Raw genomic sequence first — 57,671 nt, 5'->3', positions numbered from 1 at the left:
ATGTTGCCCCAAAGAACCTGCATGCCAATGATTTTTTCCATGTATATCTGTAGCAATACACCCACCTAAGGAAACCTCTGCTGTTCCAGGCATTACGGGCAAAAACCAACCTTGTTTAACTATAAGTTCCAATATTTTTGCTAAAGTAATACCTGATTCAACCGAAAGTACCCCTTTATATACATCAAACTCGAGAAAACGATCTAAACGATTTGTTAAAATGATCTCTCCTTGCGCATTTAAAGCAGCATCACCATAACTGCCCCCAGAACCACGCGCTATAGAAATTAATTGGCTAGGTTTCAATTCCGCATAGCTTTCGGGGCGTGATACCCTCTCCGGACATTCTAAAGGGTACCCATTAAAACTAGATTGACATTTTTCGCACCAATTCATACGACTATCCAGTAACAGGTATTAAATAATCCAAGTTAAATCTTGATAATTCTTTATTTAAATATTTTCTTATATCCGCAGCATTATCCATTGCTAAAATTTGTACTAATGTATTTCTAGCTTCGTTAAAACTAATTTGTCGAATGACTGACTTTATTCGAGGAATGGAAAAAGAATTCATGCTCAAGGCATCAAATCCCATGGCTAAAAGTAATGGTACAGCTAAAGGATCACTAGCCATTTCTCCACAAATACTAATCGGTTTTTTCGCTTGATGAGCGGCTTCTACAATTTGTACTAAAGCCTTTAGAACTGCTGGCTGAAACGGATCATACAAATTAGCTACACGAGGATTATTCCGATCTACTGCTAACATATATTGAGTAAGATCATTACTTCCTACTGATAGAAACTCAACTCGTTCCGCTAATGCCCGTGCTTGATAAATTGCAGAAGGAACCTCAATCATTATCCCAATGGGAGGCTTACATGCTTGAGTATGTTCACTCACTACTTTTTCATACGCTTGATCAATCAAACGTAAAGCATGATCAGCCTCAGCAACACAACTCACCATTGGCAACATAATGCGTAAATTATTAAACTCCAAATTAGCTCGTAACATTGCACGGATTTGGATTAAAAATATTTCGGGATGATCCAGTGTTACACGGATCCCACGCCAACCTAAAAATGGATTATCTTCTTTAATAGGAAAATAAGGTAATGCCTTATCTCCTCCAATATCTAGTGTCCGCATTACAACGGGTCGTGGTGAAAATGCCGCCAATAATTGACGATATAAACCATATTGTTCATCTTCAGCGGGAAAGCAATCACGAATTAGAAAGGGTACTTCAGTGCGATATAGCCCTATACCTTCTGCACCAGCTGTTAAAGAAAGGCTGGCATCCGCCATAAGACCCGTATTTACCCAAAGAGCGATGCTATAACCATCTAATGTTTGAGCAGGTAATTCTCGCAATGCCTCTAGGCTATTTGTAAATTCACTTTGTTGTTGTATCAGTGTAGTAAAGCTTTGTTTAACCCTCCCAGAAGGAGCTACAATAATACGGCCTTGGGAGCCATCTATAATTAAAGTCTGCGCTTCAAGCTGGTTGACTGGTAAATTTTCAACTCCAGTGACAGCAGGAATCCCTAAAGAGCGTGCTAAAATAGACAGGTGAGAGTGGCTAGAGCCTCTTATAGAAACTATCCCTGCTAATCGACCTTCAGGCACCTCCGCTAAAGCCGATGGACTCACTTCTTCACCAATCAGAATAGTATTTTCTGGGTAGAGGGGTGGCGTAAATTGGTTGTTTTGTAAATGCATTAATATTCGGCGTCCTAAATCCCTTAAATCGGCAGCTCTTTCACGCAAATAATCGTCATCAACTTTCTCAAAATGTTGCACATGTGTACTAATAACTGATTGCAAAGCTGTCTGCGCCCATTGATGGGAAGTTTTAATGGCTATTATTACTTCTTTTTCCAAACTAGCTTTATTTAAAATTGCTAAATAAACGTCAAATAGTGCTTGCTCTTCCTCAGGTAACACGGACATCATATGTTTTTTTAAACGATGGATATCATCTCGTGCTGCTTTAAAAGCTTTCTTTAATTGAGCTATTTCTGCTAATACATCATCGGCTCTTTTATAGGGAACTGCTTCTAAATCAGCAAATGGATAAGCGACAACTACCTGTCCTATGGCAATACCTGGCGCACTTGCTATTCCTTGAAAACTAATATCCTGTTGTAATTGTTTTTTATTTTCCTTAAATAAAGAAAATATTTCTCCGGTCGCTTCGGCGTGTGCTAATACACCCCCTAATTGGGCAGCCATAGTTACTAAAAAAGCCTCTTCTGCTTCATCAAAACAACGCTGTTCTTCTTGTTGAACAACCAATACACCCAGTAAGGCACGATTATGAATAATAGGGACGCCAAGAAAGGCTTTAAAACGCTCCTCGCCTATATCTGCGATGTATAAGAAATCAGGATGTTCTGGTGCATTTTCAATATTAATTAATTCGCCATTCTGCCCAACTAAGCCAACTAAGCCTTGATCAAAACCAAAACGCACTTTCCCAACACATCTAGAATTTAAGCCCTCAGTTGCGAGTAAAACATAATTTTTTTCGCTATCAAGAAGAAAAACTGTGCAAGATTGAGTATTCAAAGCTTCACGAATCCGTCTTACTAAGGTCCGTAAGGCTTCTTTAAAACTCTGCGCTGCGCTGATCTCTTGAACAATACGACGAAGTAGCTTCAACATAGCAAACACCTAACTAATTAGTATTTGGGCATACGCTTAAATTACGGTTTAAATACTGCTTTTGTGCTATCCTTAAATCCGTAAGTATGCGCAAATAAGTTTATATTTATTTGATTATTCGACCTTTTCTACCAACGTTAAGTTGCTACACAATTTACTAACCCGCCTTGGTTGCATAACTTCAGAGGGAAGTAATGTCGCTAATTCTTCTAACGCACGCCGATAAACATGTCTCTTAAATGTAATAACTTGCTTGATTGGATACCAATACGGAGCCCAACGCCAACGATCAAACTCAGGCGAACGAGTCACATCAAAACGAATTTTTTCCGGATCCCCCCTTAAGCAAAGCAAAAACCATTTTTGTTTTTGTCCAATGCATAATGGTTGCATATGTGAACGTCGTAAATGGGGAGGTAACCAATAATATAACCAATTCTTTGTCCCCCCTAGTAGCTCAACATCGGAATCTTCTAATCCTAATTCTTCATAAAGTTCTCTAAATAGAGCTTGCTCTGGTGTTTCATTAGTTTGAAGGCCACCCTGAGGGAATTGCCAAGCATGCTGACCAATGCGTCTAGCCCAAAGGACTTGCCCTTCAGAATTAGCAACAATAATACCAACCCCTATACGAAAACCTTCCTCGTCAATCACACGATATTCTCCACATAAATTAGGCTTACATTGTTTCATAAAAGTACTAGGGGGTAAACCATCTTATAACTTCTATCTTTAATTTATTTAAATCTAACTCTTGGAGAAACTAGCTTTAGAAAAATAATTAATATTTAATTACTCTGTATTTTTCCACTATAGAGTAAGAAACAATGATTTTTAAGAACAAGAACAGCTAGTTTTCGTCAATTAACGAATAGATTCATACCCATGAATTACACCGCCTTTAGAAAAAACAATTTGCCATAGCTGAAGATCACGTGCTCTAAACGCTCCTGCACATGCTAATAAATAGTATTTCCACATTCGGTAAAAAGATGCATAATCGTAATCTTTTTTTAAAAAAATCCAAGATTTATTAAAGTTTTCAAACCAAGCCATTAATGTCTTATCGTAATAAGCCCCAAAATTATGCCAATCTTCCATGATAAAAAGGCCTTCACTCGCTTTTCCGATTTGACGAATAGAAGGTAAAATTCCATTTGGAAATATATATTTATGTATCCATGGATTAGGATGATATTTTGATGTATTACTCCCGATAGTGTGTAATAAAAACAATCCGGATTTTTTTAAACACCGGTGTGCAATTTTCATATAGGTTTTGTGATTTTTTGGTCCTACATGCTCAAACATGCCTATTGAACAAATGCGATCAAATAATCCCGTAACATCTCGATAGTCTTTGAAAAGAATTTCTATAGGCCAACCTTGGCAAATCTTTTTAGCGTAATCATATTGCTCTTTGGATACTGTCAATCCTAAAACTGAACACCCATAATTTTCTGCCGCATAACGAGCAAAACTTCCCCAGCCACATCCTATATCGAGCACCTTCATACCCGGTTTTAGTTTTAATTTCTCACAGACTAATGCCAGCTTAGCTTGTTGAGCTTCATCTAAATTTTTACTTTTTTTCCAATAAGCACAGCTATAGGTCAAATTCTCATCTAACATCGCTTGATATAATGAGTTCCCTTTATCGTAATGATGTTTACCTACTTCAAATGCACGGGATTTTGCTTGTAAATTAAAACCACTTAAAATAAGTGTACGCAGCTTTTCTTTTATAAAATAATAAATAAAATATTTATTTCTTTTTATATTTTCAGGTAATTCTGTGCGCAATAAATAAAAAAAGAATTCATCAAGACTTTCACAATCCCACCATCCTTCTACATACGATTCACCCAAAGCTAAAATAGGATTTTTTAACAACCGCATATAAAATTTTTCATTATGAACTTGTATGTCTCTAAGATTTTTTCCATTTATCTCAATTTGTGCTTCCATTAATAACTGCTGGATTAATTTTTTCGCATACGGCAATTTCATTTGAAATATCCCTTATAAAATTTTCTATTCTGTATCTATACCCCTTACAACCCATAATAAGTTACGCTATAGTATCTAATTGCTTAATAAATATTGATATTTAATCTTCTGCTATGCCTAATTCTTTTTTAATTAAAAATCTTCTATCTAACCGTGCTTTTAATCATCCAGTTCTACAACTTGGACTTATTGAAACTCACGTTTCCTGGGTGATATTGACGGGGAAATATGCTTATAAAATAAAAAAACCTGTTGATTTTGGTTTTTTAGATTTTTCAACCTTGAAAAAACGTAAATATTTCTGCGAAGAGGAATTACGGTTAGGTCAATTATTTGCACCCGAAATTTATCTTGCTGTGGTACCTATTACAGGGAACATCGAACACCCTCAAATTAATGGCGACACAGGACCTATTTTAGAGTATGCCATCAAGATGTGCGAATTTTCTCAAGATAATTTACTAAGCGCACTCCTTAAACAAGGAAAATTAAGTGCTCCGCTTATTGACCAATTAGGTCAATTAATTGCAGAATTTCATAAAAAAACACCTGCTGCACCCAAGAATTCACGCTTTGGCCTTCCTGAGGAGGTACATGCTCCTACTCAGCAAAATTTTGAGCAAATCATTCCTTTACTTAGCAATCCTACCGATATAGCACAAGTAAAAAAGTTAGCCTTATGGGCTAACAAACAATTTACTAAACATCAAAAACTCTTTGAAAAGCGAAAAGAAAAAGGCTTTATTCGTGATTGCCATGGGGATTTACATTTAGCGAATATTATTTTCTATCATGGTAAACTTGTTCTTTTTGATCGCCTAGAATTCAATGAAGATTTGCGATGGACCGATGTCATTGCTGATCTTGCCTTTTTAGTGATGGATTTAGCAGGAAAAAAGCAACCCAAATTAGCTAACCAATTAATTAATACCTACCTACAATTTACTGGCGATTATGAAGGGCTTAATTTATTAGCTTATTATCTTTCTTATCGAGCAGTGGTTCGCGCCAAAATAGCTTTATTCCGCCTAAATCAGAAAGATCTAAATGATAAAGAAAAAATAGATATTCGTAATGATTATTACAATTTCATAAATTTAGCAGAATTCTACACTCACCCTAAAAAACCATGTTTAATCATTATGCACGGACTTGCTGGGTCAGGAAAATCAACCACAGCAAAAAACATAGCTATTGAATGCAGCGCTATACAAATAAGTTCCGACATTATTCGTAAACAATTATTCAACATACCTTTATATGAAAACTCTCACTCTAGCCCTTTTGGAGGAATTTACACCCCACAATCAACTGAAAAAACTTATAATAAACTTAAAAGTTTAGCAAAAATTGTTATTAAAGCTAGATTAACGGTGTTAATTGACGCAACCTTTCTTCTTCATAGCCAGCGAGTGTTGTTCTATAATCTGGCTAAACTTTTAAAAGTGCCATTCTATATACTTCATTGTCAAACCAATGATCTTGAAATAAACCAACGCATTACAAAGCGGAACATGCAAAATAATCCTATTTCTGAAGCAAACTCATCTATTTTAAAACTCCAAAAGGAGCGAGAAGAACCGCTATCCATATCAGAACAAAAATATACTTTAGTTGTCGACGAAAAATTAAGCACTCTTAAAATTGCTTTAGCTAATATTTGCCCTCATACTAATTAACTAGTTCAATGTTATTATAGGCACTTAGGTTAAAATAGTCATTCGATAAAGAGGAATTTTTGTATGTTTGATACGAAATTTATTGACGATGCCGTAAAGCGACTTAGCGAAAGTCTGCCACCCGGATTAAATAAATTTAAGAAAGATTTAGAAAAAAACTTTCGAGCGATTTTGCAAAGTATGTTTGCAAAACTTGATTTAGTAACACGTGAAGAGTTTGATGTACAAAAAAAAGTTTTAACAAAAACCCGTATTAAACTAAATACATTGGAAAAACAAATCGCTTACTTAGAAAACCATCTAACTAAATCAAAAAGTAAAAAAAGTAAAAAATAAGTCAATTTAATTTTTTAAGTGACCAATTAAAATAAAAATTAGAAGGAGCTGATTATGTCACTAGCTATTGTGCAAACTCGTGCAAATGCCGGAATTCAAGCGCTTCCTGTTACTGTTGAAACTCATATATCAAATGGTTTACCTAGTTTATCTATTGTTGGACTCACTGAAACAACTGTCAAAGGGAATCGAGATCGGGTGCGTAGCGCTATAATTAATGCGCAATTTGAATTTCCTGCCCGACGAATAACTATCAATCTTGCCCCTGCCGATCTTCCAAAACAAGGAGGTCGATTTGATTTGCCAATTGCATTAAGTATTCTGGCAGCTTCTAACCAGATACCAAGCAATACGCTCGAACAGTATGAATTTATCGGTGAGCTAGGATTGTCAGGAGAACTTCGACCCGTTTCTGGTATTATCCCTTTTTCGTTAGCGGCACAAAAAGCCAACCACACTATTATAGTGCCCTTAGCCAATGCTCAAGAAGCCAGTTTCAATAAAAAAACGAGTATTTTACCTGCTAAAAATATTTTACAAGTTTGCTCACATTTACATGGACGAGTTCCTTTATCAAATTACCATGCAGACTATTCTCAACTTGAGCATCGTCAATTACCCGATTTATCTGAAGTGTTCGGGCAAGCACATGCTAAACGAGCTTTAGAAATTTGCGCTGCAGGAAAACATAGCTTATTAATGATAGGCCCGCCAGGCACTGGAAAAACGATGCTTGCCTCTCGTTTAATAAGTTTATTACCTTTACTCAGTGATGAAGCAGCTCTAGAACTTGCTGCGATACATTCAATCAGTGGACAATCTCTAGAACTAAGCACTTGGAAATTTCCTCCCTTTCGTAGACCGCATCACACCGCCTCAAGCATAGCGCTAGTAGGCGGCGGCAATCCACCCCGCCCGGGAGAAATATCATTGGCCCATCATGGTGTTTTATTTTTGGATGAATTACCTGAATTTGACCGGCAAGTATTGGAAGCCTTGCGTGAACCCTTAGAGTCAGGAAATATAAGTATTTCACGTGCTTCCCGACAAACTGAATTTCCAGCTAATTTCCAGTTAATTGCTGCTATGAATCCCTGCCCATGCGGTTATCTAGGTAGTCAGGTTCATCCTTGTGTGTGCGTACCGCCACAGATCCAACGTTATCGCAAAAAATTATCTATGCCTTTTTTGGATCGTATTGATATGTGCCTTGAAGTTAATTCTTTACCAAAAAATTATTTTCGGAGACCACGCCATGAAGAAAGTAGCAAAACTATTCGATATAGAGTTAAAAAAGCACAATTTAAACAGCTAAAAAAATTTGGAACACTTAATCATAATTTAAACGGTAATATCTTAAAAATTGCCTGTAAATTATCAAATACCGATCACAAAATTTTAGAAAATGCTTTAGAAAAATTTCAACTTTCAACACGTGCTTATCATCGTATTTTACGGATAGCACGCACTATTGCAGATTTAACAGAATGTGAAAAAATTAAAACTCCACACTTAATGGAAGCTTTAAGTTATAAAGTCATGAAAAAATAACCATACTTCTGAATTTATATTATTAATACCAACCAACATTCTAGAAAATTAACTGAAAAAGCTATAGAATAAGAGCTTTTTAAATGGATTTAATTAAGAATGGATATTTTCTCTATCTGTACAGCCGCTGCTTGGGATATGGAATTTAAAAAACATGAACAAGAAACTGCCATTTCTGATCTTGAGTCTGGGAAAATTATTTTTTGTCCGCAACTTTCATTTAATATACATCCCTCTGAACGGATGTTATTTATTCCTTACTTGATAGATAAGAAAACAAAAAATATTAGCTTTAACTTAAAAGATAATCGTTTAAAAGGCATTAAGGCTGATCAAAAACACCAAGTTGATTTAAAATCCATGTTGGCTCGTTTTTCTAAACAAGCCAACTATTTCATGAGTTCATTATTTTCACAGTATACGAATTCACTTACCATAGGGCGCACGAGTTACCGTCCAGTGCAAATAAGAAATCGTAAAACTTCTGCGCGTAAAGATGATCGTCGATTACATGTAGATGCCTTTGCTGCAAATCCTAATCAAGGATATCGGATTGTTCGCTTATTTTGTAATATCAATCCCTATGGCGAACATCGGATTTGGCGTATAGGTGAAAGCTTTGAAGAAGTAGCCCAGCGTTTTTTACCAAAAATTAATAAACCTCTCCCTGGCAGTGCAAAATTTTTACATTGGTTAGGCATTACAAAAAGTGTTCGCACCCATTATGATCATATCATGCTAAAAATACATGATAATATGAAACTCGACACCAGTTATCAAAAACAAGTAAAATATAAAGAAGTCAGTTTTCCTCCGGGCACTAGTTGGATAGTCTCTACTGATCAAGTATCACATGCTGCTATATCAGGACAATATCTGCTAGAACAAACCTTTTATTTGCCAACAACGGCTATGTCAAATCCAAAAGCAGCCCCACTTCATATTTTGGAGAAGTTAGCAGGTCATTGCTTAATTTAATAATTAATAAAAAAGTGATAAATTGATTGGATTTTTAGATAAAATCTATTAAAAACATCATGTATTATAAAAGAGTTTCAAATGTCGTTACTAAAATCTACTTTACGCTTATTGGCAGACGGCAAGTTTCATTCCGACAAGGAAATCAGCAAGTTTTTAAACATTTCTTACAAAACAGTTCCTGAAGTATTAAAACGAATATTAGATCCTTCAATAAATTTAGAAGTAGTTAACGATAAATTTTTTCGTATCGCAGGTGGATTAGAATTGCTTGATGCTTCTTATATAATTAATGAATTAGGTGAAGCTAATCAGCTACTTTCACAGCTAGAAGTACTAACCTTTGTGGATTCAACAAATAATTATCTGCTCAATAAAATAGAATATAATGGAAATTATGTCGTTTTTTCAGAACAACAAACCGCTGGCCGCGGTCAATTTCAGCGTATTTGGTATTCAAACTTTGGAAAAAATATAGCTTTATCTCTTCTATGGCAATTCACAAATCCACTTAATAAATTAGTAGGCTTAACCTTAGTAGTAGGTATCGCCGTTGTGAAAGCGCTTGAAGAATACGGGCTAAAGAAAATACAACTGAAATGGCCAAATGATATTATTCATGAAGGAAAAAAATTGGCTGGAATTTTAATTGAATCACGATCTATTGATGCTAAAATAAAAAAAGCGGTTATCGGTATTGGTTTAAATCTTTATAATCCGACTCAATTTCCCATTGATGATCAAGCAATTACAAGTATTTTTTCGCTAAAAAATTTACCACCACAGCGAAATCGACTAGCTGTGCTCATTTTAAAAAATTTACTTCATGCGCTCACTCATTTTGAAACTAAAGGCTTAGATTATTTTATGCAGGATTGGCAACGTCTCGATAATTTAGTGGGCAAATTAATCACAATACAAAATCAATCCAATATTATAGTAGGTATTGGAGAAGGAATAAATGCACAAGGTCAACTTTGCGTACAAATTAAAAATAAAATCCATTATTTTAATAGTGGAGAAATTGGAGTAAAGTTAAAAACTGACGATTAAAATTGCTAATTTATATTAAATTGACTACAATTTGGCTCTTCTATTCATGGCTGGAATAGCTCAGTTGGTAGAGCAACTGATTTGTAATCAGTAGGTCCCGGGTTCGAATCCTGGTTCCAGCACCAGAAAATTCTATTTTAATTTGCAACCATTAAAACTATCTAAAATGACACTATGTTATCTATTATCAATATAACTACTTATCGTTTTGTTCGACTACCCAACAATATCTTGCCTAAATTACAAATTTCACTTAAATCAAAAGCAACAGAATTAGGCCTGAAAGGAACAGTGTTGTTAAGCGTTGAAGGAATTAATTTATTTATATCTGGTGAGAGTGATGCTATTAACTCCTTTCAAAATTTTCTGAATACTTATTCATACTTTCAAAATTTAAAATTTAAAAAAAGCTTTTCTAATTTTCAACCCTTTAAAAAAATGCTAGTCAAGCTGAAAAAAGAAATCATATCTTTTGGTATTGATAGTATTAATCCCACAAAACATACTGCTCCCTATATCACTCCCGAAATGCTCAATATTTGGCTAGAAAATAGACCCAATTTAGTCCTTTTAGATACACGAAATACTTTTGAAGTTGAACTCGGTAGTTTTAAAAATGCCTTAAATTTAGGCCTTAAACGGTTTAGAGATTTTCCTAATTCGGTAAAACAATTACCGGAAAAATTTAAGCAGTTACCCATTGTTACTTTTTGTACCGGGGGAATTCGTTGCGAAAAAGCAGCCGCCTATCTTTTAGAAAATGGTTATACAGAAGTTTATCAGCTAGAAGGTGGTATATTAAATTACTTTGAAAAATGTGGCGAAAACCACTTTAAAGGACCTTGTTTTGTATTCGATGCTAGAGAAAGTGTAACACCCAATCAAGAAAATCGTAATCAAATGAGTTTTTGATTACGATTTTAATTCAAAAAAAACCTTAGTTAAAATTATCTTATTTTTATCAAAAGCATTAGGTATTTTTTCTTAATTTTTACTACGTAACCTAGGTAAACTATAGCTTAAGTAGCTTTATATGCGCAGATGATGCTACAGCCAAAGTTCCAATGAAAAGCCGCTAACTCTTTTAAAACTCTTTAAAACTCAGGCTGATTTCAAAAGTTTTTAGCTTTCGAATCATGTAAAAATCAGTGATGTTTCACGTGGAACATCACTACTTACTTGACACTAGTTTTAATCCGAGTATCGAGCCTATTAATAAAGTTAAAAAAAGCACCCTCAGCAATGATAAAGGATCTTTAAAAAACAACATTCCTATCACAGCTGTACCAAAAGCACCTATTCCTGTCCATACTGCATAAGCAGTCCCTAATGGTATTTGAAGAATTGCTTTATTCAAAAGAAATAGACTTAAAATTGAGAAAAATATAAAACCTAATGTGTATTTTATTTGTGTAAATCCCTCTGATAACTTCATACAGGTTGTAAAACCCACTTCAAATAAACCTGCTACTACTAAAATTAACCAGGGATTCATATTATTTCCTCATATATTGAATAGAAAGCTTTAAATTTAATTTTTTTCCCTAATTTCACCTTTCTCTACCTGAAATATTTTCCCTAATACACTAGTTTCCAACTCTTTTATCAAAGTTTTTTCTATTGTCGTAATAAAAACTTGTGCTTCTAAGTTATTAAGTAATTTCATAAGCATATTTTGTTTGATGGGATCAAGCTCTGAAAATAAATCATCAAATAAATAAATACATGATTTTTCTGTTATTTTTTTTAATAATATGCCTTGTGCCAATTGCAATGCACATGTTAATAGTTTTTGTTCTCCTCGCGATAATACTTCATGGACAGGATTTCCATTTAACTTTATTAACAAATCTGCTCTATGTGGGCCAAATTGCGTATATGCCAATTTGTAATCTCGCGCAACTGAACTGGTCAGAATTGAATCTAAATTTAATCTTTTATCCCAACCCTGATAAAAATCAAGGCTTAAACCTTGTAAAGTAACTAGTTTCTTTATTAAATCTGTGATTAAAGGTGTTAATTGTTGCAAATATTTTTCTCGCAATAAAGTTATCTCGTTAGCAGTCTCTGTTAATTCTAAGTCCCATATCTTAATTTGATTCATTGGAACTTGCTGTTGCAAAGCTGCATTACGTTGCTTTAATATTTGCTGAAAACGTTGCCAAACATGAAAAAATTTTGGTTCCACGTGAAACACGCCCCAATCGATAAACTGCCTACGAGCCCGAGGGCCTCCACTTAATAAGTGATAGCTATTAGGGTTAATAAATTGAAGTGGTAATAATTTAGCCAATTCACTAACAGGATTAGCATTATTACCGATCTTAATTTTTGTTTTTCCTTGGCGTATTTTTTCTAAGCCCACTGTTGTGGGACATGATCCCAATATGACTGAAAACAAATTGAAACTTTTTTCATCATATTGAATAGCCCGGCTCGCCAAACTACTCCGAAAAGAACGACCTAAACTTAAAAAATAAATGGCTTCAAGTAAACTAGATTTACCACTACCATTAGGCCCATAAATAAAATTAAAACAGGGAGAGAACTCAAGATCTAATTCAGCAAGATTTCGAAAACAGTTTGCTTTCAAACGAACCAATTGCATAAGATATTACAGACGCATAGGCATAATGACGTATACACTAGCATTTTTTTCTTTAGCCTCAAGTCTTACGCTTGCTTCTGCAGATGTTAATGTAATCTTAACTAATCCAGGCGGCAAACTGTTTAATACATCCATAAGGTAGCTAATATTAAAGGCTATACTTATATCCTTTCCTTGGTAAGACACATCTAGATAATCTTCGGCATTCTCTTGTTCAAGATTATTGGCAAAAATGCGTAATAGATCATTTTTTAACTCTAAACAAACACTTTTATGTTTATCATTAGACAAAATGCCAACTCGGGACAAAGAAGCTTTGAACAAATCTCGATCAATTTCTAGAATTTTATCGCCGCTTTGAGGAATAACCCTATCATAGTCGGGGAAGGTACCATCGATCAGCTTAGAAATAAATGTATAATCCTGCATATGTACCCTTAGCTGATTTTTAGTTAAGAAAATAGTTAAGTTATCGTTTTCTTCATCACTTAATAAACGTGAAAGCTCATGAATAGCTTTTCTAGGAACTATAATTTGATTACTATCTACTGTTATATTCGCTTCTTTTACATTAAGTGCTAAACGATGGCCATCCGTTGCTACCGCTCGTAAGCTTCCCTGACCTAGTTCCCATAACATTCCATTTAAAAAATAACGTACATCTTGTTGAGCCATAGCAAAATTAGTCGACTCTATCAAAGAACGTAAACCTTTCTGTGATAAAATAAACTCTACTTGTTCAGGGTGGTTATCTAAGACTTCACTCATTGGAAAATCTGAAGCAGGTAAAGTAGATAAATTAAATCGACTACGACCACATTGCAGATATAATTTATCTCCTTTTTGCTGAAATTTTAGTTCGCTATCTTCAGGTAAACTTCGACAAATATCCATTAGCTTTCTAGCAGGTGCAGTGGTTGCCCCAGATTCGCCTGGTTTTTCTAAAGCAACACGACCCGCTAACTCTACTTCCATATCAGTGCCCAATAAAGATAAATATTTATCATTCAATTGTATTAAAAGATTGGAAAGTATAGGTAAAGTTTGGCGACGCTCAATCACGGCTGTTACTAATTGTAAAGGTTTTAGTAAGTTTTCACGATTAATTGTAAACTGCATTTTTTCTTCCTCAGCTCGATAAAGTACGCAATAAATTGATAAAATCTTCTGCAACACCGGTATTCGTTTTTTTTAATTCTTGTATTTTTCGGAATGCATGCAATACCGTTGTATGATCGCGCCCACCAAAAGCACGGCCAAGTTCAGGTAAACTGTGATTTGTTAATTCTTTTGCAAGTGCCATAGCAATCTGACGCGCCCGCGCCAAAGAAGAAGTACGCCGTTTAGAAAGTAAATCAGAAACTTTAATTTTATAATATTCAGCGACTGTTTTAATAATATTATCTACTGTGACTAATTTATCTTGCAAAGCGAGTACGTCTTTTATAGCTTCGCGCACTAACTCAAGTGTAATCTGTAATCCTGTAAACTGTGCATAAGCGACTACCCTTTTTAATACACCTTCAAGCTCTCTTACATTGGAATGAATTCGTTTAGCAATAAAAAAAGCAACTTCCTGAGGTAAACTTATTTTAGTTTGCTCAGCTTTACTAATTAAAATAGCGACTCGAGTTTCAAGATCGGGAGGCTCAATAGCAACAGTTAAACCCCAACCTAAACGTGACTTTAATCGCTCTTCTACTCCTGACATTTCTTTAGGGTATCGATCACACGTTAATACGATTTGCTGTTGACTTTCTAATAAGGTATTAAATGTATGAAAAAATTCCTCTTGAGAACGATCTTTTCCTGCAAAAAATTGAATATCATCAATTAATAAGGCATCTAGCGAACGATAATAAGTTTTAAAATCATTAATTGTATTAGTTTGCAAAGCTCTAATCATATCAGCAACAAAACGTTCAGAATGCAGATATAACACTTTTGCATGTGGATTTTTAAGTAAAATAGCATTACCAATTGCATGCATTAAATGAGTTTTACCTAATCCAACCCCGCCATACAGTAATAAAGGATTGTATGCACCGCCAGGATTTTCTCCAACCTGTACAGAAGCTGCACGCGCTAATTGATTAGATTTACCTTCGACAAAATTAATAAATGTAAAATTTGAATTGATATGTGTTGCTGAAACCTTAACAACCTTAGATTTTCCTTTAAGATCTTGATTATTTCTTACTATCGGAGATATTTGAGATGTCTGATTATTGCGACTACCGACTCTTAATATAACTTCTGGAGGTGCTTCATCTAATTGAGTTAAAATCTGATTAATATGAACCAAAAATCTCTCATTTACACAATGTAATACAAATTGATTGGGTGCCCATAGGACAAGTTGGTCTTCTTTTTGCTCTGCCTGCAACGGTCGTATCCAAGTATTAAAATCTTGGAGTGATATATGATCTTGAAGTCGATCTAAACATTTTTGCCAAACGAACGTTGCTAAAGCGGTTGCCACAATAATTCCTCTATCCTATAAAATAAAAGGTTTAACCGACCTAAGTTCATATCATAATTCTTATAGCTTATCTAGCCTAAGCTCATTAAAAAAAAGATATTGGGTATTTACAAGTAGTTTCTAATAAAATTTTTATAGACATACCAATGTAGAGTTTTTTCTAAAATTACTATCTATATAAAAAACAAGCTTCTTATTGAATAACAAAAATTGCTAGTTATATAAACAATTCAATTTCTAAACTTCTACAACATTGCTTCGCTCGTCTATTTTTTTGCACCAATTCTATATTTTAAATATCTGTTAATAATAACTAACAAACCTGTGTGTATAAGTATTGAAAAAAAATGAGATTTTCCTCGCCATTAAAACTACACGTAGTAGCACACATTTATTCCCAACTTATCCTTGGTTATTTTTGTAGTTAACTCTATGAAAAATCTAATAAAAATATAGTTAATAACAGAAATATCCTTGCTTTATTATCACATCTATCTATTTAAAATAATTTATTATAATAATAGGGTGAAAAGTAATAAGTTAAAAAAAGAAGCTTTTCATTTTTTATCGGTTTAACAGAATTTCAAACAACATGTGTTAATCTAAATAGACTAATAAATATCAATTTATTTGATTTATACAAAAGCAACCAATCATTTAAACAGGTTTTAAGGATCCAATAAATATTTAGAGCGACAAACGGACTAAGAATTGACAATCTAAATAGGGTCACCTAAGATACGTCATCTTTAAAAGACAAAAGACCCTTAGGGGTAGTTATAATTATGAAAAGAACATATCAACCCAGTAATCTTAAACGTAAGAGAACACACGGATTTAGAGCCCGAATGGCTACGAAAAAAGGTCGTTTAATCCTTAAGCGACGTCGTGCAAAGGGCCGCTTGCGCTTAACTGCTTAGTTCTTTCGGTTATTTCTTCACTTGATAAAGATTAACCAAGGTTTCATTAAGTCATTACGACTTCAACGAGCAGAAGACTTTCAACGGACCTTTCGATTAGGGGATAAACAGAAACAAGGTAGCTTAATTGTTTATACTAAGCTCAATGACTTAGGTTATGCTAGGTTGGGGTTAGCTGTGGCAAAGAGGATAGTTCCAAGTGCGATCTCTAGGAATCGGCTTAAGCGCCTCATACGTGAGAGTTTTCGGCTTAATCGGCATAAGTTGCCTAATGTGGATATTATCATAGTAGTCACAAGTCGATCTTTATATAATAATCAAGTTTTGTTGTGTGATTTAGATAAACAATGGTCAAGGTTAGCAGTTTATTACAAAAGAGCCTGATCTTTTTATTGCAGGTTTACGGTTACCTTATTAGTCCCTTAATAGGGCACTATTGTCGTTTTTATCCAAGCTGCTCTAAATATGCCCAAATAGCAATTAGACGCTATGGTGCTTGTAAAGGACTGTACCTGACTGTACGACGATTATTATGTTGCCATCCTTGGCATTTAGGTGGATATGATCCTGTCCCACCACTTCCTGTTTCTAAACTACCAACTAAAATGAGTTAATTTATATGGAACTGGCCCGTGTTTTTTTATTAGGCGCTTTGTTTTTAATAGCATTTATGTTATGGAATGCATGGCAAAATGAATACCCACCTAATAGTCAAGAAATAGGTTCTGCAAATTTTATAAAAAAAGAGCTGCTTGATAATAATAAAACAGTAAAACTACCAGTGCCTTTAGCTGAAACAACTCTTCCAAGTAAAAACGAAAAACAAAACCGTTTTATCCATGTGAAAACCGATGTACTTGATGTTTGGATAGATACTTTAGGAGGAAACATTGTCAAAGCTAATCTTTTACAGTACCAACAACATCCTAATCAAGTAAGTTCCTCTCCATTTCAATTATTAAGCGCTGATCCAGCTAATTATTACGTTGCTCAAAACGGATTAGTACTATCCGGTAAAAAACAGATTTTTCAATATTATAGCTCTAAAAATAACTATAGTTTAGATCCAGGGCAATCAGAGCTTAAAGTTAATTTAATCTGTAATACTTGTGGAAAAGCACAGGTTCAAAAGCAGTTTACATTTAAAAGAAATGATTATTTAATCCCAGTTAGTTATCAAATATCGAATCATTCGTCTTCTATTTGGGAAGGACGACTTTATATCCAATTTCAACAAAAGAAAATTGCTCAAGCACATAGTTTATTTAATATTAGCTCTTATACGGGTGGGGCGATTTCTACGCAAGATAAACCTTATCAAAAGATTAGTTTTGATAAAATTGGGCAAGGAAATATCTCATTAGCTACTCAAAATGGTTGGGTGGCTATGTTACAACATTATTTTTTAAGTGCTTGGATACCGCCGGTTGGACAGGAATTTCACTTCTATAGCTATGCAAAAGGAGATATTTATACGCTGGGTATGTTAGGTATGCCCTTTCAGGTTCAGCCAGGTATGGAATTTATCAGTCAGAGTAAGCTTTATCTAGGCCCTGAAATTATGGATCGTTTAAAAGCGGCTGCTCCCCATTTGGATTTGACTGTGGATTATGGAATTTTATGGTTCATTTCCATGGCACTTTTTTGGTTACTAAAACACATCCATCACTATGTTGGAAACTGGGGATGGTCGATAGTTATCGTAACGATATTAATCAAATTGGCTTTTTATCATTTATCAGCTAAAAGTTACCGTTCCATGGCTAGTATGCGTAACTTACAACCGCGTCTACAGGCCTTAAGAGAGCGCTACAGTGATGATAAACAAAAGCTAACTCAAGTTACCATGGAGCTCTATAAGACCGAGAAAGTGAATCCTTTAGGGGGATGCTTGCCTATATTGGTGCAGATTCCAGTGTTTATTGCACTGTATTGGATGCTTTTAGAAAGTGTCGAGTTACGACAAGCGCCATTCATACTCTGGATTCATGATTTATCGACCAAAGATCCTTACTATATTTTACCTATTTTAATGGGTATCACTATGTTTGTTCAACAACGCCTCAATCCACCACCGCCAGACCCAACACAAGCTAAAGTGATGCAGTTTCTACCTATTTTCTTTACCGCTTTATTTTTGAATTTTCCTTCGGGATTAGTGTTGTATTGGGTTGTGAATAATACACTTTCAATTTTACAGCAATGGTTTATTATGCGTCGAGTAAGCATTGAGCTATCAAAAAAAAAACGATAACAGTGATTAGAAGAGAGTGAGTAATTTTGAAGCAATTTTAACTCAAGACAGCGAAACTATTGTTGCTCTTGCTACTCCTCATGGCAGAGGAGGAATAGCTGTCATTCGTGTTTCAGGTTCCAATATTCAGCGTATTGCTACTCAATTACTGGGGCATGTGCCTAAAAAAAGATATGCAGAATATCTTTCATTTTTATCGGAAGATGGAAGTACTATCGACGAAGGCCTTGTTTTATATTTTCCTGCGCCAAATTCTTTTACAGGTGAAGATGTTCTCGAGCTGCAAGGTCATGGGGGGCCTGTCATTGTAGATTGCCTATTGAAGCGGGTAATGCAGCTAGGCGCTCGATTGGCAAGACCAGGAGAATTCACCGAACGAGCATTTTTAAATTCAAAGCTTGATCTTGTACAAGCGGAAGCTATTTCTGATTTAATTGATGCAGAATCAGAACAAGCAGCACGTGCAGCGATGCGTTCACTACAGGGAGATTTTTCGCAGCACATTAACCAGATGAGAGAGATCTTAATAGACTTAAGAACATGGTTAGAAGCAGCGATAGACTTTGCTGATGAAAATATAGATTTTTTAAAAGATACTGAAATTGTAAATAAATTACATTCTATTTTAGCAGATATTCAAAAAATAAGAAATTTAGCTAAACAAGGTACTTTATTGAAAGAAGGGTTAAGCTTGGCTATTGTTGGCCCACCAAATTCAGGAAAATCAAGCTTATTAAATAAATTAAGTGCACAAGAATCTTCAATTGTGACTTCTTTTGCTGGAACTACTCGCGATGTGATTAGAGAAAAGATTCAAATTGAAGGGTTGTTACTTAACGTCGTTGATACTGCCGGATTAAGAATTACCGCAGATGAGATTGAAAAAGAAGGGATTAAAAGAACGCTAGCCGAAATAGTTAAAGCAGATTTAATTTTATGGGTCGTTGATCATGCGACAATTTCGACTGGAGATTCAAAATTTTGGAAAGAACAACAGTCTTTTTTAAAAGATTTTTTTAACGATAAACGAATTATTATTATAAGAAATAAAATTGATCTTAAACAAGAAAAAGCGAGTATAGATAAAGAAATGGATTTTGATGTTATTAAATTATCCGCAAAAACAGGTGAAGGTTTAACATTACTTTTTAATCACTTAAAAAAATGTGTAGGCTATACCATTTCACCTGAAGGTAATTTTAGTGCTAGACGTAGACATTTAGAGGCTTTAACTCAAACTGAAATTGCTTTAACGAATGGATTAAAAAAATTAAAAGAAAATCAATTTTCAGAACTGCTTGCTGAAGATTTATCTATAGCACAAAATTATTTAGGAGAGATTACCGGCCAATTTACAACGAATGATTTGTTAGGAAAAATTTTTTCAAGTTTTTGTATCGGTAAATAATTTTTCATTATTTATTAAATCATCGATAGCTTTTAGAACAATTTCTGGTGTTAGTTGTTTTAAACAATTGAAATGAATCAAAGGGCATTCTCTTTCAAAGCAAGGGCTACAGCTAAGTTTTAAGTAGATTATTTTAGCTTTTAACGATAAAGGAGGCGTAAATTCTGGACTACTTGAACCATAGATTGCAATTAATGGCTGACCTAATGCTGCGGTTAAATGCATAAGTCCAGAGTCATTACTAATAACCAATGCAGCAAAAGATAAAACATTTAAAGCTTCTACTAAGGATGTTTTACCAATGAGATTAATACAAGCATTTTTAGTTAGTTTTTGTATTCTATGTCCCATAGGTTCATCAGATTTAGAGCCGAGTAATACAATTTGCCAAGCTTTTGATTTTTTATGATTTGCGACTTCTGCAAAATATTCTGCAGGCCAACATTTAGCAGGACCATAAGCGGCACCTGGGCATAGTATAAGTAAAGGTTTTTTTTCTTCAATTTGGAATAAGTTTTTAAGCTTTGCCCTCTCGTAATTAGGGTTAATTTCAAGATGAGGTTGGAAAGTTTGCCAATCCAAAGTTTTATTTGCTAGACTTTTAGTATTCCCTAACATTAGAAAACGCTGGACCATCATAGGGTATTTTTTTTTATTTAAAATACGCCAATCATTTAATAAGCCAAAACGCATTTCGCCGACCCAACCTGTTCTTATAGGGATACGGGCCGCAAAAGGAATAATGGCAGATTTCCATGAATTTGGAAGAATAATTGCCTGTTGGTATTTTTTATTTCGTAATCCTTTTCCAAGTTGCCAGCGTTTTTTTAATTGAAATTGAGAGTGACCTAAAGGCATCGTGAATATTTCATTAATTTCAGGCATAACAGAATATAGTTCACGGCTCCAAGCAGGAGCTAACACATCGATTATTGTCTCTGAGTTTTGATGCTTTATATATTTAAGTAAAGACTGCACAATGACTATATCGCCTATCCATGCAGGGCTGGTAATAAGAATTTTTTTAGGATCATTCATAAAGTGCTAGCTAATTTTATTTTTCAAAAAATATTCGGTTCCGCAATAAGGGCAAGTAACATGACCAGTTTTGGCAATAGGCAAATAGACTCTAGGATGCGAATCCCATAAGGAGCTATTTTTTAAAGGACATGATAGAGGAAGATTTTGAGGGCTAATTTCATAATAACGTTTAGTTTGACTGCGTTTTAATGGTAATGACATAAAAAACCTCTGGGTTATCGTACTATTATTTTGCCAGTTCCATGCTAAACTGTATAGAAATTTATCTTTTTTATAGGATAAAATAAGGTTTAAGCTCAGCTTATGAGAAATTTATTCAATCTACTTCTGAATAACTATTCTTTAACTAAGGATTAAAATTAACTATTTTAATAATTTTTAATTAACTAATAGATTTACTCTATTGATTTCTAGTCATTTAATTAAGCATATGCCAACTTTAAAGGTATTGAAAAATGGTAATGTTCCAAGGCCTACGGCCCGGTTTTAAAAAAATCAATAAACCTAAAAAAGCACAAGCTGATCTGAATGTTATTAAAACAGCTGATGACCTATTAAATACAGAAAATAATTTGGTATTAATTGAAACTATAAAATTACTCGTTAAACCACCTAACCGTTTTAATTATTTATATTTACCTATTATTAGGAAATTTGCTGAATTTGTTCAGGCAATTCCTTTAATGCAGTATGGATTTTTTAATCAGGAAATTAATTTTTTAGAAAGAGGTCTGGAACGAAGCGCAAGAACACTTTCTTTATGTTTGAAATATTTTTTCCCAGAAGAAAGCGATTTCATTAATATTAGTAATAGTGATGCTTTATGGATTTATGCGACATTTACCGCGGCATTATTTTTAGATATTGGTAAACTTACCGTTAAATATTCTATAATGGTTTATCATAAAAAATCCTATCCACTTAAAAAATGGAATCCTTTTTCGGGTTCGATCTTAGATTTAGGACATTATTATAAAATCGATTATGTAAAAGAAAATTACGATAATTTAGAATATTCAACAACACCTATGTTGGCGCGTCAGATTTTAGATAGTGTAAGCAACCTTTCTTTAGAAACAGAAGGTTTTAATTGGATAGCAAGTGATTTAAGAGTACTAGAAATCTGGTTTTATTTATTATCTGGTAAAGAAGATCGAATTCCTATGACGTCATTTATGTCTATGGTTCCGCGTGCAGAAATTGAACTTATAGAAAATTCGCGATTAATTGCACAAATAGCTGCAACTGATCCGAGTGGAGAGGCATTTTTACAATGGTTGCGTAAAGAATTAGCAGATGGAAAAATTTTAATTAATGAAAAAACTGCTAAAATAAGCATATCTGATGGAAAAATATTTATATCTACGGCTCTTTTTCAAGAATTTGCTAATATAAATCCAAATTACAAACACCCAGAAGTTATAGAGAAACAGTTTATTGATGTTGCAAAACTTTATCAAATTCCTATTAGTGAGCTAGATCAACGTTATAGGGCTTTTGGCGGTTTGTCTGGATTGGATGATTTAAGTAAAAGATACCGGACAGTAGGTGGGATATCTACTACCCAGGAAAACCAAAAAAATTCATTCCAACGAGTTTTACAAGGAGATATTCGTTTGATTTCTCTTATTACATCGAATATTTCAATACAGAGAATTATTAATTTAGATTCTGCCAAAAGTCCTACAAAAAGTTTTATTTCACACAATTTAACTAGTTAGTTTTTACTATGGCAACCTATGCGATTGGAGATATTCAGGGTTGTTTTGATTCTTTGATCCGATTGTTAGATAAAATTAACTTTGATCCCCATCATGATACTTTATGGTTTACAGGTGATCTTGTGAATAGAGGACCTAAATCATTGGAAGTTCTTCGTTTTATAAAAAAATTAAAGAATGCTCACATTGTATTAGGTAATCATGATTTACATCTTTTATCTGTCGTCTATACTGGCGTGAGTTTAGATCCGAAAAATAATTTACAAGCTATTTTAAATGCACCAGATACAGAAGAATTGTGTACTTGGTTAAGGAATAGATCGTTGTTACATCATGATGCTAATTTAGGCTATACCTTAGTACATGCCGGTTTCCCTCCCCAATGGGATCTAAATAAAGCAATGGCATGTGCGCAAGAAGTGGAAACAATATTGAAAAGTAAACATTATATTGATTTTTTAAAAAATATGTATGGTAATGAACCCCACCGATGGAGCGATAATCTTAAGGGTTGGGAGCGATTAAGATGTATTACAAATTGTTTGACCCGTTTAAGGTTTTGTGATATCAAAGGAAATTTAGAGCTCATGGCTAAGGGAGTTAATGCGAGATCGGACAATTATTTTCCTTGGTTTAAGTTACCTAATCGACGTAGCAAAAATTTAAATATTTTGTTTGGTCACTGGGCAGCATTGCAGGGCCAAACTCATGAACCGAATGTATATGCTTTAGATACAGGTTGCGTATGGGGAAAATGTTTAACTACAATGCGTCTTGAAGATAAGGCACGAATTAGTATAAATTGCCTGGATCAACTCTAGTGTATGCAAGTTGAATGCATGGAGTTAATTGAATCTAAACATGGTTAACGAATAGATGAAAGCACAGCAACCCTATTATATAACAGGACAAAGCCAAGCTATAATGATTTTAAAATTAACAAATAACTTTTATCCAAGTTGCAAAAGGTATCGGGATCGTTACTTAAACGATAGTATCGTGAAAATAACCTTATGAAAGGTTGGTTTTTTACTATGAAATTTTACCTTGTGACTCTAAATGCTGAAAATTCTGAAGCATTAATTTCTTTTTGCCTCCCTGGCAATAATACCTCTAGGAAGATTTTAAAAGCTCGTACGAGCTTTTAAAAATATATTATTGAATAGAGGTATATGAATATGAAACTACAAACTATTGCGTCTGTTGTGGATAACAGGCCTTCTCAACCAGTTTTTGTTTTTCGACCCAACGTTATGAAGTGTGCGATTAATTATTTTCGTACTCGATTTCAAGGACGCATTTTATATGCCGTTAAAACTAACCCCGAAAAACAAGTCATAAATCTTTTGCAGCTGCAAGGTATTAAGGCTTTTGATGTCGCTTCCTATGAAGAAATTCGTATGATTAAAAATCTTGTTCCTGATGCTGAGCTTTATTTTATGCATCCGGTAAAATCTTCTTTTGCAATCCGAGAAGCTTATTTTAATTATGGAGTAAAACATTTTGCTTTAGATAGTTTGGACGAACTAAAGAAAATTATTCAACATACTGAGAATGCCAAAGATTTGTGTTTGCATTTGAGGTTGGCCATTCCAAATACATTTGCTGAATTTAATTTATCGGCCAAATTTGGTATTAATTTGGATGAAGCTCCGCAACTTTTAAAAAAAATACGAAAAGTAGCCTATAAGTTGGGTATTACTTTTCATGTGGGTTCACAATGCATGCACCCAGACGCCTATCGGATTGCTATACGATTAGCTAATAACTTGATTAATCAATCAAACACTCAAATTGAATATTTTGACGTGGGTGGAGGATTTCCATCTATTTATCCCGGCATGACACCACCCGCGTTAGATATTTATTTCAATGTTATTCATAAAGAATTTGAAGTAATTGCTAACTTGTTTCCTCAGATTGAATTACTTTGTGAACCGGGTCGGTGCTTAGTGGCAGAAAGCACATCTGTTATTGTGCGCGTAGAATCACGAAAAAAGAATCGTTTATATATTAATGATGGCACTTACGGTAGTCTTTTTGATGCGGGTATTCCACATTTTATTTTTCCAGTACGTTTAATACATACAGCGCATAGAAAAAATAAAGATCTGGTTCCATTTAGTTTTTATGGCCCTACGTGTGATTCTTTGGATTATATGGAGGGGCCTTTTTATTTACCTAGTGATGTAAAAGAAGGAAATTACATTGAAATTGGACAAGTGGGAGCTTATGGTAGAGCTCTTTCAACAGGATTTAATGGTTTTAAGCAAGAAGAAGGGGTCATTGTAGTTTCAGATAAACCTATAATGAGCATGTTTTCTGCAATTAATTTACAGAAAACGCGAGAATTGACAGCTAAACAATAAACTTATTTATAAGGAAAACCGATGGATACACAAGTCTGTAAAAGTTCATTAAAAGAAAAATTATTGAATAAATTTGTTGAGCATATTGATATTACACTTTTTGATGCTCGGCCTATTATTGACTCAATGACTGCTATGTCCTTTACTTCACGTGATTTGGCACGTGCTACGCAGATTTTTAACACTATGCTTCAGGATAAACGTTGTAGCATAATTTTAACAATTGCAGGTTCTACCTCAGCAGGTGGTTGCATGAAGCTATATGCAGATTTAATAAAATACAATATGGTGGATGCTATAGTGGCAACGGGAGCAAGCATCGTTGATATGGACTTTTTTGAAGCGTTAGGTTTTCGGCATTATCAAGGTAGTTCATCTTTTGATGATGGAAAATTACGTGATTTACAGATTGATCGTATTTATGATACCTATATTGATGAAGAACAACTTCAACGGTGTGATCATATTATTTTAGAAATTGCTAATAATCTTAAACCACAAGCCTATAGTTCCCGAGAATTTATCCATGCCATGGGTGCGTATTTAGCAAACGGACATGCCAAAAAACAAGATTCTTTAGTCCAATTAGCTTACGAGTATGATGTTCCCATTTTTTGTCCGGCTTTTACGGACTCTTCTGCAGGATTTGGTTTGGTACTTCATCAGGTAAACAACCCAAATAAACATTTAACAATTGATTCGATTCGTGATTTTCGTGAACTCACTGACATCAAAATCAAGGCGGGTACTACTGGTTTGTTGATGATTGGCGGTGGTGTGCCGAAAAATTTTGTCCAAGATACCGTAGTGTGTGCTGAGATCCTTGGGAAATCTGTCGATATGCATAAGTATGCTATTCAAATCACCGTTGCAGATGTGCGAGATGGTGCTTGTTCTAGCTCAACATTAAAGGAAGCCTGTTCATGGGGTAAGGTAGATAGAGCTTACGAACAAATGGTTTTTGCTGAAGCAAGCTCGGTATTACCACTTTTAGCCAGTGACGCTTATCATCGTGGTTATTGGAAACTACGTAGTCGGCGAGACTTTGCTAAATTATTTAATTAATAAAAAAAGGTTTTTAATATGCACTGTATGGAGCCAAAAAAGGCTTTTTTAGGCTTGGATAAAGAAGATGCTGTTGCCTATGAAGATGCTAAAGCAGTCATTATTCCGTTTGGTCTAGAAAATTCGGTTACGTATGGTGGAGGTACTGCTAAAGGACCCGAAGCTATTATTCGTGCATCACACGAAGTTGAACTATTTGATGAACATTTGTGGTGTGAGCCTTTCCGCCAAATTGGAATTGTTACATTAAATGAGCCAAAAATTGACTTTGAAATTTCTAACGCTTTACAACAATTAGAAAATATCGTCGAAAAAGTCTTATATGATCAAAAATTTCCATTTGTTTTTGGTGGTGAACATTCTATTACGATAGGTGCGATTCGTCCTTATCTAAAAAAATACGATGATTTAATTTTACTCCATTTTGATGCCCACGCTGATTTACGAAATGGATATCAGGGTCAACATTATTCCCATGCTTCAGCCATAAGACGTTGTTTAGATCATGCCAAATTGAAAGTAGTTTCAGTTGGGATTCGTAATGTTTCAAGAGAAGAAATTCCCTTTATTGAAGAAAACCGCGACAGAATACATATTTATTGGGGCAAAGACAAAAAAAGATGGGATGTCAATACAATCGTGTCTCATTTAAAAGACCGTCCTATTTATTTGACATTTGATGTCGATGGATTTGATTCAAGTGTTATGCCGGCAACAGGGACACCCGAACCGGGTGGTTTATTCTGGGAAGACGCTATAGAAATTATTACAGCAGCGAGTCAGGTTGGAACTATTGTTGGTGCTGATATTAATGAACTTGCTCCTATTCCTCAATTACATAGTTGTGATTTTTTAGTCGCAAAACTAGCCTATAAAATTCTTTCTTTAATTTAAATTATTTAATAAAAAGGACATTCGTGCGAGAGGCACGATAATTTAGATTCTTTACGGTATAGGTTTTGAGATCTTGTAACAATAACTGATCAGCCGGTATAAGCGGTTGCATGATTACTTGCTTTTTTAACGGCTGAAACTGTAAATGCCATGTTTTATGATAATGAACTAAACCTAACCAAAGTGGATCCCCATTGCTGAGCATTTTATGTGAATCCCAGAGGTTTAAAACTAACAAGTTATGTGTAGCTGGAAAATATTTTGTCATGGTTAATGCTGGTGCTTGACCTGCATTCGAGGAAACAAGCAAAGGAATGTTGGTATCATTGCTATGTAAACTTAATTTGTAAAGCATGGTATAAATTTTAGTTTTTGGAAGCGTGCGCCAAGCTTGTTTTTCTAAATGTTTTTGGATGTCCGTGAGTTTTCCAGCCCATTGAATGTTTAATACTTCAATTTTTTGGCCAAAATGACCTAGTCGGTAAATGGGTTGTTGAAATTTCGCTTCATTCCACCATCTCGAAAAATTAATAGTTTGTTCAGAGAAAAGAAGTCGGGAATTTGAAAGTAATTTTTTATAGCCAACACTTAGATTAGCGCCCCAACAGAGCAATAAAATTACTATACCGACACTAGCAATCTTGCCGGATGAAATAGTCGTGTGCTCTATCTTCCTACGATAGGAAAGTGTCAGCCCAGCGAGGATACTAATTCCAAGTAAAGCCCCTCCAAAAACATCGCTAACCCAATGCGCAGTTAAATAAATACGCGAAAACATAACTAAAAGAATAATGAAACTAGTTAATCCATAAATCAGCATTCGTTGCGGTTTAGGTTTCTCTATACTAATTAATACAGCGAAGAATCCTAGAATAGCAATACCGCTTACGGTATGGCCGCTAGGGAAAGAGGCGCCGAGTGGCGTTTGAATTAAGCCATTGGGACGAGGTATATGCAGAAGATGTTTAAATAGATCAGCGAAACCATAGCTTAATAATCCTGCTAAACCCCAATGCAGACTTAACCAGAAATTTCTTTTTATTAAAAAAAATCCTAACATAATCATCCAAAATACAGCGAGTATTTTTGGGCTCAGCTCGGCCATAGCAACAAAAAACATATCGACATTTTGCTGGCGTAAGCTACGCATTAAGTGATAAATGGGTTCATTTAGGTAGGTTGCAATGCCATGTTGTGCAACACTAAACGCTACTGCTAGAAAACCAAGCGTACAAAGAATGCAGATTAAAGCGAGCGCTAATTGAGCGTGTGATTGCGGATGTCGGTTATCTGTTAAAAGAGAAGTGATGGTTTTAAGTTTTGGATGATTGCGTGTGAAATGCCATAGATAAGCGACTTGTTTATCCAATAAACGACTAAACCAGGCATAACATGATTTTATGAAAGCGTAGACTAACCAAATAAACAGTAAAAGTAATACAACAAAGATAATTAATTTAGTTGCTACTTCGGGAGGTAATTGCTGGGAAGCTTGGCCTAAAAGTATACCCGGCAACATATAAATCGGTGCCCATGCAATAGCCGAAATGATGTCAGCAGTTAAAAATTGGCGCCATGGCATTCTTACCATGCCAGCTATAAAAGGTAAAATAGCTCGAATAGGTCCAATAAAACGGCCAAAGAAAATACTCTTTCCGCCATGTTTGTCAAAAAAAGCTTCTCCTTTGCGTAAAAGTTGTGGATAGCGACGGAATAACCAGAAATCTTTAGTATGTTGATGGTAATGTCTACCTATCCAAAAACTGAGTACATCACCGGTGATAGCTCCTGCGATGGCCCATAAAACAATAGGTGTAAAAGATAAAATTCCTATTCCAATTAAGGTACCGATAGCTGTCATGAAAACAGTACCAGGTACTAAGAAACCTATCATGACCAGACATTCAAGAAAGGAAATAAAATAGGTAATTAAACCGGCTAAATGAGGATGAATTTGTAACCAATCAAAAAAAGGCTTGAGATCGGGAAGCGTCATTAGGCTACATTCTCTCCAGCCGCTTGTTTATCCGCATGATATGAAGAGCGGACTAGCGGTCCACTGGCTACGCGAATAAATCCCATTTCTTTGGCTAAAAGACCGAGATCTTTGAATTCTTCGGGAGTCACATAGCGTGCAACGGGAAAATGATGGCGACTAGGAGCAAGATATTGACCGATGGTAATCATATCAACCCGATGTTGACGTAGATCCTGCATGACTTCTTTAACCTCTTCTAACGTCTCCCCCAGCCCTAGCATAAGTCCCGATTTGGTAGGTATTCCTGGGAAACGATTTTTGAATTCCAATAATAATTGGAGTGACCATTTATAATCTGAGCCAGGGCGTGCTTGCTTATACAAACGAGGTACCGTTTCGATATTGTGGTTAAACACATCGGGTAATTCGGGCGCAATCGCATTTAAAGCAACCTCCATACGACCCCGAAAATCAGGTACAAGAACTTCTATGGTAAGTGCTGGACAACTCTTGCGTAATGCCTGCAAACACGCAGTAAAGTGAGCTGCTCCGCCATCACGTAGATCATCTCGATCGACTGAGGTAATAACCACATAGCGCAGACCCATTTGTCTAACTGTCTTAGCAAGATTTTCAGGTTCGTCTGGATCCAATGGATCCGGTCGGCCATGACCAACGTCACAAAATGTACAGCGTCGAGTGCATTTGTCTCCCATAATCATAAACGTAGCCGTGCCATGACTAAAGCATTCACTCAAATTGGGACACGAAGCTTCTTCGCAAACAGTATGAAGACGATTCTCCCGTAGCATCGTTTTAAGTTGGTCTACAGCAGTTGTTGTTGGCAATTTAATACGGATCCAATCTGGCTTACGTAAAGGTGCAGTAGGTTCAATTTTTATTGGAATGCGAGCCATTTTTTCTGCCCCGCGTTGTTTTTGCCTAGGATCGGGTATTTTTATTTCCATAATCTTTAAAATGTTGTAATAAATGAAGTAATTTTAGCATACAGTTAAATGATATAAGCAGTTTTTTTATGCTAAGGGATGTGATTTTTTAACTAAAATAAATCACTTGCTACTATCGCTTAAAAAGCTAATTTCATAGAAATGGAGTTTTTATAAATCTCTAATTCTTGTTGAAATTGTTTAATAAAGTCATTGGCTACTCTATTAAGATCATTAGGTCCTCCTAAATCAGAAAGTTGAGTAATAGAGAGTTGACTCACACCGCAAGGGTTAATTCCTGTAAAAGGGTTAAGATTCATGGACACATTGAAAGCTATCCCATGATAACAATAACCCCGTCGAATGCGTAGGCCGATAGAAGCGATTTTGGCTGAGTTGACATAAACGCCCGGAGCCTCTTTTTTTGCTTTGGCACTAATGTCGTAAGTTGCAAGTAAGTTAATTAGGGTATTTTCTAAAAGTGTGACTAATTCACGTACACCAAGATTAAGACGACGAAGGTTTAAAAGTGGGTATATAACCAGCTGACCAGGACCGTGGTAGGTTACTTGCCCGCCCCGATCTGTTTTTTCTATAGGAATATTTCCAGGATTAAGGATGTGTTCCCATTTTCCTGCTTGCCCTAAGGTATAAACAGGATTGTGTTCAATGAGCCAAATTTCATCGGGAGTTTCAGGATTACGCTTATCAGTAAAAACCCGCATTGCTTGGGCGATTGTATTATAGTCGCCTTGCTGTAAAGGTCGTACGATAAATTGCTGGTGTGTCATAGTTTAGAAAGTATACTGGATCTAGGTAGGTTGTTGAATAGATTAAAGGTTAAACATCAGATTTAGTCGCTTAATTTCTGTTAAAATAGTGATTGCTTTCATGAATTAGGATTGGTTATGAAAAAATGGTTAATTGTATTTCCCTTCTTATTAGTAAGTATCGCAGCTTTTTCGATTCCTAACCCAGCCTCTGTTTATTGTTCTCATCACGGAGGCCGCTTGGAAATGCTGAATGAATCATCAGGTGTAACAGGTGTGTGTGTATTTAGTGATAAAAGTTATTGTGAAGAATGGAGTTACATCAGAGGAATTTGTAAACCTAGCCAATTTTATTTGCCTGAAAAAAGAATAGGAACAAAATATTGTCTTGCACAATTACCGGATAAAAATTTAATTATTTATTTATGTAAAACTTAAAGAAAGATGATAGATAAAGTAAAACGTCTAAATTATTTAAAAAAAATGGATATTCCTCTTTGGATCTTGCGTGAGGATACTAATAAGCTGCCCAAAGAAATAGTTAAGGACGAGGATATGCCTAGAAAATTGATTATGACTCGTGAGCAAAAAATTTCGACATTAAATTGGCAAGAATTAAGATGGACAGTCAACAACTGCAAAGCGTGTGATCTTTATAAAACACGTACAAATCCCGTATTTGGTGTGGGAAATAGGAATGCTGATTTATTGATAATTGGCGAAGCGCCCGGTGCGAATGAAGATAAACAAGGGGAGCCTTTTGTAGGTCGAGGCGGACAATTATTGACAAATATGCTGTCTGCGATTGGTTTTAAACGCGAAGATTATTATATTGCCAATATTTTAAAATCACGACCACCTAATAATCGTGATCCTTCCTTGCTAGAAGTTAAGGCCTGCACTCCTTATTTATTGAGACAAATTAGCTTAGTTAATCCAAAGTTGATTTTAGCGGTGGGTCGAATTGCTGCACATTATCTATTATCAACTGATGCGACTATGGCGAGTTTACGTGGAAATTTGTTTCATTTTGGCGTAAACAAAATTCCTTTATTAGTTACTTATCATCCCGCCTATTTACTACGTTCTCCGCGTGAAAAGCGTAAAGCTTGGCAGGATATGTTATGCGTAAAAAAACAATTAGATCTAGAAGTTATCGAACAAAATGGATAATTAGAACATATAAAAATAATTCATTCGAATTGGGTTTTAGCTTAGTCGAATTATTATTCACCATTGTAATAAGTAGTATTTTATTGACACTAGCATTCCCCGTCTTTAAACATTTAATTGTTGAGCTTCGTTTATTTATTTTAACTGAACGTATCAGTTCTACTCTTGATTATGCTCGAAGTGAGGCGATTAGACGTCAGCACACGGTAACAATATGTAAGAGTAAAGATGGGAAGGCCTGTTCAGGGAGTTGGAACGATGGATGGATAGTATTAGTAAGTAATTCAACCTTATCGCTTGAAAATGCTACATTATTACGTGTTTATTCGGCTTTGTCTCGTGGGGAATCTTTAGAGTGGCATGGATTTCGATCAGATAATTACCTACAGTGGCATCCAGATGGTTCTAGTAGTCAAAATGGCCGCTTTATCATCTGCATTCATTCATTGTCAGAAAAAATGATCTGGTTCGTTAAGATAAGTCAAACTGGAAGAGGGAGAATAGATAAAAAAAACAGTAAAAATGCGGATTGTAATAACTGAAAAATAAGCCCTATTCTCTAGATTTTTAATGCTAGTTTTTTTAGATCAACGATTTTTAGAAAAAAAGCCTGAGATGGGATGAATACAGGTTTTTCTAGTTGCTTTTCTAGAATTTAGCTATGGATATATATCCCTTGCAATGAATTCAAAAAGTTCGTATCTTCATCTACTGACATTATATTCTGATCGATTAAAAAAATTTAGCAATGAAAAAAATTATTTTAGCTATTCTACTTTTATCCTCAATCAATGCTTTCGCCTTAATTCCAGGTTCGTTAGGCGATTTATCAGATAAATTATTATTGCCTATGTCTCTATTAACCAGTGCGCTTTATAATATGAGTTTGGCTATTGGGATAGCTTTACTGTTCGGTTCCCTTATACAATATAAAAATTATCGAAATAACCCCTCCCAGGTTCCTTTGAGTCGACCTATAACTTTGTTGGTTTTTGGAGTGCTTTTAATCGTATTACCACTACTTACTAAATTTTCTGAAAGTGCGCTTTTAGTTTCTAGAGTATCTTAAAAATGAAGATTTTAATCAGCAATGATGATGGTGTACATGCGCCAGGCCTAGCGATTTTAGCTAAAGCTTTAGCCCAAATCGCAGAAGTTACCATAGTCGCTCCAGATAGGGATCGCAGTGGTGCCAGTAATTCGCTTACTTTGCAGCACCCTTTAAGACTAAGATATTTTGATGATGGAGTTATTAGTGTCCAAGGAACACCAACAGATTGTGTGCATCTCGCCTTAACCGGTCTACTAGGTGAAGATAAGCTGCCCGATATGGTTGTATCAGGTATTAATGCAGGCTCTAATTTAGGTGAAGATGTTTTCTATTCGGGAACTGTGGCAGCCGCGATGGAAGGACGCTTCCTAGGGATACCAGCAATTGCTTTTTCAATAGCAGGAAATGAGCCGATGTATTACTCCACAGCAGCAGAAGTTGCGAAAAGGTTAGTAACTCTTTTATATGAAAAGCCAATTCCAGCAAAAACTATTTTAAACGTAAATATTCCTGATGTTGCATTTGATGATTTAAAAGGCTATGAAGTGACACGCTTAGGGACACGCCATAATGCCGATAGAATGATGCCTAGTAAAGATCCAAGAGGGCATACTATTTACTGGATAGGTAGTTCTGGCAAGGAGAATGATGCTGGAAAAGGCACAGATTTTTATGCGCTGAGTCAACAACAGGTCAGTATTACCCCTTTACAACTCGATTTAACACATCATACTGCAAAAGACCAAATTGAAGATTGGATTGTCAATATGGATCCTAAACTATAAATTATTTTTTGATAAAAAAATTTAAAAAATGGACTCTATTTTTTATCTAACGGTATAAAGCAATGAAGTATTTTTCAAAACTTTATGACAAAATGCTTGCGTTGGCTAAACATGGACATGCTCCTTATTATTTATTTGTTTTAAGCTTTGCCGAGTCTTCTTTTTTTCCTATCCCGCCCGATGTTATGTTAGCGCCTATGTCCTTAGCTAAGCCCGAGTGTGCATGGCGTTATGCATTTTTGACAACTGTGGCTTCTGTTTTAGGCGGATTATTTGGCTACTGGATAGGGAATGTAGCGTTTGATTGGGTGCATCCCTATATCATCCACTTTGGATATGAACAGGTTTATCGACAAATTGAACAAGAGTTTAATCAATGGAATTTTTGGATACTTTTTTTGGCAGGATTTACTCCTATTCCTTATAAGTTATTTACTATAGCAGCTGGGGCCTTGCATGTTGCGCTATTACCCTTTATCTTGGGATCATTGGTGGGTCGCGGTGGAAGGTTTTTTATAGTCGCTTTTTTAATGCGTTGGGGTGGTGTTCATGTTGATAGGTTATTACGGCACTACATCGATCGATTGTCTTGGTTTTTTTTATTACTAGCAGTTGTCATTTTTGCTTCTCTTAAAATCTGGGGTTAAGAGAGAATATTTAGTATAGGTTTCCTATTTGACTAGATTTCAGTAAATATAATTACAATATGAGTATTTGGGCGCTAGAAACATTAGATTGTGTTGAGCGTTTGTAGTGAGATATTCGATAATAAACAAATCAAATTTATTCTGATCTAAGTATGTTCTTAATTAATAAACGTTAATAAAAAAATAGTTATTTAATTACTATCTTAATTATCTAGGTTAATTAATCCAGGGAGAGTTAATATGGGTAACAAGGGAAGTGCATTTAAAAAGAGGAGGGGTAGAAAACAGAAAAATCCAACATCGTCTGAACAAGTATTCGAAAATAAACCAGAGAAATTTTTAGTAACCCGTGAAGTGAGTGAGACGGAAACAACGCCACATAAGTATGCGAGACGTGATGAGACACTTGGCGCAACGCAATTATATTTAAATGAAATAGGCTTTTCTCCTTTATTAACAGCCGAAGAAGAAGTTTATTATGCACGTCTTATTGCAAAAGGCGATCAAGATGCTCGTAAACGAATGATAGAAAGTAATTTGCGTTTAGTCGTTAAGATAGCCAGGCACTATAATAATCGTGGATTACAGTTTTTGGACTTAATAGAAGAAGGTAATTTAGGTTTAATGCATGCAGTAGAAAAATTTGATCCTGAAAGAGGATTTCGTTTTTCGACCTATGCGACATGGTGGGTGCGTCAAGCCATTGAGCGAGCTATTATGAATCAAGCTCGAACAGTTCGCTTGCCAATCCATGTGGTTAAAGAGCTTAATGTTTATTTACAAGCAGCAAGAGAATTGACGCAAAAATTAGATCATAAACCCACTTCAGATGAAATTGCTAAATGGTTGGATAGACCTTTTGAAGAAGTTGAACGAATGCTCGGATTAAATGAGCATATTACTTCTGTCGATGCGCCAGCTAGCAGTGAGGCTGACAAACCTTTACTTGAAACCTTATCCGATAATCGTGAAAACGATCCTGAGCATATTTTAGAAGGTGAAAATTTACGTAAACGTTTAGAAGGTTGGCTTAAACAATTGTCAACTAATCAACGTGAGGTTATTGCCCGACGCTATGGCTTATTAGGCTGTGATCGTATGACATTAGAAGAGGTAGGAGAAGTGATTGGTCTAACTCGAGAGCGGGTTCGCCAAATTCAAGTTGAAGGGTTGAAAACCTTACGGAAAATAATGGAAAAACAAGGATTTTTTTCTAATTTATTATATGATTAATCTTTTTAAATAAGAATAAAATATTAAAAATATGAAAAGGTTATGTAATTATAAATATAGTATCACTTATATTATTTTAATCGTTTTACTTAATACGTTATTTGCTTATATTCCTTTAGTGCAAGTATTTAGTACTGAAATTTCCCCCATGGATTGGACTGTGGGGATCGTTTATGCCTTACGTGATTTGGCTCAACGTGAATTAGAACATAAAGTTATTTTTGCGATGCTCATCGGTAGTTTAATTAGCTACGCTTTAGCGGGTAAAGATCTAGCTATTGCAAGTATGAGTGCGTTTTTAATTGCTGAGTTTGTTGATTGGTCAGTTTATACTTTTACCAAACGTCCCTTATCTCAGCGTATACTTTGGTCTGCAAGTATGAGTGCGCCGATAGATAGTAGTGTTTTTTTATGGATTATTCATCAATTAAATTGGCTCGCAGTGTTGATTTTATCACTTACTAAAATCCTAGGTGTACTGATTGTTTGGTATGGTTGGCGTAGTCGAGAAAAACGCACAATGGCAAGTCGTTTAGATATATTGACTGTAAATCAAACTAATGTTTAAATTTTTCCAATTCGTATCTTTAAGCTAGGTAGGCTCTGAGCTCGTATTATTTTAATATCCGTTTTATTGAAGTTTTGGTAATATCACGTAACTCTTCAAGTGTGGATAAAGATATATTTAAGGGAGGTAGCCAGTAAATTGTATTTCCCAAAGGGCGTAACCAAGCGCCTAATTGTAAAGCCTCCTGAAAAATTTGATAACCTATGCGTTGATTTTTTTTATTTTCTTTTAAAGATAAATCTGCAGCGATGACTGCTCCGATACCTCTAATATTGGTTAAGCTTTCTGTTTCATCATGAACTTCCTGCATCAATTTTTTTAAAATAATTTCTTTTTCTCTTACGTGTTTAAATATTTCTTCATCTTCTAGAATATTTAAACATTCTAATGCTACGGCGGCGGCTAACGCATTACCGCTAAAAGTATGCGAATGTAAAAAACTTTTTCCAGTGGAGTAATCATCATAAAATAAATTATAAATTTCAGTGTGTGTTAAAACTGCACTCATGGGTAACCAACCAGAAGTTAAGCCTTTACTTAAACAGATAAAGTCAGGTTTTATTTGTGCATGTTCGCAGGCTAATGCTCGACCGGTTCTCCCTAGTCCAGTCATAATTTCGTCGGCAATCAAATAAATGCCATGAATTTGGGTCCATTTCCTCAAGCGGTGGAGAAAATCTTGACTATAGATTTTCATACCTCCTGCCCCTTGTACTATCGGTTCAACAATAATGGCTGCTAAATTGGCTGCTTGTTTTTCAAGCTGTTTTTCGATGTTTGGCCAAATAGTTGAGCAATCCTTCCATAGGGGATCAGAGCTAGAATGAACATAAGGAATATTTTGAATAAAGTTAGGTTTTATTAAATGGGCTTCATAGGCTTGGCGGTAAAGACCTAAATCACTTAGGCCTAAGGCCATAAAGGTCTCGCCATGATAGCCATTTTGCAGTGAGGTAAATTGAATACGCTGATTTTGACCGAGTAATTGCTGAGCGTGTAAACTCATTTTTAAGGCAATTTCAACCGCTGAAGAACCTTCACTGGCATAAAAGACCTTGTCTAAACCCATACAAAGCCGGCCTAATTTTTCAGAAAGTTGAATGATAATTTCATAGGTGGTATTGGCAAATATCACATGCTCAAAGTACTCTAATTGCGCTTTGAGTGCAGTTTTTAAGCGCGGATGGTTATGACCTAATGATTTACACCACCAGCTCGAAATGGCATCTATTATTCTCCTGCCATCTGTCAGCTCTATATAAGAACCGTAAGCTTTGCTGATTATTAAAGGGGGAAAGGATTCATAATCCTTCATTTGTGAGCAAGGATGCCAAATATGTTGCCGGTCGCGATTGATAAGATCCATAAAATAGGGTAAAAAAGAAGCAAGTTAAACATAAAAAGGACTGAAAATGCGAGTATTCATTGCCAGAAATGTGGCTCAATCTGAAAAATAAAAACGTTTCGAGTAAAAGATTGTGTTAAACAAAAAAAATAAAATAAAAATAAGAGCCTGTTTCAAAGCGATACGACCTTATCATGCCATAAAAAATATTTTATTATTTATTCCTCTTTTTGTCGGCCACCAATATTTTAATCCCATCGCCATAAAAAATAGTTTTTTAGGTTTTTTTATTTTTTGTTTATTAGCTTCAAGTGCCTATTTAATCAATGACTTGGTTGATTTGGAAAATGATAAACAACATATTAAAAAACAAAAAAGATCTTTTGCTTCAGGAGAATTATCTCTTAAAACCGGATATATTTTTGCGCCATTATTAACACTAATTGCGCTAAGTCTTTCAATATTTTTACCACATAAATTCTTAATAATTGCTATAAGTTATTATTGTTTGACTTTAATATATTCATTTTTTTTAAAAAAAATAAAATGGTTAGATGTTATTTTACTAGCGATTTTATATTCGATGCGAGTATTTGCAGGAATGACTTTGATTCAAAATGGATTTTCATTTTGGTTAATTTTTTTCGCGTTATTTCTATTTTTTAGTTTGGCTTTACTTAAACGTTATGCCGAGCTTACGCTCATGCAAACCAAAAATAAGCGTTCAATATTAGGGCGTGCCTATGAAATAAAAGATAAAACTAATCTAGCCATACTAGGACATATTAGTGGGTATTTTTCGGTTTTGATTTTTATTTTCTATATTTATTCTGCAAAAGCACAATTTTTTTATAGTAGTCCTTTGTTATTATGGTTTATTTGTCCCTGCCTGTTCATTTGGCTCAATCATATGTGGCAGTTAGCCCAAGAAGGAAAAATACATGATGATCCGGTGGTGTTTACAGTAAAAAATAGTTTCAGTTGGATTTTTTTAATGTTAATAGTGTTAATTACTGTATTAGCTACTTGGATCACTTTTTCCTTGAATGGGATCTCGTAAGAAGTTGACAATGTGGGTTATTCATTTTATGTTGGCAATTTTGTGATATAAGAAACTACTATGTCGAGTCCTGAAATCCGTCACGATTGGACACTTGAACAAATTCATGTTCTTTTCCAGTATCCTTTTAATAATTTAATTTATCACGCTCATACGATACATCGCCAATCTTTTCAAACCAATGCAGTCCAGATTAGTAGTCTACTTAATGTTAAGACAGGCTTATGTCCTGAGGATTGTTCGTATTGCCCGCAAAGTGGCCATTACAATACAGGGTTGAAAAAAGAGCCTTTAATGACCATAGAAGAAGTAAAAAAAGCGGCAAAGAAAGCAAAAGAAAAAGGTGCAGGTCGATTTTGTATTGCAGCTGCGTGGCGTAGTCCGCCCAAGAAAGAGTTTATCAATATCTTAGAAATGATATCAGCAATTAAAGCATTAGATTTGGAGGCATGTGCCACTTTAGGTATGCTCACCCAAGCACAAGCCATGCAGTTATCTGAGGTGGGTTTAGATTATTACAACCATAATTTAGATACATCACCAGAATATTATGAAACTATTATTTCAACCCGAACTTATCAAGAGCGTTTGGAAACTTTAGCCTGTGTTCGAGCGGCAGGTATAAAAGTTTGTTGTGGGGGTATTATTGGTATGGGAGAGACGCAAGGAGATCGAGCTGGATTATTACAACAACTTGCTAATCTGTCTGAACATCCTAGAAGTGTGACATTGAATAAATTAATTCCTATTCCAGGAACACCATTAGCAAACAAACCACCAGTTGATTCTATTGAATTTACTCGAGTAGTTGCAGTCGCGCGTATTATGTTGCCGTTGAGTATGATTCGCTTATCTGCTGGACGTGACAGCTTGAGTGAAGAAGCGCAAGCGTTATGTTTTTTTGCGGGTGCTAATTCCATACATTATGGTGAAAAATTATTAACGACAGATAACATTTCTCCTGAACAGGATAATGCATTGTTAAAAAAATTGGGTTTAGAAGCGGTATTATTCGATACTGAATTGCATGCATGTCACTAACTTTTGAAAAGGTATTAAGTTTACATAAACAAAAAGGTCTCTATAGAGAACGTAAAGTCTTACAAAGCTTGGCCGGTATGCAGCGGCGTTATAATGATAAAAATTTTTGTTCTTTTTCTTCCAATGATTATTTAGGTCTAGCCAAACATCCCGCGGTTATAAAATCTTTTAAACAGGCAGCTGATGATTATGGTGTAGGTAGTGGATCTTCACATTTTCTTGGCGCTTATAATCGATTTCATCATGAGCTCGAGCTCGCCTTAGCTGAATTTCTTAATTTTCCTAAAGTGCTCGTATTTTCTACAGGATACATGGCTAATTTAGGTATTTTGGGGAGTTTATTGCAAAGAGATGCTGCGATATTTGCTGACAAACTAAGCCATGCTTCTTTAATCGATGGGGCAAAATTAACAGGCGCCTCATTTAAACGTTATTTACATAATAACCTCGCTAGTTTAGAGAAGCATTTATTGCATTCTATTTCTAGACGAAAATTTATCATGACTGATGGTGTATTTAGTATGGATGGTGATATAGCGCTATTGCCCTCCTTAATCGAAATCGCTCAAAGATTTTCATCCACATTGTTAGTAGATGATGCGCACGGCATAGGAGTATTAGGAAAAAATGGAGTGGGTATTTGTGAATATTTTGGATGTAAGCCAGATATTTTATCGGGTGGTTTCGGTAAGGCTTTTGGATGTTTTGGCGGTTTTGTGGCCTCGAATGAACTTATCATCGAGAATCTAGTTCAATTTTCTCGTCCCTATATGTATACCACAGCTTTGCCGCCGGCTTTAGCTAAAGCTGCGCATACTAGTTTATTATTATTGCAAACAGAAAGCTGGCGTAGAGCGAAATTACAGAGTTTAATCACCTATTTTAAACAGATGGCACAACAGTTAGAGCTACCGATATTACCTTCTCAGACCCCCATTCAACCGATTTTAATAAAGAATACTGAGCAAACCATAGCACTTTCAGCCTATTTATTGCAAAATGGCTTCTTGGTTAATGCTATTCGACCTCCGACAGTACTTAAAAATACCTCGCGACTACGAATTAGCTTGTGTGCATTACATTCAGAAAGTGAAATTGACAGATTATTAGAACAAATAGCCGTGGGGCTAAAATTGATAAAAATAAATGATAACCCAATTAGATGAAATCCAAATTGTCCATCGTTTTAATAAAGCGGCGAAAACTTATGATGAAGTCGCTGTATTACAACAACGGGTAGGAGAATCTTTATTAGAACGTTTACAAGGAATTCGTTGTAAACCGCAAACTATATTGGATCTGGGTTGCGGTACCGGATATTTCGGCGCGTTTTTAAAAAAATTATATCCCGCGGCTAAAATTATAGGTTTAGATAAGTCGAATGGAATGCTGGCACAAGCTCAGGCTAAAGAAAAAGCGTATCAACTGACCGATATCCATTGGGTATGTGGGTGTGCTGAGAATTTGCCATTTAGTAATCATAGTTTCGAATTAGTTTACTCCAATTTAATGTTGCATTGGAGCAATGATTTTAGCAAGAGCCTCAATGAAATACGACGCATATTAAAGCCCGGAGGGTTACTACTTTTTTCCATGGTAGGACCTGATACTTTGCAGGAGCTACGCCATTGCTGGAGAGCTATCGATAATTATTCACATGTGCATTTATTTGTAGATATGCACGATTTAGGGGATAATTTATTACAAGCACCTTTTGTCGATCCGGTGATGGATGTTGAATATTTTACTTTATTGTATTCAGAAGCCGTAGATTTGATGCGGGAACTAAAAAAATTAGGCGTACGAAATCTTGCTCAGGATCGTCAACGTGGTTTAACTTCCAAAGGAGCTTTAAAAAAATTGTTGCAAGCCTATGAAGATTTTCGTAGCCAAGGAAAGTTGCCGGCTACATGGGAAATTATTTATGGGCATGCATGGGCGGCTGAAAAAAAGCCTTCCAGGCAGAATAATCCCAATGAGATCAAAATACCTTTAAATAGTTTTATTCGTAGATAAATGGTTTACTAAATCGGCTTTATTATCAACATAGGCGTAAAGTAGGTTTTTCATTAAAAAAATATAAGCTAATGCAAAATAAAGGTTTTTTTATTTTAGGTACAGATACTAATGTGGGCAAAACAACTATCGCTGTTAATTTATTATCTTTTTTAAAAGCGAATGGTTATTCCACTATCGGTTTAAAACCAGTTTCCAGCGGAGCGAAACTCAGCAAACTTGGATTACGAAACTCTGATGCAACTGCTCTGCAAAAAGCAGCAACCATTTATCTTCCCTATGAGCACGTTAATCCTTTTTGTTTCAGGCTAGCGGTAGCACCACATATTGCAGCGGAACAACAAGCTTGCCAACTAAGTCTTGCTAAAATTATGCAATCATTCCATCCTGTATTAACTTATAAAGCAGATTATTGTGTTATTGAAGGACTAGGGGGGGGGGCTGTCCCTTTAAATAACACTGAAACGATGCTTGATTTATTGCAAGCCTTAAATTTGCCCGTCATCCTTGTCGTGGGGCTGCGTTTAGGCTGTTTGAATCATGCCCTTTTAACTTATGAAATCTTGAGAAAAAGAAATATTCCTATTGTAGCCTGTATATGTAATCAAATTGATCCTAATATGTTATTTCACGAAGAAAATGGGTTATATTTAAAGCAATCTATAGATGTACCTTTTTTCAGTTTTGTTCCCTATCTGTCGCAAAACGATTTAGATTGCATTTGCATTGATTGGTCGATTTTAATTAAACTGGAAAATACTTCCTCCTTTACTTAAGTATGAGCAACAAGGTTAGCTGAGCAAAGCTTTTTTGCCAATTCGCATCCAATCGCATAATAGATATATAATGCTCAAATAAATGTAAAATCTTAATGAATTTACGCGATTAAAATTTTTATCTATATCTTTTTATGAAATTTTTAAACCTATTTAAACTGTTTTTTTTAACACTTATACTTTGCTTAGTCACTAACCAAGTGCTAGCTGGAGATCAACTAAGTCAGTTATTAAATAATTTACAAACCTTTCGGGCTGATTTTACGCAAACAGTGATGAATGCTAGAGGACAGATTTTGCAGCAAGTGAGCGGCAAGATGACTATACAACGACCGGGTCGTTTTCGCTGGGAAGTTATACGACCTAACAGGCAATTATTAGTCGCAGATGGGCAGCGCATTTGGTTTTATGATATTGATTTACAACAAATAACCATCCAAAAACAAAAATCAGTCGATGCAGATTCTCCTGCGGCATTATTAAGCGATTCACCTAAAAATTTAACCCAACAGTTTATAATTAATCCTTTAATGAATGTTCAAGGCTTTACTTTATTTCCAAAAAATAAAAATGCATTATTTCAATCAATTACATTGATTTTCCAAAAAAATTACTTACGTGAAATGCGTTTGATCGATAAGTTAGATCAACAAACAGTGATAAATTTTTCGAAAATTGAATTAAATCCACATCTATCCTCGCAGACATTTCATTTTATTATGCCCGGTGATAAAAATATTGAAGTCGTAAAAGGGTAGATTTTATGTCACATACTCATCATCCTACTTTTGTTACTTTAAATATAAGTTTTGCTATTGCGATTTTACTAAATGCAGGCTTTTTATTAACAGAGGTAGTTTATGGATTTATTGCCCATTCAGTTAGCTTATTGTCAGATGCCGTGCATAATTTTGGAGATGTTTTAGGTTTATTGATGTCCTGGGGAGCTAGTGTTTTAGTCAAAAGGCGCGCAACTCAACGTTATAGTTATGGTTATAAAAAATTAACCATTTTAGCAGCATTAGCTAATGCTTTATTACTTGTATTAACCTCAGCGTTAATCGTGTATGAATCGATTAATAGGCTTAATCATCCAAAAGAAATTAATGAAGTTATTGTGATGGCTGTTGCCTTTATTGGAATCTTAATCAACGGAGGAACAGCTTTATTATTTATGAGACAAAGTGCTACCGATCTGAATATTAAAGGGGCTTTTTTACATTTGGCTTATGATGCGCTTATTGCTTTAGGTGTTGTGCTAGCAGGGGCCGCTATTTATTTTACCGGATGGCTATGGATAGATCCGATAGTAGGATTGTTAGTTGTTGGTATTATCACTTGGGGTAGTTGGAATTTACTAAGACGTTCAGTAGAGTTAATCTTAGGTGCGGTTCCTTATGGAGTAAATCAGAAAGCAGTCTATACTTATTTAAAAAAATTGCCCGGAGTTCAGGAGGTTCATGATTTACATATTTGGGGATTAAGCACACAAGAAACAGCATTGACTGCACATTTGATTATGCCCGAAGGGGGTTTATCAGATGAGGAATATTTAAAGATCAATCGAGATTTAAATAAAGAATTTCATATCCAGCATATTACTTTACAAGTTGAACAAGGACAAAAAAAATATCCTTGTACGCAGTCTTTAGTTTGCTAATTTTAAAATCATGAAGACTTAATTTTTTTACAATTAGTAAATTTACTAATTTTTGGTTCTTAAATGTTTTTTTTATTATATGTATCCATAGGCTTATTAGCTGGTTTTTTAGCAGGGCTCCTGGGTATTGGTGGCGGAACCGTTTTAGTTCCTGGATTGCTTGCGATTTTTGCACATGCAAATATTCCTGAACATTTACAAATGCATATGGCAACGAGTACTGCATTAACATCCATTATCTTTACCTCGTTGATTGCCGTCTATCATCAGCAGCGCAGTTTTTCTATTAATTGGCTTTTATTTCGACAATTAGTTCCAGGAATGGTTGTCGGTATAATAACGGGGGCTTTACTAGCACTATTGTTATCTACACAAACATTAAAATTATTATTTAGCTTATTTCTTTTTTCAGTAGCCTTCAAACTCTATTTTCATAGGAGTCCTAGTATAAAAAAAGAAATTATTCTATTAAATACGATAAAGAAATGGTCTATAGGTTTTTTTATTGGTATCATTTCTGGATTGTTAGGTCTTGGTGGAGGAGCAATTTCAGTTCCGGTTTTTTTACGTTTGGGGATGTCAACTCATCATGCGATTGCGACTTCTTCAGCATGTGTATTGTTACTTGCAATTTTAGGCGCTATAACTTTTACTTTAACCGGCTTGCATGCTAATAATCTGCCCTCTGGTAGCGTTGGGTTTGTCTATTGGCCTGCGGTATTAGGGATATCGATAGGGAGTGTGCTTTTTGTTCCCATAGGGACAGGATTGGGTAAGCGCATTGCAGGGAATATTTTGCGAAGGTTTTTTGCATTATTTCTTTTTATATTAGGTATTACCTTATTAATTCATTAAATTATCATCAATATGTCTTCTAATTATTCACAACCTATTGGCATATTTGATAGCGGTATTGGGGGGTTAACTGTTGCTCATGCCGTCACTAAGCTGTTACCCGATGAGTCTATCATTTATTTTGGCGATACAGCCCACGCACCTTGGGGTGACAAGTCTGCTGCAGCCATACAAGCCTATTCCATTAAAATTTGTGATATGTTGCTTAAGCAAAATTGCAAGCTTATATTGATTGCTTGTAATTCAGCCTCAGCGGTTGCTTATGAGCTAGTTAAAGAGTATGTAGGTCGCAAGGCGATCGTAGCTGATGTGATTGCCCCCATGATTGACTATTTAGCAAAAAATTATATCGATAAAACAATAGGTTTAATTGGTACTAAACAAACCATTAATTCAAATATCTATAGAAAAAAATTAGATGAATTGGGTATTGATATTCGATTAAATACACTGGCTACGCCTTTGCTGGTGCCGCTGATAGAGGAAGGTTTTATTGACCAAACTATTATGACGGATGCAATTAAAACCTATCTGAAAGAATCATCTCTTCATAACCTTGATGCCTTAGTTTTAGGATGTACACACTACCCGTTAATTAAGCAGCAGATCAAACAATTTTATGGCGACGCAACCGTTATTGTCGATTCAACTGATATCGTTGCTGAAGTGGTAAAAAACCTACTTAAAGAACGCAAACTCCTTGCTGTTTCATCTAACACTCCGAAAAAGAAGTTTTATGTTTCCGATTATACACCTGCATTTTCCACCCTAGCCCATCTTTTTTTTCAAATGCCGATTACCTTGGAGAGGTACCCTTTATGGGAGTGAATTATACCTAGGAAAATTAGCCTGCTTCGTCTTTCAGCGTAAAATAGCTTATGGTAGAATGGGTAAATTTTTATACGAGGGAAGTAATATGGCTTCTAGTAAAATACTATTAAACCCTAGCTTAGAATCTGTTTTAGCTACTAATACAATCTTACGCAATACTTACATTTTGCTAGGGTTAACGCTGGTTTTTAGCGCAATAACCGCTGGTATTGCCTTGTTTACGAATGCCCCACCCTTAAATCCCTTTGTTACACTTATTGGTTATTTTGGCCTATTGTTTTTAACCAATTTTACTCGAAATAGCTCTTGGGGTTTAGTGTCTGTGTTTGGCTTAACTGGATTTATGGGGTATACGCTGGGTCCTATTTTAAATCATTATATCCATGGGTTTACCAATGGACATGAATTAATCATGATGTCACTGGGAGCTACTGGCCTTATCTTTTTTTCTCTATCAGCATATGCTTTAACAACTAAAAAAGATTTTAGTTTCATGGCAAGTTTTTTGATGGTTGGAATGATAGTCGCCTTTCTGGCTAGCATCGGTACATTATTCTTTCATATACCTATTTTAATGCTCACCTTATCAGCGGTCTTCATATTACTATCATCAGGTATCATTTTGTTTCAGACCAGTCAAATTATCCATGGAGGTGAAACTAACTACATCATGGCAACTGTGACGCTTTATGTATCACTCTATAATATCTTTTTAAGTTTATTGAACTTACTCGGTGCATTCAGTGGCAATCGAGATTAATTTATTTCAGTTTTTTATAACGACTGAGATAAAATAAACTCGTTAGGTAACCAAGGTTGCTGTTAATGGATGGCTGGGATATACCTATAGAGTTTAATTCTTGTTCAATTTAGCTGGATCGGAAAAAGCTTCTCAACTATCTTTTTAAAGAGGTTCGTAAATAGAGAGAATAAGAAAGGCTGCTTAAAAAATAGCTTCATCTCAACTTTTAAGAAAGTATTTTGTTGCATTGTCTTAGCAGCAGGTGGTTACATTGATAGGTTTAATAGTTAATGGTGCGGAAATTTTAACGGATCAATTCGGATATTTGGTTCATTCGGCTGATTGGCATGAGGAAGTAGCCATTAAAATTGCCAAAGATGAGGCACTGACGCTTATCAAAGATCATTGGCATGTTATCTATTTTTTGCGCAATTTCTATCAGCAATATCATAAAACTCCCCCGATCAGAATTTTGGTTAATCAATTAGCGGTACAGCTAGGTCCTGAAAAAGCCTGCAGTATTTATCTTAATAATCTATTTCCAAAAGGAATACTTAAACAAGCAAGTAAGTTAGCGGGATTGCCTAGACCTACTCGTTGCATGTAATCTACCATTTACTTGAAAATAAAGTAAAACTATTAAAAATAATGAATAATTTTCGGAAAAGAGGTTTGTTAAGTTTTAGCGTTATACATTGGCTTTGGATGGATAAAATGAATTTAGCTAGGATCTGGGCCGAACAACGTTGTTTATCTTATGTCATTAGCTTAAATGAAAAGGCAAACCTTGTCGTTGCACTTAGTAACACAAGTCCATCTTTTTAAAGCGGATGTTTCAGCTGTTTTTGATCATGAAATTTCCTGTCAATTTTTTCGTAGCCTAACATCGATTTTAACGCATTAATTTTTACCTTTAATGGAGTAAATTAAGCTAAAAATCGAGACAAATAAATTATAATAAAAAAATAAATAATGAGAACTGAAATGACAATTGAAACTGAAGAGCTCGTCAATAACGCTATAATAATTGATAAAATACTAGAAAAAAATAAAGAAATTATTGATAAGCTAGAAAAGAAAGACTCTTCTGAAAACTTACAACAAATAGCGAATTGGATTAAGCAATTTAAATCTGAGTCTCTACCTCCCACCGATATTGCTATTTTAGCAGTCATAATAGACACAGTATATTTTTATTTTAAAAGCAAATTTAGCAGAGAAAAACAAATTCTAATAGAAGGTTATTTGAATTTTATTATAAATAACTTTAATCATCTGCCTAATGAAGAAATACTAACGTTCATCTCAAGCCTTAAAAAATATATTTACACTGCCGATGAGAATGATAAATCTGAATTAGAAAATTTTATGATAAAAAATACATCTGAAATTAAAAAAATAGGATTACGTAGAAGAGTTAAACCTCAAATAATTGAATTTGATGCCAAAGGAAAAGGTTTTGTTGCTAATAAAAAAAGAAAAATTTGCAGGAATGAAATTGTTAACCAAACAAATACTCATATCAACATTAATCAAATGTATCATAAAATAATTTCTCGTTATGATAATGAGACTCAACTAACTAAAGACATACGTGAAGCAGTAATACTCAGGAGTATCTTGTCTAAGGAGAAAATTGGATTTCAATATGAACGTAGCATTGAAATTATTTTTCAATCCATTGCGTTAGAAGAATTTAAAGAAGCAATTCGTAAAAAGATTTATGATTTTAAAATTCAAGATCCTAATATAACACTTTCTGTATATAAGGAATCTAAAGTTTTTTTTCAACTTCCAAAGTTTTTAGATATAAAAAATAAGTATCTAGACAATTTTTTGCTAACTATTAATTATTCAAATCTGGAAAAATTAATGAAAAAAGTTCAGATTGTCTCAGATAATATTTACACTTTAATACCCATGCTCGACGATATCAAAAATTTTTATTGTGAATGGGGTATAAACTACGATTTATTTAAAAATTTTTATATAGAGATAGACAATTTTAGTAGGACTTTTAGTAAGAAGTCTATTGCTAATTATTTAGAAAAGATGATTTGCTTAATTGAAGAAAAAAAATTGAAATTGGATGAAAATAATTTCGATAGGGCTTATCAAATTTCAGATGTATGTATAAAAAACTTAGCTGAAAATTCAGTGATAGAAAAAATTAATAAACTGAAATTAGATTTGTCTATCGAAAATTTTTTAAACCTTCAAAAAAAATCAATTAAAAAGTATTTAGATAATTATTTTTTTCAAGTACGTTTAGATGGATATCCCAATAAGCGAACTAATATTTCTTTATTTAAATCATTTTTAATTAAAATGAAAGAATTAATTTTAAACTTTTTTAGTATTAGTTTTTTTATTAATAATATAAATAATTTAGAGTTTTTAGCATCAAAATTTGACGTATCTAATCTAGATAGAATGTTATTTGAAAGAATTCATAACAAATTTATTTTAAAAGTAAAATGGTGGCATTTTCTTAGTTATAAAATGAATCCTTTGTTTTTAGTATCAGTATCATTTAAAAAAAAATTATCCGAGCAACTTCTTCTCTATATAGTAAATTATAAATTTACACAAATTGTTAAACTTTTTGATATTAATGAGTTCCCCATTGAGAATAGAGCGTCAGGGGATACCAAAAAAAATATTGAATACGTAGATACTTTATTTTTGATCCAATCTATATTGAAAGATGCAAAAATTGGAAATACAAAAGATTTAACTACTTTTTATGGAAGCCAAAATAATATTTTTTTTCCAAAATCAAGAAAACAAATAGCTGAATTATTAAAGAGGCCTGAGACGTTCATAGATTTATCGAAAATGATATCTACATTAAGCCAAAACATTGAGCCATTAATGCAAGAATTTTTTAAGTTACTTGACAAAACTCTAGAAAACATGAAGAAATTGGAGGAAAATCAAGAGAAAAATAATCTTTTACTAAGTCATGTTACTAAAGGTAAAAGCCTATTTCAGTTACCAAAAACTATTCGAGTAGAAGACATCGCGCCAAAGACAATAACACTCAAAGCTTAAGTCTTTATTTCCATTTAATATTACAGCCCATACTAGGAATTTGTAGTGGATTCACAGGTTTTCCTTGAAGAATATTATCTAAAACGGAACGAATATCTTTACCAGTTACAGGGATTTTATTGCCAGGTCTAGAACTGTCTAATTGACCACGATATACACAGAAAAAATCTTTATCGAAGATAAAAAAATCGGGTGTACAAGCTGCTTGATAGACCTTAGCAGTCGATTGGGTTTTATCATACAGATAGGGGAAGCTAAAATTTAGTTGTTTAGCTAGCTGAGTCATTTTTTCAGGCGTATCTTCTGGGTAATTTATGGCATCATTAGCGCTAATGGCTACAAAGGAGATGCTTTTTGCTTGGTAGTCTTTGGCGAGCTGGACGAGCTCATGGATGACATGCTTGACATAGGGGCAATGATTGCAAATAAACATAATAACCGTGGCTTTCGAATCCTTAGCCGCTTTTAATAAACGATATGATTTTCCGGTAATTGTATCCATTAGTTTAAAATCGGTTGCTTTGGTGCCTAATGCAAGCATGCTAGAATGCGTTAGTGCCATAAAGATTCTCCCCATTTGCAATAGTTCCAGGTATTATAACCTATACCTTGATTTATTATATTTTCCATTATGGCCAAGCTTTATTTTTACTATTCCGCTATGAACGCAGGCAAAAGCACGGCTTTGTTACAAGCTAGCTATAATTATCAAGAACGAGGTATGCAAACATTATTGTTTGCTCCAGCCATCGATGATCGATATAAATTGGGCTGTATAAATTCACGAATTGGTTTAAACGCAGAGGCGAATTTATTCACGCCAAAAGATAATTTATTCGATCATGTAGAATCCTATTTAAGCCAAAAACGGAAATTGAAATGTGTTTTAATCGATGAAGCTCAATTTTTGACAAAAGAGCAAGCATTACAATTGACTGTTATTGTTGATCGTTTAAATATCCCAGTTTTATGTTATGGATTGCGTAGCGATTTTCGTGCAGAGCCTTTTGAAGGTAGTCTCTATTTATTGATCTGGGCTGATGAGATCAACGAGATAAAGACCGTCTGTTATTGTGGACGTAAAGCGATTATGAATATCAGATTTGATGCTGAAAATCATAAAATAACAGAAGGTAAACAAATAGAGATAGGCGGAAATGAACGTTATGTTTCAGTGTGCAGAAAACACTTTAAATTAACAGATGGTTAAGCCTAATTAATTTCCTTTCAGATCTTTTATAGTCTTATCTCTAAAAATTCTTTAAATATCTGCATTAGGTTTTTATTCAGGAGTGATTTGATATATTCAGTCTTTTTAATATTCTCTTAATTTTACCTACTTAGAATAAATCATTAAGGCAATGGTATCACTAGGTAATGAGCTTGTTTTTGCTCAATAGAGAATTTTATGGCAACTGAAAATAAGGCCTCGTTTATATATCCTGAACAGTTTATTAAAAATCTGTATTCATCCGGTCGAGCGTCATATTTAGCTTTTGACAAGAGCGTTCAAGATAAAGAGATAGATGAAAAGCTTCAATTTCGGCAACATATCATTAAAGACATTCAAAATAATGAAAGCAAAAGGGAATTCGTTTCCCAACAAGAATTGTTAAGTTTATTTAAACTTCTCTGTTTTATTCAAGTTTGGGCTGATCCTGAAGAAACTTGGATTAATACTGATGATGAATATAGAAAAAAACGTCAGCTATTGAAGTTTAAAAAAAATATACCTAAATCTACTAGAAGATCGATACATCTGGGCTTATTTAAATTAGTTTATGAAATTTTGCTACAGTTTAAGCAAGCCGCTGCAAGTGCTAATGATGCTGAAGAAAAAGAATTTATCAAAAATTTGCTTGAGTCATTTGAACAACCTAGTCTTGAATCAAATGGAAATAGGAAATTCAAAAAGAAATCCTTAATAAATGCTATTAATATATTTCTAAAATATAAAAAATTTAATTCTACTCCTGAAAATATTGAAGAAAATTTTTCAGAGGCGACTAAATTAATTTCTCGTTTTTCTGTCTGGACTGACAAACTTTTCTATGGATGTGGCGTTGGCATAGAATTCATTTCAGCATTAGCTTGTGGACTAAGTACAGGCGGCGCTATCTTTGTATTACTAGTCGGTTTTAGTTGGCCACTTGGATTAGTGATTCCTCTAAGCCTGTTAATTTTCTTTGCGGGTAGTAGAGCCAATTTTCAGCTTTTCTCACAGCATATTTCACCATTTTTGCAAGATCTTTGCAGAAATGGTGCGGTGGCTAAATTTATCGATCAACAAGGTAAGCGTCTCCAATTATCGAGGAGTAAGAAATTTTTACTTTTCCCCCCTGTTTTTTTTTCCATATCGGTAGGAATTGCAACAGCAGCTATTACTTACCTTGAAGGGACAAAAATGATAGCAGTTATTTGTCCAGCATTAATTGTAGCATGCCCGCAGTTGTCAGCTGTTTTATTGAGTATATTGGCTAGTGCGTTGTTAATTGGTTTAACTATAGTGATGTTTAGAACATTTATAGGAGTGTTACAATCCCAGTTCTCATGGCAAGAAATTAAACTAGATGTTAAAGAAAAATGGCATAATCTGAATGGTGCTAAAGGTTTAGGCTATGTTTTTAAAGTATGTGTTATGGGTGTTGCCTTTTTTGGTTTGGGTTATCTTGATTTTATCGGTACATCTACTTTGGCTAGTTTATTAGGTTTGGTTGCTGCGGATGGAATAACTTTAGCTGCAATTATTGGCGATCTACCGTTTACATTAATCACTGCGCTTGCTTGGTGTAATAGTTTATTCAAAAGTAGCTCTAACCCTAGTTCTGATTTACCGAAAGATATAGCGTATTATTTGTGGAAAATAGTAGAGTTTTCTGCGGTAATAGTAAATGCTTTGGGTAATGCAGGATTGGTGTTTACAGGCTCATGCGTCTCAAGGATTGCTAGTATCGCTTGCTTTATGAATTCTTACGTCAGTAACTGTATGCAAGAGGATGATGGGGTACTCATTGAGGCGAGAGTAGAAGCGACTAAGAAATCTTTAGCTTCATTGATGAAGCTGAGTAATTGTGCTTTCTTCGGGCCATCTTCTGGGGTACCAAAAGAAGCAAATGATGTTGAGGGCTACTTCGAAAATGCACTATCAAAAAGCCTTTAATACTCCCTGACTTGATTGGTTTTGCTTGGACAATAGGCCTGGTTTGCTATACACTAGCCCTCCCAAATAGTCCCTAAAAATAAAAGACGGAAGTTTGTAAGTCTACTCTCTATTTGAGGCATTAATGGCCATAACTACCTTAAAACGAATATGTGACTATCTAAGTTTTTCTAAGATTCAGCCCTGGCTGGTTTGCCTCTCTGCCGCGCTATTTTTCTTTTACGAGTTCATCCAGCTGGGGATGTTTAACTCGATTAGCCAAGAGTTAATGCATGATTTTTCAATAAATGCGGGCCAATTAGGTTTCTTATCTGCGACTTATTTCTATGCAGATGTTATTTTTTTATTATTTGCTGGAATCTTAGTCGATCGCTTTTCTATCCGTATTATTATACTTAGCGCCATGATTATGGTGGTTCTTTCGACTCTGCTGTTTGCTTTTAGCCAGTCTTTTGAGATAGCGGCTTTTAGTCATTTTATAGCCGGTATTGGTAACGCTTTTTGCTTTTTGAGCTGTATTAAATTAGCAACGCGTTGGTTTCCTTCACAGAGGTTAGCTTTAATTATTGGAATTATCATTACTATTGCGGTGGCTGGAGGAATAGTGGCGCAAACGCCTTTTGCACTCGTAGTACATGCTTTAGGATGGCGAAAGGCAGTATTGATAAATGCTGGATTAGGCGTATTTATTACGTTATTGATTTATCTCTTTGTCTATGATTATCCTAAGCATCAACTATCTCAGAAAATGGTCGAGGATGTAGCTGCTAAGCCTATTTCGATAATGAAAAGTATCAATTTATCCTTGCGGAATAAGCAAAATACTTTAGCAGGAATATACACGTGTCTTTTAAATTTACCCATAATTTTGTTGGGCGCATTATGGGGGACATTGTACTTAACACAAGTACACCATCTTGAAAAAACTCAAGCTTCTTTAGTGGCTACCATGATCTTTTTAGGCACTATTATTGGTTCACCTTTAGTCGGTTGGTTCTCTGACTTTATTGGTAGACGAAGATTGTTGATGATTATCGGTGCTATGCTTTCACTGTTTGTTTTAATAGCTATTATGTTTATACCCATATTGCACTTTTATAGCTTGCTTATTTTATTTTTATTATTAGGGTTTTTTACAAGTACCCAAATTATTAGCTACCCTTTGATTGCTGAAAGTAATCCTAGATATTTGACGGGGACATCAACCAGTTTAGCTTCAATTCTAATCATGGGTGGAGGAGCTGTATTCCAACCTTTATTTGGATGGTTGATTGATCTGCGTTGGGATCAAACTTTTTCACAAGGAATACCTTATTATTCAGCTAGTAATTTTCTATATGGTATGTCTATTATGCCGATAGCTTTTATAGTCAGCCTAATTGCTGCATTTTGTTTACGTGAAACCTATTGCCAACCTTTTACTCGCGAGAATAACCTATGCTAACTTCAGCGTTTAACGAGAGTGTTTCGGTAATGGATAAAAAATTGCCATGGATAGTTTGTTTTTCGGCGGCATTGTTTTTTTTCTATGAATTTATTCAATTGAATATGTTCAATGCAATCAGTGCAGATTTGATGCATGCCTTTTCTCTTAATGCGACTGGATTGGGTAAACTATCCGCTTATTATTTTTACGCCAATTTATTATTTTTACCTATTGCGGGTACTTTGTTAGATAGGTTTTCGACACGTAAAATTATTCTATCTTCGTTGTTTCTTTGTATTATTGGTATTGTCGCTTTTGCAATCACAAGTTCATTTATCTGGGCATCGATATTCCGTTTTATGAGTGGTATTGGTAGCGCTTTTTGTTTTTTAAGTAGTATTCGACTTGCGTCGCGTTGGTTTCCGGCAAAAAATATGGCATTAGTAAGCGGCTTAATTGTAACGATGGCTATGTTTGGAGGTCTGATAGCACAAACACCTTTAACTGTATTAGTCGAACTAGTAGGTTGGCGCCATGCTTTATTTTTTGATGCAAGTTTAGGCGTTATTATTTTTTTAATAATTTTTAGTGTTGTTCAAGATTATCCAGCTAACTTACATCAGGAACAAAAAAAATCTCATCAAGAACTTTCTAAGTTAGGCCTATTAAAAAGTTGGCGACTCGCCTATTTGAATCCACAAAATAGTTTATGTGGACTTTATGTTTGTTTATTAAATTTGCCGATTGCTCTTTTAGGTGCTATTTGGGGAAGTTTATTTTTACAACAAGCAGATCATTTTTCTGTAACAGAAGCTTCATTTGCACCGAGCTTACTTTTTATAGGAACGATCGTGGGTGGTCCAGTTGTAGGATGGGTTTCTGATAAAATTCAAAAACGTATACCGCTCATGATGTTAGGAGTAATTATTTCTCAGTTAGTAGTGATTACGATTATCTGTGTACCAGGTTTCTCTATAATAACCATCGCTTCATTGTTTTTTGCGTTAGGTTTTTTTTCCAGCAGTCAGATTTTGAGTTACCCCTTAGTTGCAGCCAGTAACCCAAAGAATTTAACAGCCACTTCAGTAAGTGTTGTATCCTTTATGGCAATAGGGGGCTATGCGGTATTTCAACCTTTATTTGGCTGGTTGCTGGATGCTAATTTTCAAGGAACAGTAGTAAACCAAATTAGAGTCTATTCACCGAGTGATTACCATCGTGCGTTGTTGATAATCCCCATAGGCTTTTGCATCGCTTTTATAGCTACATTTCTAATGCGTGAACCACGATCCTAGTAATAGACTGTTCTAAATTAGTTCAAGTACTGTCTTAATTAGCTATTTTAAAAAAGATTCGCTAGTATATACTTCTTTTTGATTTTAAAGCTTAGTTTTTAAGTCACTTCTCTTTTTAGATTTGAGAATAAAAATGGATAATTACACAACATTTACTTCGGAATCAGTATCGGAAGGTCATCCAGATAAGATTGCTGATCAAATTTCTGATGCTGTTTTAGACGCAATTTTACTTCAGGATAAAAATGCTAGAGTCGCCTGTGAAGCCCTAGTCAAGACAGGGATGGTGTTGGTTGCGGGCGAGGTAACTACGACTGCATGGGTTGATGTAGAGCAGATCGTCAGGGAAACTGTTAAAGAGATTGGCTACAATAGTTCATCGATGGGATTCGACTGGGAATCTTGCGCAGTTATGACTGCTATTGGCAAACAATCACCTGATATTGCTCAGGGAGTGGATAAGATCAATAAACTTGAACAAGGCGCTGGCGATCAGGGTTTAATGTTTGGTTATGCCAGTAATGAAACTGATGTGTTGATGCCTGCGGCTATTACTTACGCGCATCGATTAATGGAACGCCAGGCGAAGTTACGTAAAAATAATAATTTGAGTTGGTTGCGACCTGATGCTAAAAGTCAGGTAAGTTTACGTTATCAAAATGGTAAACCTATCGGTGTTGAGGCGATAGTGCTTTCTACTCAACATGCGCCTGATATTGCTTACGATGATCTGAAAGAAGCTGTCATGGAAGAGATTATCAAGCCTACTTTTCCTTCAGCATGGTTAACAAAATCCACAAGGTATTATGTCAATCCTACGGGTCGTTTTGTTATTGGGGGGCCTTTAGGTGATACGGGCTTAACAGGACGTAAAATTATCGTCGATACTTATGGTGGTATGGCGCGTCATGGCGGAGGTTGTTTTTCAGGCAAGGATCCCAGTAAGGTCGATCGTTCAGCAGCTTATGCTGCGCGTTATGTTGCTAAAAATATCGTCGCTGCAGGCTTAGCCGAACGGTGTGAAATTCAAGTCTCTTACGCTATCGGTATTGCAGAGCCCACATCTATCAATATTAATACATTTGGAACAGCTAAATTATCTGATCAACGTATTATTGAGTTAATCCAACAACATTTTGATTTAAGGCCACGAGGCTTAATTGAAATGCTCAACTTATTAAGGCCTATTTATAAACGCACTGCAGCCTATGGTCATTTTGGCCGTGAAAACGAAGATTTTCCCTGGGAAAAACTTGATAAGAAGGAATTATTACGCGCAGACTTATTAACCCATGAAAGCAAACAACTAACAGAATTTTAAATTTATTCTCTTTCTACTTGAATTTTGCCTGTGTTGCCATGCAATCCGCAATCCTCAGTATAGTGTATAGATGCAGGCGCATCATATGCGGCGCCTAACAAAAATCCATGCTATGAATGTAAGAACACCAAAAATTACTATTTTAATTTAAGTTATTGTTATTGAAAAAGGTATTTATTTATGATCACAGAAAAGTTAAAAAATAGCATTGCTGACCATAAAGTTGCTGATTTAAGTTTAGCGGATTGGGGGCGACGAGAGATAACCATTGCTGAGAAAGAAATGCCAGGTTTAATGGCTTTACGCAAAAAATATGCTAACAAAAAACCTTTAACGGGTGCACGCATTGCGGGTTGTTTGCATATGACCATACAAACGGCAGTTTTAATTGAAACATTGCTTGATTTGGGTGCTGAAGTACGGTGGTCATCGTGTAATATTTTTTCCACGCAAGATCATGCCGCAGCAGCTATGGCGGCCCGAAATATTCCAGTTTTTGCTTGGAAGGGAGAAACAGAAGAAGAATTTTGGTGGTGTATTGAACAGACTTTAATCGGATCGGATGGCTGGGCTCCAAACTTATTATTAGATGATGGAGGAGATCTTACTTTATTACTCCATGAAAAGTACCCTAAACTATTACAGGCTATTAAAGGGGTATCAGAAGAAACAACGACGGGTGTGCATAGACTTTATCAAATGCAAAAAGAAAAAACATTGTTAGTCCCAGCGATTAATGTGAATGATTCGGTAACAAAATCTAAATTTGATAATCTTTATGGTTGTAGAGAGTCTTTAATTGATGCCTTAAAGCGAGCAACTGACGTTATGATCGCGGGTAAAATTGCTGTAGTTTGTGGTTACGGAGATGTAGGAAAAGGATGCGCGCAAAGT

The 57,671-nt window shown here is 34.9% G+C and carries 57 protein-coding genes and 1 tRNA gene (2 of these 58 cut by a window edge); 43 read left to right on the top strand and 15 right to left on the bottom strand.

Going from position 1 to position 57,671, the window contains the following annotated elements; all coding sequences use genetic code 11:
* The 4 genes from A1D18_RS06365 to cfa form a co-directional block, all read right to left on the bottom strand.
* Positions 1-396 carry the beginning of an FAD-binding oxidoreductase gene (locus A1D18_RS06365; RefSeq protein ID WP_071662939.1) on the bottom strand. It extends 951 nt beyond the left edge of the window, so only the first 396 of its 1,347 coding nucleotides appear in the window; it begins with the start codon at positions 394-396; the stop codon falls past the left edge of the window.
* A 4-nt stretch (positions 397-400) separates the two neighbouring features.
* A complete protein-coding gene (gene ptsP / locus A1D18_RS06360; protein WP_071662938.1) occupies positions 401-2,674 on the bottom strand; it encodes a phosphoenolpyruvate--protein phosphotransferase in 2,274 nt (757 codons plus the stop codon).
* A gap of 114 nt (positions 2,675-2,788) precedes the next feature.
* Complete coding sequence (locus A1D18_RS06355) at positions 2,789-3,367, bottom strand: RNA pyrophosphohydrolase (RefSeq protein WP_342741280.1); 579 nt, start codon at positions 3,365-3,367, stop codon at positions 2,789-2,791.
* 171 nt (positions 3,368-3,538) lie between these two features.
* Positions 3,539-4,684 carry a cyclopropane fatty acyl phospholipid synthase gene (gene cfa / locus A1D18_RS06350; RefSeq protein WP_071662937.1) on the bottom strand — a complete coding sequence of 382 codons (1,146 nt, stop codon included), beginning with the start codon at positions 4,682-4,684 and terminating at the stop codon, positions 3,539-3,541.
* A 113-nt stretch (positions 4,685-4,797) separates the two neighbouring features.
* Between cfa and A1D18_RS06345 the strand changes: the two genes are divergently transcribed.
* From A1D18_RS06345 to trhO, 7 genes are all read left to right on the top strand, one after another.
* Positions 4,798-6,363: a bifunctional aminoglycoside phosphotransferase/ATP-binding protein gene (locus A1D18_RS06345; protein WP_071662936.1), complete on the top strand. Its 1,566-nt coding sequence runs from the start codon at positions 4,798-4,800 to the stop codon at positions 6,361-6,363.
* Positions 6,364-6,426: 63 nt separating this feature from the next.
* On the top strand, positions 6,427-6,699 hold the full coding sequence (gene ubiK, locus A1D18_RS06340) for a ubiquinone biosynthesis accessory factor UbiK (protein WP_071662935.1): 273 nt from the start codon (positions 6,427-6,429) through the stop codon (positions 6,697-6,699).
* Positions 6,700-6,753: 54 nt separating this feature from the next.
* Positions 6,754-8,250, top strand: a complete 1,497-nt coding sequence (locus tag A1D18_RS06335) for a YifB family Mg chelatase-like AAA ATPase (protein ID WP_071662934.1) — start codon at positions 6,754-6,756, stop codon at positions 8,248-8,250.
* Between the two features lie 99 nt (positions 8,251-8,349).
* A complete protein-coding gene (kdoO, locus tag A1D18_RS06330; RefSeq protein WP_071662933.1) occupies positions 8,350-9,228 on the top strand; it encodes a Kdo hydroxylase KdoO in 879 nt (292 codons plus the stop codon).
* An 81-nt stretch (positions 9,229-9,309) separates the two neighbouring features.
* Positions 9,310-10,281, top strand: a complete 972-nt coding sequence (locus tag A1D18_RS06325) for a biotin--[acetyl-CoA-carboxylase] ligase (RefSeq protein ID WP_071662932.1) — start codon at positions 9,310-9,312, stop codon at positions 10,279-10,281.
* Positions 10,282-10,330: 49 nt separating this feature from the next.
* Positions 10,331-10,406 (top strand) — tRNA-Thr (locus tag A1D18_RS06320).
* Between the two features lie 49 nt (positions 10,407-10,455).
* Entirely contained in the window at positions 10,456-11,193 is a 738-nt protein-coding gene (gene trhO / locus A1D18_RS06315) for an oxygen-dependent tRNA uridine(34) hydroxylase TrhO (RefSeq protein WP_071662931.1), read from the top strand.
* 259 nt (positions 11,194-11,452) lie between these two features.
* Here trhO and A1D18_RS06310 read toward each other — a convergent pair whose 3' ends face one another.
* From A1D18_RS06310 to dnaA, 4 genes are read right to left on the bottom strand one after another with little or no spacing between them, the layout of a single operon-like run.
* Positions 11,453-11,776, bottom strand: coding sequence for a DMT family transporter (locus A1D18_RS06310; RefSeq protein ID WP_071662930.1), 324 nt, complete (start codon positions 11,774-11,776; stop codon positions 11,453-11,455).
* Positions 11,777-11,812: 36 nt separating this feature from the next.
* Positions 11,813-12,889, bottom strand: coding sequence for a DNA replication/repair protein RecF (gene recF, locus A1D18_RS06305; protein ID WP_071662929.1), 1,077 nt, complete (start codon positions 12,887-12,889; stop codon positions 11,813-11,815).
* 6 nt (positions 12,890-12,895) lie between these two features.
* A complete protein-coding gene (gene dnaN / locus A1D18_RS06300; protein WP_071662928.1) occupies positions 12,896-14,008 on the bottom strand; it encodes a DNA polymerase III subunit beta in 1,113 nt (370 codons plus the stop codon).
* Positions 14,009-14,018: 10 nt separating this feature from the next.
* Positions 14,019-15,371: a chromosomal replication initiator protein DnaA gene (gene dnaA / locus A1D18_RS06295; protein ID WP_071662927.1), complete on the bottom strand. Its 1,353-nt coding sequence runs from the start codon at positions 15,369-15,371 to the stop codon at positions 14,019-14,021.
* Between the two features lie 785 nt (positions 15,372-16,156).
* On the opposite strand from dnaA, the gene rpmH reads away from it, so the two are divergent.
* The 5 genes from rpmH to mnmE are packed head-to-tail and all read left to right on the top strand — an operon-like array spanning position 16,157 to position 19,953.
* Entirely contained in the window at positions 16,157-16,291 is a 135-nt protein-coding gene (gene rpmH / locus A1D18_RS06290) for a 50S ribosomal protein L34 (RefSeq protein WP_071662926.1), read from the top strand.
* A gap of 21 nt (positions 16,292-16,312) precedes the next feature.
* Positions 16,313-16,675, top strand: coding sequence for a ribonuclease P protein component (rnpA, locus tag A1D18_RS06285; protein ID WP_071662925.1), 363 nt, complete (start codon positions 16,313-16,315; stop codon positions 16,673-16,675).
* On the top strand, positions 16,639-16,905 hold the full coding sequence (gene yidD, locus A1D18_RS06280) for a membrane protein insertion efficiency factor YidD (RefSeq protein WP_071662924.1): 267 nt from the start codon (positions 16,639-16,641) through the stop codon (positions 16,903-16,905). The genes rnpA and yidD overlap by 37 nt, the downstream gene beginning before the upstream one ends.
* A 5-nt stretch (positions 16,906-16,910) precedes the next feature.
* Positions 16,911-18,545, top strand: coding sequence for a membrane protein insertase YidC (gene yidC, locus A1D18_RS06275; RefSeq protein ID WP_071662923.1), 1,635 nt, complete (start codon positions 16,911-16,913; stop codon positions 18,543-18,545).
* Positions 18,546-18,561: 16 nt separating this feature from the next.
* Positions 18,562-19,953 (top strand): tRNA uridine-5-carboxymethylaminomethyl(34) synthesis GTPase MnmE, encoded by a 1,392-nt coding sequence (gene mnmE, locus A1D18_RS06270; RefSeq protein WP_245756793.1) that lies wholly within the window; start codon positions 18,562-18,564, stop codon positions 19,951-19,953.
* On the opposite strand, the gene waaF is transcribed toward mnmE, so the two are convergent.
* Together waaF and A1D18_RS06260 are read right to left on the bottom strand one after the other, a co-directional pair.
* The gene (gene waaF, locus A1D18_RS06265; RefSeq protein ID WP_071662922.1) at positions 19,930-20,991 is read right to left on the bottom strand and encodes a lipopolysaccharide heptosyltransferase II; all 1,062 of its coding nucleotides are present in this window, start codon (positions 20,989-20,991) and stop codon (positions 19,930-19,932) included. The two genes, mnmE and waaF, sit on opposite strands and share 24 nt — an antisense overlap.
* A gap of 6 nt (positions 20,992-20,997) precedes the next feature.
* Positions 20,998-21,195, bottom strand: a complete 198-nt coding sequence (locus A1D18_RS06260; protein ID WP_071662921.1) for a zinc-finger domain-containing protein — start codon at positions 21,193-21,195, stop codon at positions 20,998-21,000.
* A gap of 254 nt (positions 21,196-21,449) precedes the next feature.
* Between A1D18_RS06260 and A1D18_RS06255 the strand changes: the two genes are divergently transcribed.
* The 5 genes from A1D18_RS06255 (at position 21,450) to speB (ending at position 27,043) form a co-directional block, all read left to right on the top strand.
* On the top strand, positions 21,450-22,715 hold the full coding sequence (locus A1D18_RS06255; RefSeq protein WP_071662920.1) for a TraI domain-containing protein: 1,266 nt from the start codon (positions 21,450-21,452) through the stop codon (positions 22,713-22,715).
* Positions 22,716-22,723: 8 nt separating this feature from the next.
* Positions 22,724-23,536 (top strand): symmetrical bis(5'-nucleosyl)-tetraphosphatase, encoded by an 813-nt coding sequence (locus A1D18_RS06250; protein ID WP_071662919.1) that lies wholly within the window; start codon positions 22,724-22,726, stop codon positions 23,534-23,536.
* A gap of 357 nt (positions 23,537-23,893) precedes the next feature.
* Complete coding sequence (locus A1D18_RS06245; protein WP_071662918.1) at positions 23,894-25,084, top strand: type III PLP-dependent enzyme; 1,191 nt, start codon at positions 23,894-23,896, stop codon at positions 25,082-25,084.
* Positions 25,085-25,105: 21 nt separating this feature from the next.
* Entirely contained in the window at positions 25,106-26,149 is a 1,044-nt protein-coding gene (locus tag A1D18_RS06240; protein ID WP_071662917.1) for a 1,9-bis(guanidino)-5-aza-nonane synthase, read from the top strand.
* 18 nt (positions 26,150-26,167) lie between these two features.
* Complete coding sequence (gene speB / locus A1D18_RS06235) at positions 26,168-27,043, top strand: agmatinase (RefSeq protein WP_071662916.1); 876 nt, start codon at positions 26,168-26,170, stop codon at positions 27,041-27,043.
* Between the two features lies 1 nt (position 27,044).
* On the opposite strand, the gene A1D18_RS06230 is transcribed toward speB, so the two are convergent.
* From A1D18_RS06230 to lipB, 3 genes are all read right to left on the bottom strand, one after another.
* Positions 27,045-29,039, bottom strand: coding sequence for a bifunctional DedA family/phosphatase PAP2 family protein (locus A1D18_RS06230; RefSeq protein ID WP_071662915.1), 1,995 nt, complete (start codon positions 29,037-29,039; stop codon positions 27,045-27,047).
* Entirely contained in the window at positions 29,039-29,989 is a 951-nt protein-coding gene (gene lipA / locus A1D18_RS06225) for a lipoyl synthase (RefSeq protein ID WP_071662914.1), read from the bottom strand. The genes A1D18_RS06230 and lipA overlap by 1 nt, the downstream gene beginning before the upstream one ends.
* Positions 29,990-30,108: 119 nt before the next feature.
* On the bottom strand, positions 30,109-30,759 hold the full coding sequence (gene lipB, locus A1D18_RS06220) for a lipoyl(octanoyl) transferase LipB (RefSeq protein WP_071662913.1): 651 nt from the start codon (positions 30,757-30,759) through the stop codon (positions 30,109-30,111).
* Between the two features lie 117 nt (positions 30,760-30,876).
* Here lipB and A1D18_RS06215 point away from each other — a divergent pair, with 117 nt between their 5' ends.
* The 8 genes from A1D18_RS06215 to A1D18_RS06180 all read left to right on the top strand — a co-directional run bounded on the left by A1D18_RS06215 (position 30,877) and on the right by A1D18_RS06180 (position 36,195).
* Complete coding sequence (locus A1D18_RS06215; protein WP_071662912.1) at positions 30,877-31,176, top strand: putative hemolysin; 300 nt, start codon at positions 30,877-30,879, stop codon at positions 31,174-31,176.
* A gap of 6 nt (positions 31,177-31,182) precedes the next feature.
* The gene (locus A1D18_RS06210; RefSeq protein WP_071662911.1) at positions 31,183-31,911 is read left to right on the top strand and encodes a uracil-DNA glycosylase; all 729 of its coding nucleotides are present in this window, start codon (positions 31,183-31,185) and stop codon (positions 31,909-31,911) included.
* On the top strand, positions 31,863-32,453 hold the full coding sequence (locus tag A1D18_RS06205) for a GspH/FimT family pseudopilin (protein ID WP_071662910.1): 591 nt from the start codon (positions 31,863-31,865) through the stop codon (positions 32,451-32,453). The genes A1D18_RS06210 and A1D18_RS06205 overlap by 49 nt, the downstream gene beginning before the upstream one ends.
* Positions 32,454-32,659: 206 nt before the next feature.
* The gene (locus A1D18_RS06200) at positions 32,660-32,980 is read left to right on the top strand and encodes a hypothetical protein (RefSeq protein ID WP_071662909.1); all 321 of its coding nucleotides are present in this window, start codon (positions 32,660-32,662) and stop codon (positions 32,978-32,980) included.
* Positions 32,981-32,982: 2 nt separating this feature from the next.
* On the top strand, positions 32,983-33,747 hold the full coding sequence (surE, locus tag A1D18_RS06195; protein WP_071662908.1) for a 5'/3'-nucleotidase SurE: 765 nt from the start codon (positions 32,983-32,985) through the stop codon (positions 33,745-33,747).
* A gap of 62 nt (positions 33,748-33,809) precedes the next feature.
* Entirely contained in the window at positions 33,810-34,394 is a 585-nt protein-coding gene (locus A1D18_RS06190) for a YqaA family protein (RefSeq protein WP_071662907.1), read from the top strand.
* 240 nt (positions 34,395-34,634) lie between these two features.
* On the top strand, positions 34,635-35,627 hold the full coding sequence (gene rpoS / locus A1D18_RS06185; protein ID WP_071662906.1) for an RNA polymerase sigma factor RpoS: 993 nt from the start codon (positions 34,635-34,637) through the stop codon (positions 35,625-35,627).
* A 31-nt stretch (positions 35,628-35,658) separates the two neighbouring features.
* Positions 35,659-36,195, top strand: a complete 537-nt coding sequence (locus A1D18_RS06180; protein WP_071662905.1) for a hypothetical protein — start codon at positions 35,659-35,661, stop codon at positions 36,193-36,195.
* Between the two features lie 46 nt (positions 36,196-36,241).
* Here the strand turns inward: A1D18_RS06180 and bioA are convergent, their stop codons facing one another.
* Positions 36,242-37,561, bottom strand: a complete 1,320-nt coding sequence (bioA, locus tag A1D18_RS06175; RefSeq protein WP_071662904.1) for an adenosylmethionine--8-amino-7-oxononanoate transaminase — start codon at positions 37,559-37,561, stop codon at positions 36,242-36,244.
* A gap of 112 nt (positions 37,562-37,673) precedes the next feature.
* Here bioA and A1D18_RS06170 point away from each other — a divergent pair, with 112 nt between their 5' ends.
* The 12 genes from A1D18_RS06170 (at position 37,674) to A1D18_RS06110 (ending at position 49,575) form a co-directional block, all read left to right on the top strand.
* Positions 37,674-38,600, top strand: a complete 927-nt coding sequence (locus A1D18_RS06170; protein ID WP_071662903.1) for a UbiA family prenyltransferase — start codon at positions 37,674-37,676, stop codon at positions 38,598-38,600.
* Between the two features lie 60 nt (positions 38,601-38,660).
* On the top strand, positions 38,661-39,641 hold the full coding sequence (bioB, locus tag A1D18_RS06165; protein ID WP_071662902.1) for a biotin synthase BioB: 981 nt from the start codon (positions 38,661-38,663) through the stop codon (positions 39,639-39,641).
* Positions 39,632-40,807 (top strand): 8-amino-7-oxononanoate synthase, encoded by a 1,176-nt coding sequence (bioF, locus tag A1D18_RS06160; RefSeq protein WP_071662901.1) that lies wholly within the window; start codon positions 39,632-39,634, stop codon positions 40,805-40,807. The genes bioB and bioF overlap by 10 nt, the downstream gene beginning before the upstream one ends.
* Positions 40,788-41,657: a malonyl-ACP O-methyltransferase BioC gene (bioC, locus tag A1D18_RS06155; protein WP_071662900.1), complete on the top strand. Its 870-nt coding sequence runs from the start codon at positions 40,788-40,790 to the stop codon at positions 41,655-41,657. The genes bioF and bioC overlap by 20 nt, the downstream gene beginning before the upstream one ends.
* A 71-nt stretch (positions 41,658-41,728) precedes the next feature.
* Positions 41,729-42,433 carry a dethiobiotin synthase gene (bioD, locus tag A1D18_RS06150; RefSeq protein WP_071662899.1) on the top strand — a complete coding sequence of 235 codons (705 nt, stop codon included), beginning with the start codon at positions 41,729-41,731 and terminating at the stop codon, positions 42,431-42,433.
* A 134-nt stretch (positions 42,434-42,567) separates the two neighbouring features.
* Positions 42,568-43,191 (top strand): outer membrane lipoprotein periplasmic chaperone LolA, encoded by a 624-nt coding sequence (gene lolA, locus A1D18_RS06145; RefSeq protein ID WP_071662898.1) that lies wholly within the window; start codon positions 42,568-42,570, stop codon positions 43,189-43,191.
* Between the two features lie 5 nt (positions 43,192-43,196).
* Positions 43,197-44,093: a cation diffusion facilitator family transporter gene (locus A1D18_RS06140; protein WP_071662897.1), complete on the top strand. Its 897-nt coding sequence runs from the start codon at positions 43,197-43,199 to the stop codon at positions 44,091-44,093.
* Positions 44,094-44,156: 63 nt separating this feature from the next.
* Entirely contained in the window at positions 44,157-44,948 is a 792-nt protein-coding gene (locus A1D18_RS06135; protein ID WP_071662896.1) for a sulfite exporter TauE/SafE family protein, read from the top strand.
* Positions 44,949-44,960: 12 nt separating this feature from the next.
* Positions 44,961-45,776 (top strand): glutamate racemase, encoded by an 816-nt coding sequence (gene murI, locus A1D18_RS06130; protein ID WP_071662895.1) that lies wholly within the window; start codon positions 44,961-44,963, stop codon positions 45,774-45,776.
* 88 nt (positions 45,777-45,864) lie between these two features.
* A complete protein-coding gene (locus A1D18_RS06125; protein ID WP_071662894.1) occupies positions 45,865-46,539 on the top strand; it encodes a Bax inhibitor-1/YccA family protein in 675 nt (224 codons plus the stop codon).
* A gap of 244 nt (positions 46,540-46,783) precedes the next feature.
* On the top strand, positions 46,784-47,128 hold the full coding sequence (locus tag A1D18_RS06120; protein WP_245756791.1) for a TusE/DsrC/DsvC family sulfur relay protein: 345 nt from the start codon (positions 46,784-46,786) through the stop codon (positions 47,126-47,128).
* A 377-nt stretch (positions 47,129-47,505) separates the two neighbouring features.
* Entirely contained in the window at positions 47,506-49,575 is a 2,070-nt protein-coding gene (locus tag A1D18_RS06110) for a hypothetical protein (RefSeq protein ID WP_143750439.1), read from the top strand.
* A 4-nt stretch (positions 49,576-49,579) separates the two neighbouring features.
* Here A1D18_RS06110 and A1D18_RS06105 read toward each other — a convergent pair whose 3' ends face one another.
* On the bottom strand, positions 49,580-50,137 hold the full coding sequence (locus A1D18_RS06105) for a thioredoxin family protein (protein WP_071662891.1): 558 nt from the start codon (positions 50,135-50,137) through the stop codon (positions 49,580-49,582).
* 69 nt (positions 50,138-50,206) lie between these two features.
* Between A1D18_RS06105 and A1D18_RS06100 the strand changes: the two genes are divergently transcribed.
* From A1D18_RS06100 to ahcY, 6 genes are all read left to right on the top strand, one after another.
* Positions 50,207-50,785: a thymidine kinase gene (locus A1D18_RS06100; protein ID WP_071662890.1), complete on the top strand. Its 579-nt coding sequence runs from the start codon at positions 50,207-50,209 to the stop codon at positions 50,783-50,785.
* 198 nt (positions 50,786-50,983) lie between these two features.
* Positions 50,984-52,735, top strand: coding sequence for a hypothetical protein (locus A1D18_RS06095; protein WP_071662889.1), 1,752 nt, complete (start codon positions 50,984-50,986; stop codon positions 52,733-52,735).
* A 124-nt stretch (positions 52,736-52,859) separates the two neighbouring features.
* Complete coding sequence (locus A1D18_RS06090; RefSeq protein WP_071662888.1) at positions 52,860-54,179, top strand: MFS transporter; 1,320 nt, start codon at positions 52,860-52,862, stop codon at positions 54,177-54,179.
* A complete protein-coding gene (locus A1D18_RS06085; RefSeq protein WP_071662887.1) occupies positions 54,173-55,456 on the top strand; it encodes an MFS transporter in 1,284 nt (427 codons plus the stop codon). The genes A1D18_RS06090 and A1D18_RS06085 overlap by 7 nt, the downstream gene beginning before the upstream one ends.
* Positions 55,457-55,589: 133 nt before the next feature.
* Entirely contained in the window at positions 55,590-56,777 is a 1,188-nt protein-coding gene (metK, locus tag A1D18_RS06080; protein ID WP_071662886.1) for a methionine adenosyltransferase, read from the top strand.
* A 180-nt stretch (positions 56,778-56,957) separates the two neighbouring features.
* Positions 56,958-57,671 carry the 5' portion of an adenosylhomocysteinase gene (ahcY, locus tag A1D18_RS06075; protein ID WP_071662885.1) on the top strand. It continues 603 nt past the right edge of the window, so 714 of the gene's 1,317 nt are visible here — the first part of the coding sequence; the start codon lies at positions 56,958-56,960; its stop codon lies beyond the right edge, outside the window.

This window comes from Candidatus Rickettsiella isopodorum (genome assembly GCF_001881495.1).
GTDB classification, from domain to species: domain Bacteria; phylum Pseudomonadota; class Gammaproteobacteria; order Diplorickettsiales; family Diplorickettsiaceae; genus Aquirickettsiella; species Aquirickettsiella isopodorum.
This window is presented reverse-complemented; position numbering and strand designations above follow the sequence as displayed.

What these genes read in the sequence shown, in the direction of transcription:
- lipB (WP_071662913.1), bottom strand. Translation starts at nt 30,759, where the DNA reads ATGACACACCAGCAATTTATCGTACGACCTTTACAGCAAGGCGACTAT.
- A1D18_RS06085 (WP_071662887.1), top strand. Translation starts at nt 54,173, where the DNA reads ATGCTAACTTCAGCGTTTAACGAGAGTGTTTCGGTAATGGATAAAAAA.
- yidC (WP_071662923.1), top strand. Translation starts at nt 16,911, where the DNA reads ATGGAACTGGCCCGTGTTTTTTTATTAGGCGCTTTGTTTTTAATAGCA.
- trhO (WP_071662931.1), top strand. Translation starts at nt 10,456, where the DNA reads ATGTTATCTATTATCAATATAACTACTTATCGTTTTGTTCGACTACCC.
- A1D18_RS06180 (WP_071662905.1), top strand. Translation starts at nt 35,659, where the DNA reads ATGAAAAGGTTATGTAATTATAAATATAGTATCACTTATATTATTTTA.
- A1D18_RS06095 (WP_071662889.1), top strand. Translation starts at nt 50,984, where the DNA reads ATGGCAACTGAAAATAAGGCCTCGTTTATATATCCTGAACAGTTTATT.
- murI (WP_071662895.1), top strand. Translation starts at nt 44,961, where the DNA reads ATGTCTTCTAATTATTCACAACCTATTGGCATATTTGATAGCGGTATT.
- A1D18_RS06335 (WP_071662934.1), top strand. Translation starts at nt 6,754, where the DNA reads ATGTCACTAGCTATTGTGCAAACTCGTGCAAATGCCGGAATTCAAGCG.
- bioC (WP_071662900.1), top strand. Translation starts at nt 40,788, where the DNA reads ATGATAACCCAATTAGATGAAATCCAAATTGTCCATCGTTTTAATAAA.
- A1D18_RS06245 (WP_071662918.1), top strand. Translation starts at nt 23,894, where the DNA reads ATGAAACTACAAACTATTGCGTCTGTTGTGGATAACAGGCCTTCTCAA.
- bioF (WP_071662901.1), top strand. Translation starts at nt 39,632, where the DNA reads ATGTCACTAACTTTTGAAAAGGTATTAAGTTTACATAAACAAAAAGGT.
- ptsP (WP_071662938.1), bottom strand. Translation starts at nt 2,674, where the DNA reads ATGTTGAAGCTACTTCGTCGTATTGTTCAAGAGATCAGCGCAGCGCAG.
- lipA (WP_071662914.1), bottom strand. Translation starts at nt 29,989, where the DNA reads ATGGAAATAAAAATACCCGATCCTAGGCAAAAACAACGCGGGGCAGAA.
- rpoS (WP_071662906.1), top strand. Translation starts at nt 34,635, where the DNA reads ATGGGTAACAAGGGAAGTGCATTTAAAAAGAGGAGGGGTAGAAAACAG.
- A1D18_RS06355 (WP_342741280.1), bottom strand. Translation starts at nt 3,367, where the DNA reads ATGAAACAATGTAAGCCTAATTTATGTGGAGAATATCGTGTGATTGAC.
- A1D18_RS06100 (WP_071662890.1), top strand. Translation starts at nt 50,207, where the DNA reads ATGGCCAAGCTTTATTTTTACTATTCCGCTATGAACGCAGGCAAAAGC.
- A1D18_RS06260 (WP_071662921.1), bottom strand. Translation starts at nt 21,195, where the DNA reads ATGTCATTACCATTAAAACGCAGTCAAACTAAACGTTATTATGAAATT.
- surE (WP_071662908.1), top strand. Translation starts at nt 32,983, where the DNA reads ATGAAGATTTTAATCAGCAATGATGATGGTGTACATGCGCCAGGCCTA.
- bioB (WP_071662902.1), top strand. Translation starts at nt 38,661, where the DNA reads ATGTCGAGTCCTGAAATCCGTCACGATTGGACACTTGAACAAATTCAT.
- A1D18_RS06090 (WP_071662888.1), top strand. Translation starts at nt 52,860, where the DNA reads ATGGCCATAACTACCTTAAAACGAATATGTGACTATCTAAGTTTTTCT.
- A1D18_RS06105 (WP_071662891.1), bottom strand. Translation starts at nt 50,137, where the DNA reads ATGGCACTAACGCATTCTAGCATGCTTGCATTAGGCACCAAAGCAACC.
- A1D18_RS06190 (WP_071662907.1), top strand. Translation starts at nt 33,810, where the DNA reads ATGAAGTATTTTTCAAAACTTTATGACAAAATGCTTGCGTTGGCTAAA.
- A1D18_RS06210 (WP_071662911.1), top strand. Translation starts at nt 31,183, where the DNA reads ATGATAGATAAAGTAAAACGTCTAAATTATTTAAAAAAAATGGATATT.
- dnaN (WP_071662928.1), bottom strand. Translation starts at nt 14,008, where the DNA reads ATGCAGTTTACAATTAATCGTGAAAACTTACTAAAACCTTTACAATTA.
- A1D18_RS06310 (WP_071662930.1), bottom strand. Translation starts at nt 11,776, where the DNA reads ATGAATCCCTGGTTAATTTTAGTAGTAGCAGGTTTATTTGAAGTGGGT.
- recF (WP_071662929.1), bottom strand. Translation starts at nt 12,889, where the DNA reads ATGCAATTGGTTCGTTTGAAAGCAAACTGTTTTCGAAATCTTGCTGAA.
- A1D18_RS06345 (WP_071662936.1), top strand. Translation starts at nt 4,798, where the DNA reads ATGCCTAATTCTTTTTTAATTAAAAATCTTCTATCTAACCGTGCTTTT.
- A1D18_RS06325 (WP_071662932.1), top strand. Translation starts at nt 9,310, where the DNA reads ATGTCGTTACTAAAATCTACTTTACGCTTATTGGCAGACGGCAAGTTT.
- A1D18_RS06200 (WP_071662909.1), top strand. Translation starts at nt 32,660, where the DNA reads ATGAAAAAAATTATTTTAGCTATTCTACTTTTATCCTCAATCAATGCT.
- speB (WP_071662916.1), top strand. Translation starts at nt 26,168, where the DNA reads ATGCACTGTATGGAGCCAAAAAAGGCTTTTTTAGGCTTGGATAAAGAA.
- yidD (WP_071662924.1), top strand. Translation starts at nt 16,639, where the DNA reads ATGGTCAAGGTTAGCAGTTTATTACAAAAGAGCCTGATCTTTTTATTG.
- metK (WP_071662886.1), top strand. Translation starts at nt 55,590, where the DNA reads ATGGATAATTACACAACATTTACTTCGGAATCAGTATCGGAAGGTCAT.
- rpmH (WP_071662926.1), top strand. Translation starts at nt 16,157, where the DNA reads ATGAAAAGAACATATCAACCCAGTAATCTTAAACGTAAGAGAACACAC.
- A1D18_RS06215 (WP_071662912.1), top strand. Translation starts at nt 30,877, where the DNA reads ATGAAAAAATGGTTAATTGTATTTCCCTTCTTATTAGTAAGTATCGCA.
- cfa (WP_071662937.1), bottom strand. Translation starts at nt 4,684, where the DNA reads ATGAAATTGCCGTATGCGAAAAAATTAATCCAGCAGTTATTAATGGAA.
- A1D18_RS06140 (WP_071662897.1), top strand. Translation starts at nt 43,197, where the DNA reads ATGTCACATACTCATCATCCTACTTTTGTTACTTTAAATATAAGTTTT.
- A1D18_RS06125 (WP_071662894.1), top strand. Translation starts at nt 45,865, where the DNA reads ATGGCTTCTAGTAAAATACTATTAAACCCTAGCTTAGAATCTGTTTTA.
- bioD (WP_071662899.1), top strand. Translation starts at nt 41,729, where the DNA reads ATGCAAAATAAAGGTTTTTTTATTTTAGGTACAGATACTAATGTGGGC.
- ubiK (WP_071662935.1), top strand. Translation starts at nt 6,427, where the DNA reads ATGTTTGATACGAAATTTATTGACGATGCCGTAAAGCGACTTAGCGAA.
- A1D18_RS06110 (WP_143750439.1), top strand. Translation starts at nt 47,506, where the DNA reads ATGACAATTGAAACTGAAGAGCTCGTCAATAACGCTATAATAATTGAT.
- waaF (WP_071662922.1), bottom strand. Translation starts at nt 20,991, where the DNA reads ATGAATGATCCTAAAAAAATTCTTATTACCAGCCCTGCATGGATAGGC.
- A1D18_RS06135 (WP_071662896.1), top strand. Translation starts at nt 44,157, where the DNA reads ATGTTTTTTTTATTATATGTATCCATAGGCTTATTAGCTGGTTTTTTA.
- A1D18_RS06240 (WP_071662917.1), top strand. Translation starts at nt 25,106, where the DNA reads ATGGATACACAAGTCTGTAAAAGTTCATTAAAAGAAAAATTATTGAAT.
- A1D18_RS06255 (WP_071662920.1), top strand. Translation starts at nt 21,450, where the DNA reads ATGGTAATGTTCCAAGGCCTACGGCCCGGTTTTAAAAAAATCAATAAA.
- A1D18_RS06250 (WP_071662919.1), top strand. Translation starts at nt 22,724, where the DNA reads ATGGCAACCTATGCGATTGGAGATATTCAGGGTTGTTTTGATTCTTTG.
- A1D18_RS06230 (WP_071662915.1), bottom strand. Translation starts at nt 29,039, where the DNA reads ATGACGCTTCCCGATCTCAAGCCTTTTTTTGATTGGTTACAAATTCAT.
- bioA (WP_071662904.1), bottom strand. Translation starts at nt 37,561, where the DNA reads ATGGATCTTATCAATCGCGACCGGCAACATATTTGGCATCCTTGCTCA.
- A1D18_RS06205 (WP_071662910.1), top strand. Translation starts at nt 31,863, where the DNA reads ATGCGTAAAAAAACAATTAGATCTAGAAGTTATCGAACAAAATGGATA.
- lolA (WP_071662898.1), top strand. Translation starts at nt 42,568, where the DNA reads ATGAAATTTTTAAACCTATTTAAACTGTTTTTTTTAACACTTATACTT.
- kdoO (WP_071662933.1), top strand. Translation starts at nt 8,350, where the DNA reads ATGGATATTTTCTCTATCTGTACAGCCGCTGCTTGGGATATGGAATTT.